The organism is Micrococcus sp. UYEF5 (assembly GCF_040546065.1).
Lineage (GTDB): Bacteria > Actinomycetota > Actinomycetes > Actinomycetales > Micrococcaceae > Micrococcus > Micrococcus luteus.
The window spans coordinates 1-51,994 of sequence record NZ_JBEPNB010000011.1; the positions used below are offsets into that span (position 1 = coordinate 1).

General features: G+C 73.9%; 58 protein-coding genes and 3 pseudogenes. 29 read left to right on the forward strand and 32 right to left on the reverse strand.

What is annotated here, in order from left to right:
* From ABIB16_RS09945 to ABIB16_RS09960, 4 genes and pseudogenes are all read left to right on the forward strand, one after another.
* A pseudogene (locus ABIB16_RS09945) lies at positions 1 to 246 on the forward strand (hypothetical protein); the annotation flags it as partial.
* A gap of 400 nt (positions 247 to 646) precedes the next feature.
* Positions 647 to 1,030 carry a TetR/AcrR family transcriptional regulator gene (locus ABIB16_RS09950; RefSeq protein WP_044659263.1) on the forward strand — a complete coding sequence of 128 codons (384 nt, stop codon included), beginning with the start codon at positions 647 to 649 and terminating at the stop codon, positions 1,028 to 1,030.
* Positions 1,027 to 1,395, forward strand: coding sequence for a hypothetical protein (locus tag ABIB16_RS09955; protein WP_044659264.1), 369 nt, complete (start codon positions 1,027 to 1,029; stop codon positions 1,393 to 1,395). The genes ABIB16_RS09950 and ABIB16_RS09955 overlap by 4 nt, the downstream gene beginning before the upstream one ends.
* 476 nt (positions 1,396 to 1,871) lie before the next feature.
* Positions 1,872 to 2,942 carry a GNAT family N-acetyltransferase gene (locus ABIB16_RS09960; protein ID WP_049145667.1) on the forward strand — a complete coding sequence of 357 codons (1,071 nt, stop codon included), beginning with the start codon at positions 1,872 to 1,874 and terminating at the stop codon, positions 2,940 to 2,942.
* Positions 2,943 to 2,966: 24 nt separating this feature from the next.
* Here ABIB16_RS09960 and ABIB16_RS09965 read toward each other — a convergent pair whose 3' ends face one another.
* A complete protein-coding gene (locus ABIB16_RS09965) occupies positions 2,967 to 3,842 on the reverse strand; it encodes an ArgP/LysG family DNA-binding transcriptional regulator (RefSeq protein WP_271438057.1) in 876 nt (291 codons plus the stop codon).
* A gap of 71 nt (positions 3,843 to 3,913) precedes the next feature.
* On the opposite strand from ABIB16_RS09965, the gene lysE reads away from it, so the two are divergent.
* The gene (lysE, locus tag ABIB16_RS09970) at positions 3,914 to 4,528 is read left to right on the forward strand and encodes an L-lysine exporter (protein ID WP_060973796.1); all 615 of its coding nucleotides are present in this window, start codon (positions 3,914 to 3,916) and stop codon (positions 4,526 to 4,528) included.
* A gap of 33 nt (positions 4,529 to 4,561) precedes the next feature.
* Here lysE and ABIB16_RS09975 read toward each other — a convergent pair whose 3' ends face one another.
* From ABIB16_RS09975 to ABIB16_RS10005, 7 genes are all read right to left on the reverse strand, one after another.
* Positions 4,562 to 5,149 carry a PIN domain-containing protein gene (locus ABIB16_RS09975; protein ID WP_036314945.1) on the reverse strand — a complete coding sequence of 196 codons (588 nt, stop codon included), beginning with the start codon at positions 5,147 to 5,149 and terminating at the stop codon, positions 4,562 to 4,564.
* A complete protein-coding gene (locus ABIB16_RS09980; RefSeq protein WP_036314943.1) occupies positions 5,149 to 5,661 on the reverse strand; it encodes a helix-turn-helix domain-containing protein in 513 nt (170 codons plus the stop codon). Before ABIB16_RS09980 ends, ABIB16_RS09975 begins: the two co-directional genes overlap by 1 nt.
* A 74-nt stretch (positions 5,662 to 5,735) precedes the next feature.
* Positions 5,736 to 6,077 (reverse strand): luciferase domain-containing protein, encoded by a 342-nt coding sequence (locus ABIB16_RS09985; RefSeq protein ID WP_036314941.1) that lies wholly within the window; start codon positions 6,075 to 6,077, stop codon positions 5,736 to 5,738.
* A 196-nt stretch (positions 6,078 to 6,273) separates the two neighbouring features.
* Positions 6,274 to 7,305, reverse strand: coding sequence for a methionine synthase (locus ABIB16_RS09990; RefSeq protein ID WP_087113555.1), 1,032 nt, complete (start codon positions 7,303 to 7,305; stop codon positions 6,274 to 6,276).
* Positions 7,302 to 8,348 carry a DUF1852 domain-containing protein gene (locus ABIB16_RS09995; protein ID WP_049145680.1) on the reverse strand — a complete coding sequence of 349 codons (1,047 nt, stop codon included), beginning with the start codon at positions 8,346 to 8,348 and terminating at the stop codon, positions 7,302 to 7,304. Before ABIB16_RS09995 ends, ABIB16_RS09990 begins: the two co-directional genes overlap by 4 nt.
* Entirely contained in the window at positions 8,345 to 9,655 is a 1,311-nt protein-coding gene (locus ABIB16_RS10000; RefSeq protein ID WP_049145684.1) for a cystathionine gamma-synthase, read from the reverse strand. The genes ABIB16_RS09995 and ABIB16_RS10000 overlap by 4 nt, the downstream gene beginning before the upstream one ends.
* Before the next feature lies 1 nt (position 9,656).
* Complete coding sequence (locus tag ABIB16_RS10005) at positions 9,657 to 11,006, reverse strand: O-acetylhomoserine aminocarboxypropyltransferase/cysteine synthase family protein (protein ID WP_354436257.1); 1,350 nt, start codon at positions 11,004 to 11,006, stop codon at positions 9,657 to 9,659.
* A 295-nt stretch (positions 11,007 to 11,301) separates the two neighbouring features.
* On the opposite strand from ABIB16_RS10005, the gene ABIB16_RS10010 reads away from it, so the two are divergent.
* The 8 genes and pseudogenes from ABIB16_RS10010 to ABIB16_RS10045 all read left to right on the forward strand — a co-directional run bounded on the left by ABIB16_RS10010 (position 11,302) and on the right by ABIB16_RS10045 (position 15,924).
* A complete protein-coding gene (locus ABIB16_RS10010) occupies positions 11,302 to 12,030 on the forward strand; it encodes a class I SAM-dependent methyltransferase (RefSeq protein ID WP_049145691.1) in 729 nt (242 codons plus the stop codon).
* Entirely contained in the window at positions 12,027 to 13,352 is a 1,326-nt protein-coding gene (locus ABIB16_RS10015) for an MFS transporter (RefSeq protein WP_248087389.1), read from the forward strand. Before ABIB16_RS10010 ends, ABIB16_RS10015 begins: the two co-directional genes overlap by 4 nt.
* A 45-nt stretch (positions 13,353 to 13,397) precedes the next feature.
* Positions 13,398 to 13,811, forward strand: a complete 414-nt coding sequence (locus ABIB16_RS10020) for a VOC family protein (protein WP_159833567.1) — start codon at positions 13,398 to 13,400, stop codon at positions 13,809 to 13,811.
* Between the two features lie 47 nt (positions 13,812 to 13,858).
* Positions 13,859 to 13,993 (forward strand): annotated as a pseudogene (locus tag ABIB16_RS10025) (GNAT family N-acetyltransferase); the annotation flags it as partial.
* 286 nt (positions 13,994 to 14,279) lie between these two features.
* The gene (locus ABIB16_RS10030) at positions 14,280 to 14,441 is read left to right on the forward strand and encodes a hypothetical protein (protein WP_153239435.1); all 162 of its coding nucleotides are present in this window, start codon (positions 14,280 to 14,282) and stop codon (positions 14,439 to 14,441) included.
* 121 nt (positions 14,442 to 14,562) lie between these two features.
* Entirely contained in the window at positions 14,563 to 14,742 is a 180-nt protein-coding gene (locus ABIB16_RS10035; RefSeq protein ID WP_158184041.1) for a hypothetical protein, read from the forward strand.
* A gap of 61 nt (positions 14,743 to 14,803) precedes the next feature.
* On the forward strand, positions 14,804 to 15,376 hold the full coding sequence (locus ABIB16_RS10040; RefSeq protein WP_167754990.1) for a DUF2812 domain-containing protein: 573 nt from the start codon (positions 14,804 to 14,806) through the stop codon (positions 15,374 to 15,376).
* The gene (locus ABIB16_RS10045; RefSeq protein WP_233437092.1) at positions 15,373 to 15,924 is read left to right on the forward strand and encodes a hypothetical protein; all 552 of its coding nucleotides are present in this window, start codon (positions 15,373 to 15,375) and stop codon (positions 15,922 to 15,924) included. The genes ABIB16_RS10040 and ABIB16_RS10045 overlap by 4 nt, the downstream gene beginning before the upstream one ends.
* A gap of 52 nt (positions 15,925 to 15,976) precedes the next feature.
* Here the strand turns inward: ABIB16_RS10045 and ABIB16_RS10050 are convergent, their stop codons facing one another.
* The 3 genes from ABIB16_RS10050 to ABIB16_RS10060 all read right to left on the reverse strand — a co-directional run bounded on the left by ABIB16_RS10050 (position 15,977) and on the right by ABIB16_RS10060 (position 17,767).
* A complete protein-coding gene (locus ABIB16_RS10050; protein WP_049145708.1) occupies positions 15,977 to 16,492 on the reverse strand; it encodes a GNAT family N-acetyltransferase in 516 nt (171 codons plus the stop codon).
* Between the two features lie 140 nt (positions 16,493 to 16,632).
* Positions 16,633 to 17,073, reverse strand: coding sequence for a hypothetical protein (locus ABIB16_RS10055; RefSeq protein ID WP_098094167.1), 441 nt, complete (start codon positions 17,071 to 17,073; stop codon positions 16,633 to 16,635).
* Between the two features lie 124 nt (positions 17,074 to 17,197).
* Positions 17,198 to 17,767 carry a P-loop NTPase family protein gene (locus ABIB16_RS10060; RefSeq protein ID WP_134377370.1) on the reverse strand — a complete coding sequence of 190 codons (570 nt, stop codon included), beginning with the start codon at positions 17,765 to 17,767 and terminating at the stop codon, positions 17,198 to 17,200.
* A 59-nt stretch (positions 17,768 to 17,826) separates the two neighbouring features.
* Between ABIB16_RS10060 and ABIB16_RS10065 the strand changes: the two genes are divergently transcribed.
* Both ABIB16_RS10065 and ABIB16_RS10070 read left to right on the forward strand, forming a co-directional pair.
* Positions 17,827 to 18,444: a hypothetical protein gene (locus tag ABIB16_RS10065; RefSeq protein WP_036341240.1), complete on the forward strand. Its 618-nt coding sequence runs from the start codon at positions 17,827 to 17,829 to the stop codon at positions 18,442 to 18,444.
* A complete protein-coding gene (locus tag ABIB16_RS10070) occupies positions 18,441 to 19,214 on the forward strand; it encodes a class I SAM-dependent methyltransferase (protein WP_135101202.1) in 774 nt (257 codons plus the stop codon). Before ABIB16_RS10065 ends, ABIB16_RS10070 begins: the two co-directional genes overlap by 4 nt.
* 31 nt (positions 19,215 to 19,245) lie before the next feature.
* Here ABIB16_RS10070 and ABIB16_RS10075 read toward each other — a convergent pair whose 3' ends face one another.
* Positions 19,246 to 19,710, reverse strand: coding sequence for an NUDIX hydrolase (locus ABIB16_RS10075; RefSeq protein WP_135101201.1), 465 nt, complete (start codon positions 19,708 to 19,710; stop codon positions 19,246 to 19,248).
* A 99-nt stretch (positions 19,711 to 19,809) separates the two neighbouring features.
* Between ABIB16_RS10075 and ABIB16_RS10080 the strand changes: the two genes are divergently transcribed.
* Both ABIB16_RS10080 and ABIB16_RS10085 read left to right on the forward strand, forming a co-directional pair.
* Positions 19,810 to 20,346 carry a DUF2243 domain-containing protein gene (locus ABIB16_RS10080; protein ID WP_010080014.1) on the forward strand — a complete coding sequence of 179 codons (537 nt, stop codon included), beginning with the start codon at positions 19,810 to 19,812 and terminating at the stop codon, positions 20,344 to 20,346.
* Positions 20,339 to 21,163 carry a cytochrome c oxidase assembly protein gene (locus ABIB16_RS10085; RefSeq protein ID WP_049145729.1) on the forward strand — a complete coding sequence of 275 codons (825 nt, stop codon included), beginning with the start codon at positions 20,339 to 20,341 and terminating at the stop codon, positions 21,161 to 21,163. The genes ABIB16_RS10080 and ABIB16_RS10085 overlap by 8 nt, the downstream gene beginning before the upstream one ends.
* 97 nt (positions 21,164 to 21,260) lie before the next feature.
* On the opposite strand, the gene ABIB16_RS10090 is transcribed toward ABIB16_RS10085, so the two are convergent.
* Positions 21,261 to 21,692: a MarR family winged helix-turn-helix transcriptional regulator gene (locus ABIB16_RS10090; RefSeq protein WP_012751108.1), complete on the reverse strand. Its 432-nt coding sequence runs from the start codon at positions 21,690 to 21,692 to the stop codon at positions 21,261 to 21,263.
* Between the two features lie 121 nt (positions 21,693 to 21,813).
* Here ABIB16_RS10090 and ABIB16_RS10095 point away from each other — a divergent pair, with 121 nt between their 5' ends.
* The gene (locus ABIB16_RS10095; protein ID WP_036341242.1) at positions 21,814 to 22,242 is read left to right on the forward strand and encodes an organic hydroperoxide resistance protein; all 429 of its coding nucleotides are present in this window, start codon (positions 21,814 to 21,816) and stop codon (positions 22,240 to 22,242) included.
* Here the strand turns inward: ABIB16_RS10095 and ABIB16_RS10100 are convergent.
* Entirely contained in the window at positions 22,224 to 22,685 is a 462-nt protein-coding gene (locus tag ABIB16_RS10100) for a DUF805 domain-containing protein (protein WP_036341245.1), read from the reverse strand. The genes ABIB16_RS10095 and ABIB16_RS10100 overlap by 19 nt on opposite strands.
* Positions 22,686 to 22,767: 82 nt before the next feature.
* Here ABIB16_RS10100 and ABIB16_RS10105 point away from each other — a divergent pair, with 82 nt between their 5' ends.
* A complete protein-coding gene (locus ABIB16_RS10105; protein ID WP_135101199.1) occupies positions 22,768 to 23,439 on the forward strand; it encodes an SGNH/GDSL hydrolase family protein in 672 nt (223 codons plus the stop codon).
* Between the two features lie 508 nt (positions 23,440 to 23,947).
* Positions 23,948 to 24,394 (forward strand): hypothetical protein, encoded by a 447-nt coding sequence (locus tag ABIB16_RS10110; protein WP_134377390.1) that lies wholly within the window; start codon positions 23,948 to 23,950, stop codon positions 24,392 to 24,394.
* Between the two features lie 238 nt (positions 24,395 to 24,632).
* Here ABIB16_RS10110 and ABIB16_RS10115 read toward each other — a convergent pair whose 3' ends face one another.
* The 3 genes from ABIB16_RS10115 to ABIB16_RS10125 all read right to left on the reverse strand — a co-directional run bounded on the left by ABIB16_RS10115 (position 24,633) and on the right by ABIB16_RS10125 (position 31,215).
* Positions 24,633 to 26,114 (reverse strand): outer membrane protein assembly factor BamB family protein, encoded by a 1,482-nt coding sequence (locus ABIB16_RS10115; RefSeq protein ID WP_134377375.1) that lies wholly within the window; start codon positions 26,112 to 26,114, stop codon positions 24,633 to 24,635.
* A gap of 244 nt (positions 26,115 to 26,358) precedes the next feature.
* Complete coding sequence (locus tag ABIB16_RS10120; protein ID WP_134377376.1) at positions 26,359 to 27,627, reverse strand: aminotransferase class I/II-fold pyridoxal phosphate-dependent enzyme; 1,269 nt, start codon at positions 27,625 to 27,627, stop codon at positions 26,359 to 26,361.
* Between the two features lie 156 nt (positions 27,628 to 27,783).
* Positions 27,784 to 31,215, reverse strand: coding sequence for a DEAD/DEAH box helicase (locus tag ABIB16_RS10125; protein WP_060973564.1), 3,432 nt, complete (start codon positions 31,213 to 31,215; stop codon positions 27,784 to 27,786).
* Positions 31,216 to 31,349: 134 nt separating this feature from the next.
* Between ABIB16_RS10125 and ABIB16_RS10130 the strand changes: the two genes are divergently transcribed.
* Entirely contained in the window at positions 31,350 to 33,035 is a 1,686-nt protein-coding gene (locus ABIB16_RS10130; protein ID WP_049145750.1) for an SDR family oxidoreductase, read from the forward strand.
* On the opposite strand, the gene crtX is transcribed toward ABIB16_RS10130, so the two are convergent.
* The 9 genes from crtX to ABIB16_RS10175 all read right to left on the reverse strand — a co-directional run bounded on the left by crtX (position 33,020) and on the right by ABIB16_RS10175 (position 40,335).
* Complete coding sequence (gene crtX, locus ABIB16_RS10135) at positions 33,020 to 33,811, reverse strand: C50 carotenoid glucosyltransferase CrtX (protein WP_036384352.1); 792 nt, start codon at positions 33,809 to 33,811, stop codon at positions 33,020 to 33,022. The genes ABIB16_RS10130 and crtX overlap by 16 nt on opposite strands.
* Positions 33,808 to 34,359 (reverse strand): DUF2238 domain-containing protein, encoded by a 552-nt coding sequence (locus ABIB16_RS10140; protein WP_174233308.1) that lies wholly within the window; start codon positions 34,357 to 34,359, stop codon positions 33,808 to 33,810. Before ABIB16_RS10140 ends, crtX begins: the two co-directional genes overlap by 4 nt.
* Before the next feature lies 1 nt (position 34,360).
* Positions 34,361 to 34,717, reverse strand: coding sequence for a C50 carotenoid gamma-cyclase subunit beta CrtYh (gene crtYh / locus ABIB16_RS10145; RefSeq protein WP_020626542.1), 357 nt, complete (start codon positions 34,715 to 34,717; stop codon positions 34,361 to 34,363).
* Positions 34,714 to 35,103, reverse strand: a complete 390-nt coding sequence (crtYg, locus tag ABIB16_RS10150) for a C50 carotenoid gamma-cyclase subunit alpha CrtYg (RefSeq protein ID WP_036314902.1) — start codon at positions 35,101 to 35,103, stop codon at positions 34,714 to 34,716. Before crtYg ends, crtYh begins: the two co-directional genes overlap by 4 nt.
* Positions 35,073 to 35,957, reverse strand: coding sequence for a prenyltransferase (locus tag ABIB16_RS10155; RefSeq protein ID WP_036314900.1), 885 nt, complete (start codon positions 35,955 to 35,957; stop codon positions 35,073 to 35,075). Before ABIB16_RS10155 ends, crtYg begins: the two co-directional genes overlap by 31 nt.
* Complete coding sequence (gene crtI, locus ABIB16_RS10160; RefSeq protein WP_061866789.1) at positions 35,954 to 37,654, reverse strand: phytoene desaturase family protein; 1,701 nt, start codon at positions 37,652 to 37,654, stop codon at positions 35,954 to 35,956. Before crtI ends, ABIB16_RS10155 begins: the two co-directional genes overlap by 4 nt.
* Positions 37,651 to 38,547 carry a phytoene/squalene synthase family protein gene (locus tag ABIB16_RS10165; protein WP_010079994.1) on the reverse strand — a complete coding sequence of 299 codons (897 nt, stop codon included), beginning with the start codon at positions 38,545 to 38,547 and terminating at the stop codon, positions 37,651 to 37,653. Before ABIB16_RS10165 ends, crtI begins: the two co-directional genes overlap by 4 nt.
* Before the next feature lies 1 nt (position 38,548).
* Complete coding sequence (locus tag ABIB16_RS10170; RefSeq protein ID WP_010079993.1) at positions 38,549 to 39,625, reverse strand: polyprenyl synthetase family protein; 1,077 nt, start codon at positions 39,623 to 39,625, stop codon at positions 38,549 to 38,551.
* Between the two features lie 161 nt (positions 39,626 to 39,786).
* Positions 39,787 to 40,335 carry a hypothetical protein gene (locus ABIB16_RS10175; protein WP_010079992.1) on the reverse strand — a complete coding sequence of 183 codons (549 nt, stop codon included), beginning with the start codon at positions 40,333 to 40,335 and terminating at the stop codon, positions 39,787 to 39,789.
* Positions 40,336 to 40,480: 145 nt separating this feature from the next.
* On the opposite strand from ABIB16_RS10175, the gene idi reads away from it, so the two are divergent.
* The gene (gene idi, locus ABIB16_RS10180; RefSeq protein WP_098094132.1) at positions 40,481 to 41,110 is read left to right on the forward strand and encodes an isopentenyl-diphosphate Delta-isomerase; all 630 of its coding nucleotides are present in this window, start codon (positions 40,481 to 40,483) and stop codon (positions 41,108 to 41,110) included.
* A 30-nt stretch (positions 41,111 to 41,140) separates the two neighbouring features.
* Here idi and trxA read toward each other — a convergent pair whose 3' ends face one another.
* Positions 41,141 to 41,581 (reverse strand): thioredoxin, encoded by a 441-nt coding sequence (trxA, locus tag ABIB16_RS10185; RefSeq protein ID WP_069941388.1) that lies wholly within the window; start codon positions 41,579 to 41,581, stop codon positions 41,141 to 41,143.
* Between the two features lie 212 nt (positions 41,582 to 41,793).
* Here trxA and aroQ point away from each other — a divergent pair, with 212 nt between their 5' ends.
* Positions 41,794 to 42,246: a type II 3-dehydroquinate dehydratase gene (gene aroQ / locus ABIB16_RS10190; RefSeq protein ID WP_044659289.1), complete on the forward strand. Its 453-nt coding sequence runs from the start codon at positions 41,794 to 41,796 to the stop codon at positions 42,244 to 42,246.
* Positions 42,247 to 42,342: 96 nt separating this feature from the next.
* Positions 42,343 to 42,825 (forward strand): pyridoxamine 5'-phosphate oxidase family protein, encoded by a 483-nt coding sequence (locus tag ABIB16_RS10195; protein WP_044659290.1) that lies wholly within the window; start codon positions 42,343 to 42,345, stop codon positions 42,823 to 42,825.
* Positions 42,826 to 42,900: 75 nt separating this feature from the next.
* Here ABIB16_RS10195 and rlmN read toward each other — a convergent pair whose 3' ends face one another.
* A complete protein-coding gene (gene rlmN / locus ABIB16_RS10200; protein WP_459536903.1) occupies positions 42,901 to 44,073 on the reverse strand; it encodes a dual-specificity RNA methyltransferase RlmN in 1,173 nt (390 codons plus the stop codon).
* A gap of 217 nt (positions 44,074 to 44,290) precedes the next feature.
* Positions 44,291 to 45,163 carry an oxygenase MpaB family protein gene (locus tag ABIB16_RS10205; protein ID WP_044659291.1) on the reverse strand — a complete coding sequence of 291 codons (873 nt, stop codon included), beginning with the start codon at positions 45,161 to 45,163 and terminating at the stop codon, positions 44,291 to 44,293.
* Between the two features lie 345 nt (positions 45,164 to 45,508).
* On the opposite strand from ABIB16_RS10205, the gene ABIB16_RS10210 reads away from it, so the two are divergent.
* Positions 45,509 to 45,781, forward strand: coding sequence for a three-helix bundle dimerization domain-containing protein (locus ABIB16_RS10210; RefSeq protein WP_227448856.1), 273 nt, complete (start codon positions 45,509 to 45,511; stop codon positions 45,779 to 45,781).
* A gap of 274 nt (positions 45,782 to 46,055) precedes the next feature.
* Here the strand turns inward: ABIB16_RS10210 and ABIB16_RS10215 are convergent, their stop codons facing one another.
* Positions 46,056 to 47,300, reverse strand: coding sequence for an isochorismate synthase (locus ABIB16_RS10215; RefSeq protein WP_095347741.1), 1,245 nt, complete (start codon positions 47,298 to 47,300; stop codon positions 46,056 to 46,058).
* 198 nt (positions 47,301 to 47,498) lie between these two features.
* On the opposite strand from ABIB16_RS10215, the gene ABIB16_RS10220 reads away from it, so the two are divergent.
* The 4 genes from ABIB16_RS10220 to ABIB16_RS10235 are packed head-to-tail and all read left to right on the forward strand — an operon-like array spanning position 47,499 to position 51,425.
* Positions 47,499 to 48,293, forward strand: a complete 795-nt coding sequence (locus tag ABIB16_RS10220) for an arsenate-mycothiol transferase ArsC (RefSeq protein WP_127435491.1) — start codon at positions 47,499 to 47,501, stop codon at positions 48,291 to 48,293.
* 10 nt (positions 48,294 to 48,303) lie between these two features.
* Positions 48,304 to 48,684, forward strand: a complete 381-nt coding sequence (locus ABIB16_RS10225; RefSeq protein WP_002856860.1) for a metal-sensitive transcriptional regulator — start codon at positions 48,304 to 48,306, stop codon at positions 48,682 to 48,684.
* Between the two features lie 41 nt (positions 48,685 to 48,725).
* On the forward strand, positions 48,726 to 48,944 hold the full coding sequence (locus ABIB16_RS10230; protein ID WP_098094125.1) for a heavy-metal-associated domain-containing protein: 219 nt from the start codon (positions 48,726 to 48,728) through the stop codon (positions 48,942 to 48,944).
* A 3-nt stretch (positions 48,945 to 48,947) separates the two neighbouring features.
* Positions 48,948 to 51,425 (forward strand): heavy metal translocating P-type ATPase, encoded by a 2,478-nt coding sequence (locus ABIB16_RS10235; RefSeq protein WP_206495874.1) that lies wholly within the window; start codon positions 48,948 to 48,950, stop codon positions 51,423 to 51,425.
* A gap of 52 nt (positions 51,426 to 51,477) precedes the next feature.
* Here ABIB16_RS10235 and ABIB16_RS10240 read toward each other — a convergent pair whose 3' ends face one another.
* On the reverse strand, positions 51,478 to 51,891 hold the full coding sequence (locus ABIB16_RS10240; RefSeq protein ID WP_230278162.1) for a DUF4259 domain-containing protein: 414 nt from the start codon (positions 51,889 to 51,891) through the stop codon (positions 51,478 to 51,480).
* A gap of 9 nt (positions 51,892 to 51,900) precedes the next feature.
* Positions 51,901 to 51,994, reverse strand: a pseudogene (locus ABIB16_RS10245) (IS5/IS1182 family transposase); the annotation flags it as partial.

Consider the following 51,994-nt stretch of genomic DNA (forward strand, 5'->3'; position numbering starts at 1 on the left):
GAGGTTGACTCGAAGGATCACACGGTGGCCGCGTCCACGTCTGGAACGACGTGCCCGACCACCGGGCGCTACACCACTATGCGGGACTCAACTCGCGCCGCCGAACGCGCTCGGGACCGGGGCAAACCCGCCGGCCAGCGCAAAGCCCAGGGCCGGCTCGTCGAAGGCCAGGCCGTCACGAACTGGAAGCAGGCCCTCGCCCAGCTCGCCGCGGCCTACCCCGACCGGATCAACCCCTACCTGTGACCACCCCGCTTACACAGACAAGTTGACACGCCCGGAACTTCCATCCTGCGGGAGAGGCCCACTCGTCTCATCTCAGCCCGGTACCCATGTCAAGAACCTCATGACCCACAACACCTAGGCCGTCTGGTCCAAGCGATATTCATGCGGCCAGTGTCGCATCAGACGCACGCCGGGAGGCCCCTCGGCGAAAACTCCCGTGACGCATCTGCCCAGCCACTCTCCGTGTTCGGACTAAGGGCGCAAACGGTCGTGTGGGGCGGACTGAATCCTCGCCACAACCCTCGCCAGACAGCTCCCACGCGGGGCCCGCTCCGCTGGAAACCGACCCGCAGCTGGCACCCAACTCCCCCTAGGCCATTCCGGTCTTGACTGATCGTTCTGGAACGATCATTCTGTAACCATGCCCAGGCCCAGAGAGTTCAACGAAGCGACCGCCATTGCCGCGGCGGTAGACGTCTTCTGCAACCGCGGGTTCCACGCCACCTCCGTCGAGGACCTCGTGCGGGCCACGGGCGTGAACCGCAGCAGCCTCTACGGCGTCTTCGGCAGCAAGCAAGGCCTGTTCCTGCGCGCCCTCGACCACGTATGCGAGCCAGAAGTCGACCCCGCCACCCGACTGGACCTCTGCCTGGTGGCGCTGACCGATCTTGCTCCGTCCGATGAGCGCATACAGCAGAAGGTCGCCGCCGTCCTCGCCCGCTTCCACATCACCCCCGCCGTCCTCGCCGAGCGCCTGTTCACCCGAGCCGGCATCTCGACCCCGCAGAAAAGGAGCACCTCATGAGCAACAACACGGTCACCATCAAGGATGGCACCCTGACCATTGAGCCCACCGGCCTAGACAAGCTGTGGTCCTTCACTGGCAAGCTGCAGTTCCCCCTGGAGCACGTCCTGGGCGCGACCTACGATCCAGACCTGCGCAACGAGCCCAAGGGGTGGCGTGGCCCCGGACTGGGTCTGCCGAACAAGCTCTCCGGCACCTTCCACGCTGGCGGGAACAAGCAGTTCTGGAACATCTCAGGCTACGAGAAGGTCGTCGTCTTCACCCTGAGCCCGGAGGAGGAGTACGAGCGCGTGATGGTCACGGTCGAGGACCCCCACGAGGTCGTGCGGCTCGTCAACGGGGCGATCGAACCCGCCCAGAGCTAAACCATCAGAGAATCGGGGCGCCGACGGATCGCCCCGCCCGTCCGGCAAGCTCGCCCAGGCGGCACAATCGGTCGTTTGTGACGAGGGGCCCCGCCATGCGCCGTGTGCGCCCCCTCCGGCCCTGTCCGCCCGCCACACGGCTCGCCACAACCAACCCGCTAGAGCGGCAGCCGCCCGTACGTTTCGGGCGATCCCTGGGGCCCGCGGGGGCGCCCACCTGGACACCCAGTTTTCACGCCGACCGGATCCCGCCCGACATGCGAAGAGTTCCCCGCGCATCAGGTGGAATCTGCCTGCATCTCTCCGGCAAAAGCCCTTGCCCACCGATCCGCGTCGTGACACAGTTCACCCCATGATGCAGCAGCAGTGACCCCGGGGGTCCGACGACCCACCACCGGCCTCCCCACGCGCCCGTCTCGAGCACGGCTCGACGGGTGCCTCTGCGCCCACCCCTTTCTGCAGAAAGCAGTCACCGCATGCCTGACATCATCGAATTCCCCCTGCCCGCCTCGCCGGACGACCCCCGCTGGCGGGCCTACTGCCAGCTCGGCGACGAGTACAACCACGAGCTGATCGGCACGACCGAGTGGGATGAGACCCCCACGGATGCGCTCATCCAGGCCGCCGCCGAGACCGACCACACGCAGCGCCGCTACCTGGCGTACGTCGACGGCGATGCGGTCGGCTACGCCCGCGTCCTGATCAACCACGTCGACGACCCTGACGCGGCCGCCCTCAACGTCTACGTCCACCCGCGGCACCGCGGACGCGGCCACGGCCGCGCACTGGCCGAGCGGCTCGTCCAGGACACCGCCGGCCTCACCCGTTTCGAGACCTGGCCGCTGACGCCGCGGCCGGTGGCCGGGCAACGGACGCTCACCCCGCCCAACGGCGCCGGCGCGGTGCCCGCCGAACATCCGGGTGTGCGTCTCGCCCAGTCCTACGGCTTCGCGCTCGCCCAGATCGAGCGGGTGAGCCGGTATGACTTCGCCGATCCGGGGATCGACCCCGCCGTCGCCCTGGCCGAGGCCGAACGCGTCTCGCCGGACTACGAGCTCCACGCCTGGGAGGGCGCGGCCGACGCGTCCCTGCAGGACGACCTCGCCGTCCTCAAGGCCCGCATGGCCACGGACGTGCCCTCCGGGGAACGCACCGTGGTGGAGCAGGTCTGGGACGCTGCCCGCGTGCGTCGCATGGACGAGCAGATCCTCACGACCGGGCGGCTCTTCCGCGCGGTGGCGCGGCACCGTGCCACCGGTCGGATCGTCGCCCTGAGCGAGCTGGTGGCGCCCCGCTCGCGCCCGGACGGTCTCATCGACCAGTGGGACACCATCGTGCTGCCCGAGCACCGCGGCCACCGCCTCGGCATGCGCGTGAAGGCGGCGAACCTCATCGCCGTGCGCGACGCGCTGCCCGAGGCCCGCGCGATCATCACGTGGAACGCCGAGGAGAACCGGCACATGCTCGACGTCAACGAGGCGCTGGGCTTCCGGCCCGTGCTGGTCGAGGCGTCCATGGAGGCGCCGGCACCCCTGCGACGTCGCTGACGGCCCGCGACCCGCGGCGCCGCCTCACCCCCGTTCGAGCGTCCGCTGGGCCGCCTCCCGCACCGCCCGCGTGAGCCGCACCAGGCGCGTCACGGGCAGTGTGGCCGCCTGCCAGTACAGGGGCACGAGGACGTCGTCGAGCCCGGGCACGCGGACCAGCCGGCCGGCGCGCACGTCCTCGACGGCCTGGGCGTCCACGAGCATCCCCCACCCCAGGCCGGCCCGGACGGACCGGTGGAACCCGTCGAACGACGGCGCCAGGTGCGTGGGCGGGGCGATGTCCAGCCCGGCGCCGCTCAGCGCGAGGCGCTGCAGGTCGTCCTTCGCGTTGTAGCGCATCATGGGCATCGCGCCGAGGTCGACGACGTCGTCCGCCGCATGCCGGGCGAGCAGGGCGGGCGAGGCGAGTGGGACGTAGCGCATGCTCCCCAGCGGCTCCGCCGCGCACCCCTGCACCGGCTGCGGCTCCGTGGTGACGGCGGCCAGCACCTCGCCCCGGCGCAGCAGCCGGGCGCTGTGGTCCTGGTCCTCGACGTGCAGGTCGAGGACCGTGTCCTCCCAGTCGGCGGCCTCCGCCAGGACGGGCCCGAACCACGTGCCCAGCACGTCGGCGGGCACGGCCAGGGAGGTGACGCTGCGCCCGGCCGCCGTGCGGCCCAGCCCGGCCCACGCCTCCTGTTCGAGCACCCGCATGTGCCGGGCCACGCGCACCAGGCCGATGCCGGCCTCGGTCGGCTCGCAGGGTGTGCCGCGCCGGAGCAGCACCTGGCCCACCTCCCGCTCCAGGGCGCGGATGCGCTGGCTGACCGCGGAGGCGCTGACGCCGAGCTCGTACGCGGCCGCTTCGAACGAGCCCTCGTCGGCGATCGCACGCAGCGCCTGCAGCTGATCCAGGTTCATGAAGCAGAGCTTAGGCACCTGCAGTTCTCTTCGTTTGGCTCAGGCCCGGCCGGGCTCTAGCGTCCTCACCCATGTGGACCCTCGCCGGCACCGGCCTGCTCACCGGACTCGCCCTCATCGTCGCCATCGGCGCCCAGAACGCCTTCGTGCTCCGCCAGGGCGTGCGCCGGGAGCATGTGGGCGCCGTCGTGCTGGTGTGCATGGCCTCGGACGCCGTGCTGATCCTGGCCGGAACCGCCGGGGTGGGCGCGCTCGTGCAGGCCGTGCCGTGGCTGCTCGAGGTGCTGCGCTGGGGCGGCGCCCTGTACCTGCTCTGGTTCGCGGTCTCCTCCCTGCGTGCCGCGCTGCGCCCGCAGGGGCTCGTGGCCGAACAGGCGCCGCGCACCGCGGGTTCGGTCGTCGCCACCACGCTCGCGCTGACCTGGCTCAACCCGCACGTCTACCTGGACACCGTGGTCCTGCTGGGCAGCCTCGCCAACCAGCACGGTCCCGACGCGCGGTGGGTCTTCGCCGCCGGCGCCGTCGCCGCCTCGGTCCTGTGGTTCACCGCGCTCGGCTACGGCGCGCGCCTGCTGGCCCGGGTGCTCGCCGACCCGAAGGCGTGGCGCGTGGTGGACGTGGTGATCGCGGTGGTCATGGCGGTGCTCGCGGTCCGGCTCATCGCCGGTTCCGGCGTGTGGGGGTGAGCCGACAGACGCCGGTTCTGGCGTCGGGCTGAATCAAGGTCGCTCAACGTCGACCCGCCAGAGCTGGGCTCGTGCGGCCTCCGCGAACAGGGGTGCACCGCACGGCACCAGCCGCTCAAGGACGTCCCTGACGGTCAACGGAGGATTCCGTGTCGCGCCCGCTTGGGCTGCGAGGGCCGTCATCACTCGAGCCGGGTCCAGGTCGAGCTGGTTCATGAAAAACTCATCCGGACTCTGCACCTCGATGTCGAAGGACTCAACGACCTCCCGCGGGAAGTCCTTCAGATTCGCCGTGACGATCAGGTCAGCACGTCCCTGGATCGCGGCGGCGACCACATGCCGATCATCGGGGTCCGGAAGATCGATCCCGGGCACGAGCTGCTCCCACCCCTCGACCCGCGCGTCGTCGAAGGCGGCGTCCATGACCCCGGCACGGTGACGCGCCGCCCCCGACGCACGCATGTCTGGATGCATCGCTTCCAGTGCGCGCACCGTCTCGTCGAGGATCCGCCCGCTCCATACCGGCCGATAGAGGCCCGCCTCGGCCAGATGCAGCAAGGTGTCCGCTTGGGCGATGGGCACGAGGACGCACGCGTCGAGCACCGCGCTGAAGCGCGCCACTACCCGCGCTCACCCCGGAGGTCGGCGCGAGCCTGACGCAACGCCTCGCGGTAGGACTCCGCCTTCTGGTCGTAGAGCCCCGCAGACGAGGCCTCCCCTACGAGGTCGCTCAGCGAGGCACGCCGCTCCCCGCGCTTCCGCTGCTGATAGGACACGACGTCTTGGAGCCGGATGCGTCGGTGCCGACCACCGGTCGTCCTCTCGTACGGCAACGCGCCCTCCTCGAGCAGCCTCACCAGCGTGGGACGACTGATGCCGAGGAAGTTCGCCGCCTCCTGTGTCGTGAGCAGCTGGTCGACGGGTGCCACCGTGATGGCCTTGCCCACCCGCATCGCCTCGACGACGTCCCGCAGGACGTTGAAAGCCTCTGGCGGCAGGGGGACCTTCTGCCCATCAGGGCCGACCAGGGCGGCCGGCTGCGTCAGGCCGTCGAGGAACCTGCCGACGTCGAGCATCTCCTCGAGGTCCGTCGGCGGCAGCACCGTGTGCTTGTCATTCACCGTCGCAGTCATGGAACAAGACTACCCGCGAAAACGAAAAATTCGCAGTTTCCTCCCGCCTCCGCTCCCCCGCCCCGGGCGCTGCGTCAACCGCGCGCGTAGGCGAGCGACTCCTCGATGATCCCGACGACGACGGCCAGCTCTGCCTCGTCCCGCGGACCGTAGAGCATCCACTCCGTGCCGAAGTCCGCGTAGCCATGCGGTTCGAGCCATCCGAGCTCGGCCAGACGGACGCCGCGCTCGGGCGCCAGGACGAGGTGCACTGACGTGTCGTCCACCCCATGCAGGTGCACCGGCTCCCAGCGCCGGCCTGGTGAGAGGTTGACCTCCGGGGTGCGCTCCTCCGGCCGGCCTGTCAGGTGGAGGGCGCGCGACGTTGCTGGCGAGACGGTGCTGTGGCCCTCCTCGACGCCGTCGAGGGCGAACACCGCAGCGACCAGACGGCCCCACAGCTCCGGCGATGATCGCTGATCAAGCTGTCGGTGGGGCCCCTCGGTCGACGTCGCGGGACGACTGCCCGGCCGGGGATCGTCAGCGGTGAGCCGGACACGGGGGCTCGCATCAGGATCCATGCAGACGATCCTGACGGGGCCCCGCCGGCCAGGCAAGGCCATCAGGCCCCCCTCACTCCCCGCCCAGCTCCTCCCGGAGGATCCGCGCGCCGGCCACGAGCGCGGCGGTCTTGTCCCGCGCCACGGAGCGAGCCAGCGGCGCCATGCCGCAGTTGGTGCTCGCGATCAGCTTGTCCGCGTCCACGAACTCGAGGGTCTCCCGGAGGGTCGCCGCGACCTCCTCGGGCGTCTCGATCTCGTCGCTCGCCACGTCGATCGCGCCGACCATCACCTTCTTGCCGCGCAGCAGGCCGATGAGCTCCGCCGGCACCCGGGAGTGGTGCCGCTCCAGGGCGATCGTGTCGATCGTGGACTCGCGCAGCAGCGGGAACGACGTCTCGTACTGGCGCCACTCCTCCCCGAGCGTGGCCTTCCAGTCGTTGTTCGCCTTGATCCCGTAGCCGTAACAGATGTGCACGGCCGTCTCACACGTCAGGCCCTCGGCCGCACGCTCGAGCGTCGCCACGCCCCAGTCGCGGACGTCGTCGAAGAACACGTTGAACGCGGGCTCGTCGAACTGCACGACGTCGACGCCCACCGCCGCCAGCTCCCGCGCCTCCTCGTTGAGGATGCGCGCGAACTCCCACGCGAGCTTCTCGCGGCTGCCGTAGTGGCGGTCGGCGAGGGTGTCGATCATGGTCATCGGCCCGGGCAGGGTCCACTTGATGGGCCGGTCCGTCCGGGCGCGCAGAGCCTTCGCGTCGTCCACGAACACCGGCGCCGGCCGGCCCACCTCCCCGACGACGGTCGGCACACTCGCGTCGTACCGGTCGCGGATCCGCACCGTCTCCCGCCGGTCGAAGTCCACACCGCCGAGGTGCTCGATGAACGTGGTGACGAAGTGCTGGCGGGTCTGCTCGCCGTCGCAGACGATGTCGATGCCCGCACGCTCCTGATCGGCCACGGCGAGGGCGAGCGCGTCGAGCTGGCCCTCGCGCAGCTGCTCCCCCTCGAGCTTCCAGGGCGACCAGAGCGTCTCCTCCTCGGCGAGCCAGCCGGGCTTCGGCAGGCTGCCGACGAGGGCGGTGGGGATCAGGGTGGTCATCGGGTCTCCTCGGTGTCTCGTGCGGCGTGGGCGGCGGCCCAGCGCTCCAGCAGGTCGCGGTGCGGGCCCACGAAGTGCTCCTGCGTGTACTCCCCCTGCTCCCGGCCGAGGCGGGCCCGCTCCTCGCGGTCGTAGGCGATCCGGGTCTGCGAGAAGTCGCCGTGGTCCAGGCGCGGCCGGTAGACCTCGCCGGCCCCGGCGTTCGCGTTGTAGATCTCCGGCCGGTAGATCCGCTGGAAGGTCTCCATGGTGGCGATCAGCCCGGCCAGGGAGAGGTTCGCGTGGTCGTTGAGCAGGTCGCCCCGCGAGTAGAACGCCAGCGGCGCCACGGCCCCGCGCGGCAGGAAGCACCGGATCCCCAGGCCCATCCGGCCGAAGTAGCGGTCCGTGCGGGAGGGCTCGTCCTGGCGGTACTCGACCCCGAGCACCGGGTGCTCGTTCGTCAGCCGCCGGTAGGTGCGGCTCGTGGACACGCTGATGCAGATCACGGGCGGCTGCGGGAACCGCTCCCGGTACGCCTGCGAGTCGAGCAGGTGCCGGAACAGCCGCCCGTGCAGGTCGCCGAAGCCGTCGGGCTCCTCGGTCCCCGGCGACGTCGCCGCGTGCGCGGGCAGCACCACGGAGAAGTCGTGGTCGCGGACGTAGGAGGAGAAGTTGTTCCCCACACTGCGGCCGAGCACAGCGCCCGTCGCACGCTCGACCACCCGCACGTCGAGCATCTCCATGAGCGGGAAGTCGACATCCGCGCCGTCGTCGGCGGTGAAGTGCACGTCGATCGAGACGATCTCGATCCGTGCCGTGTAGCGGTCCCGCTCCGGGTTGTCCCAGGGGGCGAGGTCGTTGAGGCGCCCGTCGATCATGGCCAGGGCGGCGCGCAGGTTCTCCCGCCGGTCCGCACCGCGGGCGAGGTTCGCGAAGTTCGTGGTGGCGCGCGTGCTGGCGGCGGGCGTGTAGTCCTCGTCGAACGGCGTGGTGTGGATGCTGAACGTCAGGTCGTCCACGCGGGTGGGCACGGTGCTCGGGACAAGGGTGGCGTGGCTCATCGGGTCCTCTCCGGGGTGCGGGCGTGGGTGGTGCGGTGGTGGGCGGGTGCGGGACGGGGCACCGCGGACGACGACGGCGCCCCGCAGCCGGCGGCGACGCGTGCGGCACATTCGAGGCCGGCCTCGAGGTCCGCCTGCAGGTCGGCCACGTCCTCGATGCCGACGGAGAGCCGGACCAGGTCCGTGGGGACGGCCAGGGGCGTGCCCCGCACGGAGGCGTGGGTCATCTCGGAGGAGTAGCAGAGCAGCGATTCGACCCCGCCGAGGCTGACCGAGAGCGCGAACAGCTCGGTGGCCTCGGCGAAGGCGCGGGCCGCGGCCTCTCCCCCGGCCAACCGGATGGAGACGATGCCGCCGAAGCCGTCCATCTGCCGCGCGGCGAGCTCGTGGCCCGGGTGGTCGGGCAGCCCGGGGTAGAAGACCTGGGCGACCTCGGGGCGGCCCTGCAGCCAGCCCGCGAGCGCGGCGGCGTTGGCGCCGTGCCGGTCCATGCGCAGGCCGAGCGTCTTGAGGCCGCGGGCGGCGAGGTAGGAGTCCTGCGGGCCGGCGACCGCGCCGGCGGCGAACTGCTGGTAGGCCACGGCCTCGGCCAGCGCCCGGCCGCGGAACTCGCGGTCGGCCACCACCACGGCGCCGCCGAGCACGTCCGAGTGCCCGCCGATGTACTTGGTGGTGGAGTGCACCACGACGTCCGCGCCGAGGTCGAGGGGCCGCTGGAGGTAGGGCGAGGCGAACGTGTTGTCCACGACCAGCAGCGCGCCGGCGTCGTGGGCGATCTGCGCCCAGGCGGCCAGGTCCGCGATGCCGAGCAGCGGGTTGGACGGCGTCTCCACCCACAGCAGCGCGGTGCGGCCGGGACGGACGGCCGCGGCGACCGCTGTCGGGTCGGTGATGTCCACGGGGGTGTTGGACACGCCCCACGGCTCGAGGACGGTGGTGATGAGGCGGTGGGTGCCGCCGTAGCCGTCGCCGCCCAGCACGATGTGGTCGCCGGGGCGCAGCACGGCCCGCAGGAGGGCGTCCTCGGCGGCGAGCCCGGAGGCGAACGCGAACGCCCGGTCGCCGTGCTCGAGGGCGGCGAGCTGGGTCTCGAAGCCGTTCCGGGTCGGGTTGGAGCCGCGGCTGTACTCATGCCCGGCGCGCAGCACGTTGATGCCGTCCTGCACGAAGGTGCTGGTCTGGTAGATCGGCGGCACCACGGCGCCGGTCAGCGGGTCGGGCTCCTGCCCGGCGTGCACGGCGGTGGTGGTGAAGCCGCGGACGGCGGGACGGGAGACGGAGCGGGTGGTGTGGTGGACGGCGGTCATCTCAGCGCACCTCCTGGGTGACGGCGGCGGTCTCGGGGACGGCGGGCGTGGTGGCAGGGACGGCCGGCCCGGCGGCGGTCACCACGGCCAGGGCACGGTCCAGGTCCGCGATCAGGTCGTCGGGACACTCCAGCCCGATGGAGAGCCGGACGGTGGTCTCGGCGATCCCGGCGGCCTCGCGCTGCTGCCGCGTCAGGCGACAGTGCGTCATGGTCGCCGGGTGGGAGACGAGGGACCGGGCGTCGCCGACGTTGACCACCAGCTGAAACAGCTCGAGCGCGTCGAGGAACGGGGCCACGGCCTCGGGGCCGCAGGCCAGGTCGAAGGAGAACACCGAGCCGACGCCGTCCGGGAAGTCGCGGGCGGCCAGCGCCGCGCTGGGATGCCCGGCCACACCGGGGTGGTGCACCCGCGCGACCGCGGGGTGCCCGGCCAGGTGTTGGGCCACGGCCAGCGCGGTGGCGGTGTGGCGGGCCACGCGCAGGTCGAGCGTCTCGAGCCCCTGGATGAACTGCGCCGCGCTCGCGGGGGCGAGGGTGGGGCCGAGGTCGTGCAGGAACTTGCTGCGGGCCAGCGTCAGGTAGGCGCCACGGCCGTGCCGCTCGACCAGCGTCTGCCCGCCGTAGCGGGCCTTGGGCCGGGCCAGCTGCGGCCACCGGTCCGGCGCCGCGCCGTAGTCGAACGTGCCGCCGTCCACGGTCGCGCCGCCGAGCACCGCGCCGTGTCCGCCGAGGAACTTGGTGGCCGAGTGCACGACGACGTCGGCGCCGTGCTCCAGCGGCCGGTAGAGGGCCGGCGTCGCGAGGGTGCTGTCCACCACCACCGGCACACCGGCCGCGTGGGCGAGGTCCGCGAGCGCGGGCAGGTCCGGGAGGGTGGCGAGCGGGTTGGTGATGGCCTCGAGGAAGAACGCGCGGGTGTCGGGCCGGACCGCAGCGGCCCACGCGGGCGGGTCCACCGGGTCCGCGAAGGTGACCTCGATGCCGAAGTCCGCGAACGTGTCCGTCAGCAGGTCGACGGTGCCGCCGTAGAGCTGGCTGGAGGCGACCAGGTGCTTGCCGCCCTGCAGCAGCGCCAGCAGGGACAGCGCGACGGCGGCCTGGCCGGTGGCCGTGGCGATCGCGCCGATGCCGCCCTCCAGCGCGGCGAGGCGGTTCTCGAACACCGCGACGGTCGGGTTGCCCGTGCGGCTGTAGGTGAAGCCGGGGGTCTCGAGCCGGAACATCGATGCCGCTGTGGCGTGGTCCGGGAAACGGAACGCCGTGGTCTGGTGGATGGGCGGGACGACCGGCCGGTGGGGTGCGGCGGGCTCGTAGCCGGCGTGGACTTGCTGTGTGGCGTGACGGGGCATCTGCTCTCCTCCATCGGTCCTGGCGGTAGCACCGGGCCTGCCGTTCCCGGGGGTCCGGGTCCGGCGGGCGGGTTGCTGCGGCGTCGTCGAGCCAGATCTCTCGGCCGCTCTGGATGGGTGGTGAGCCCATCCCACGCGGTGGGCCGCCGCGAGTCCAGCGGGCGGCCGGCTCGCGCGTCATATGAGCCGCCACCGCGCCATCCAGGACCGGCCGGAGCCTCTCCGGGGCGCGGCGGGCCGAGGCAGACCCGTGTGACGGACCGGCGTGGAGGGGGGGTGTGTCAGACTCCCAGGCATGACACAGAGCACACCGGGCGGACCGGCCACGGGCCTGCCCGACTTCCGCCCCTCGGGCAACCAGGGCGTGGACCCGGCGCTGTACGAGATCGAGAACGCGGCCATGGACCGTGAGGGCGCCCTCTGGGCGGCGCTGCAGGAGGCGGCGCCTTGGGCCGGGCGGACGCTGCTCGACCTCGGTGCGGGCACCGGCTTCTGGCTGCCCCGCTACGCCGACGCGGCCGAGACGATCGCCGTCGAGCCGGACGTGCGCCTGCTGGGGGCCGCTCGCGCCCGCCCCGGCGGGGCGCGCGTGCTGTACGGCTCGGCCGAGCAGATCCCGCTGCCGGAGGCGAGCGTCGACGTCGTGCATGCCCGGTTCGCGTACTTCTTCCCGCACCCGCGCTGGGACGTCCGACCCGGCCTGGACGAGGTCACCCGGGTGCTGCGGCCCGGCGGCGCGCTCGTGGTGATCGACAACGACACCGAGCGCGGCCAGTTCGCCGAGCTGCTGCGGGCGAGCACGAACGCCGCGGCGCAGGGCCAGGACACGTACGCCCGCGAGTGGTGGGCCGGCGTCGGGGCCGAGACCCGTGAGGTCATGAGCTCGTGGACCTTCGACTCCCGCGCCGACCTCGAGGCCGTCCTGCGGCTGGAGTTCGAGCGAGGGGTCGCCGACGCGTGGCTCGCCGAGCACCCCGCAGCGACGTCACTGAGCTACGGCTACCTGCTCCACGTGTGGCGGTGAGCACGGACCCGCGTCGTCAGACGCCTGCCCCCCGCACCCCTGACGCTGAGACGCCCCCGCCGCCGGAAGGACGGGCGCGGTGGCTGGTCGCCTCCAACGCCCTCGACGCGGGTGGCCGGTCCGCCTCGGACGTCGCCCTGGACGTCCTGGCGGTGCTCCTGCTCGGCGTGGGCGCCGACGGCATGGGCGTGCTGATGACGCTCTCCGGGTTGGGATTCCTCCTGCTCGGCGTGCCCATCGGCATCGTGGTGGACCGGCACCTCAGCCCGCAGCTGCTCGCGGCCACCGGCCTCGCCAAGGCGGCGGTGCTCGGCTCGCTCGTCGTGGCGTGGGCGTTCGACGCGCTCACGTTCGGCCACCTCGCCGCCGTCATGGCCCTGCTGGGCGTGCTCACGGTGCTGGCCGAGACCACCCAGACCGCGCTCGTGCCGCGCGTCGTGCCGGCCACCGCCGTCGCCCGCCTGACGGCGCGGCTCGAGTCCGCCGACGCCGCCCTCGTGTTGATCGTGCCCGCCGCGGCGGGCGTCCTCGTCGGGTCGCTGGGCGCGGGACCCGTGCTCGGCATCGCGACGGCGTTCCTCTTCGCGGCGGCGATCGTCGCACTCCGGGTACGGCTGCAGCCCTCCGCCGCGGCGGACGTCCCGGACGACGACGGGGCCCCCGGCGTCGCGGACGTCCTGTCTCGCTGGGCCCGGTTCGGGAAGGACGCCGCGGAGGGGTGGGCGGTCCTGCGGCGCACCCCGGTCCTGTGGCTGCTGACGATGGGGTCGGTGGCCGCCAATGTGGGCATGGCCCTCTTCGCCCCGGTCGAGGCGGTCTGGATCCTGACCGACCTGCGGCTCGGGCCGGAGTTCCTGGGCGTCCAGATCACCGCGGGCGCGGTCGGGGCACTGGCGGCCTCGTCCCTGGCGGGCCGGGCCATCGACCGCCTGGGCGAGCGCCGGTGCATCCTCCTCGGCTCGGTCGGCTGCGCCGTGGCCGTGGGGCTGCACCTGCTGGCCTACGTCGACCGCGCTCATGCCGGGCCGTGGCTGCTGGCCGGCGCGGCCCTCTGGGGGTTCATGGTCCTGCTCGGGAACATCACCCAGGCCGCCGTGACCGCCCGCGCCTGCCCCGAGGGCACGCTCGGGCGGGTCACCGCGATGCGCCGCACCCTCACCCGGGGCTCCGTGCCGCTGGCGACCCTCGCGGGAGGTGCGCTCGGGGCGACGCTCGGGGTCGGCTGGGCGCTCGCGGGGTGGCAGGTCCTGGCGGTGGTCTCGCTGGCCGCCGTCGTGCCGGCCGCGCGGTGGGTGGATGCGGGGCGCGACGACGTCGACTGAGGCCGAGACGCTGACGCGGACGCCGAGGTCGCTTAATGTGTGGCCATGGTCAGCCGCCCCGTGCTCCAGCAGCCGGTCGTCGACGCCGTCGACATCCGTTCCGTCGCGGAGTTCTACCGCGAGCTCCTCGGCCTCCACTACCGCGCGGGCGACGAGCTCGCGGACGGCCGCGAGCCGGACAGCGCGGACTGGCTCGTGCTGCTGGACGACGACGGCCGCCGCGTCCTGACATTCCAGCGCACCGAGGAACTGAAGCCCAGCACGTGGCCGTCACCCGAGGTGCCGATGCAGCTGCACCTGGATTTCACCGTGCCGGACCGCGATTCCCTCGACGCGGCCCACGGCCACGCCCTGCGCCTGGGCGGGCGCCTCGTCCAGGACCGCTCCGACGACGAGGACGAGCCCCTGTACGTGTTCGCGGACCCGGCCGGCCACCCCTTCTGCGTCTTCGTGGGGTGAGCGCGGCAGACCGCGGCACGGCTCAGTGCCGTCGGTAAGGTCGTCGGGTGATCCCGCAACCCACCGATCGACTCACGTTCCGGTGCATGACCGACGCTGACCTCGACGACATGTGCCGGCTCCTCGGAGACGCGGAGGTCATGCGCTACTACCCGCGAGCCAAGTCGCGCAACGAGGTGCAGCGGTGGACCCGACCCGGACGCGGCCGATCCGATGGGCCCGATGCCCCACGACCCCTCCTGGGCCGGCGGCGGGGACGACTCCCTGCTCCAGCGCGCCGCCGAGACCGCCCGCGACCTGCTGCCCGGCAAGGACTGACCCGGGGGCCTCCGGCAGGAGGGCCAGGGGTGGGCGTGTCGGCCTGACCCTTGGTTGACTTGCGACGACGTCGGCCCACCCCACCCCGGGCGCCGTCGGACAGGGGGCGCTCACCCGGCGCCCCTCCCACCACGCCTGAGGAGGGCACCCATGGCTGATCAGCAGATCCCCGAGACGAAGAACTCCGACGCCCCCGGCGACCAGGACCAGGCCGCGCAGCAGGCGCCCGCCGAGGTCGACGGCCTCGCGGCCAAGGCCGAGCAGTCCGAGAAGGAGACCGAGGAGAACGACGAGGGCGGCTACGGCCACTGACCGACCACCTCGTCCCACCGACGACGCCCCGGGTGCCGCGCGCATCCGGGGCGTCGTCGCGCCCGGGGGGGCGTCAAGGTCGGCATCCGATGCCCCATCCCCTTGCACCCACCGGCAGTCGATGACTGAGTGTCACTCAGAGATATATCCCTCAATGATTCTCGGGGAGTGGCGGGACCCCGATGATCCGCATCTCCACACCACGTTGAAGAAGCTCAGGGATGCCGGGTTCATCGAGGAGTTCGACGGCGACGACGCCCGACGCGTCCATCGCCTCACCCCCGGGGACGCGGCGTCCTGATGAGCGACATCGAGCGCCGGCGCGGAATCCTGGCGATGGCCGACCAGATCATGGAGACGACATGAGCACCACACGCATGAGCAGTGGGCCGGCCTTCACCCCGGAGAAGGACCTCGCGAGGTTCGAAGACACGGCCCGCCGCGGCCAGCGGCTGACCGGGTTCTCCCTGGCCGCCCACGGCTGGCGCTTCGAGGACGCCGAGCCCGAGGACGTCGTCTTCGACATGTCCTACGAGACCGACCCCGACGACCACCACTTCGATCTCTTCCGGGCCGCCGGCTGGACGCCCGCGCTCACCTACGGCCACATCCGCCTCCTCAAGGCCGCCCCCGGTACCACCCCCGTCCACACCGGCACGGAGTCACGACTCGAGGAGGCGCTCGGCAACCGCGCCCTGTTCCTGCGGTACACCGCAGTGACGATCGCCGCCGTGCTCCTGGTGGTGCTGGCGATGGCGGCCGCCGATTGGCCTCTTGCGGCGGTGCTCGCCACCGTCGCGGGCCTCTACGTCCTCTCCTTCACGGACCTCGAATGGCGAGGACTCATCGGCTGGGGGCTCTTGCTGCTGGGTCTGGCGTTCCACATCGTCCGGTTCGGGCTGAAGCCCCCGTCGGACCCGGACCGGCGCCGATGACCACCGCGCCGGCCGAGGCGGCGCGCACCGCCGTCGTCGAGCCGCCGCCCGGCTACGCGGTGCTGGGGTGGGCGTTGGTGTTCGTCACGGCGCTCCCCTTGGTCCTCTTGCTCGTGCTGGATCAGGCCCTACGGTCGGCGGGCATCCTCGTGATCGCCGCGGTGAGCCTCGGGCTGGTCGTGTGGCTGAGCCAGGTGGCGTTCCTGCGCGCCCGCATCGAGCTCGCGGCGGACCCCGCCGCCGGCGTACTCCGCCTCCGGGCCCCGCTGTACTCCCGCGAGCTGCCCCTGGACTCACTGGCCACGGTGGAGGTCCAGGACGACGTCGGCCCGGGCGTCGCCTACATCAACTGGCCGGTGACGGGGCGGGCCCGCTCCCGCCGCGGCGTGCGCCTGGACCTCGGCGGCCCCGCCGGGCTGGTCCTCGCCACCCACGACGGACAGCGGTTCACTGTGGTGACCCCGGATCCAGAGACGGCCGCGGAGCTGCAGGCGACGGTGACCCAGGCGACGTCGAGCGGCGACGTCCGGAATCGACTGCAGAAGTGACCCCTCTGACGCCCGCTGACACCCCCAGAAGGGTCACTTCCGCAGTCGATTCTCAGGTGTGCGCGCGACGCCCGTCCGTCGCACCCGCCCCCGCCCGCCGCATCGGCACGTGCGGGATGCCGTCCTCGAGGAACTCCGGCCCGTCCGGCGCGTAGCCCCAGCGGGCGTACCAGTGCGCCAGGTGGGCCTGGGCGTCCAGCACGCTCGGCCGCCCGCCGATCCGGGCGACCGCCTCGTCCAGCAGCGCCCCGGCCAGGGCCCGGCCCCGCGCGTCGGGGTGGGTGACGACGCGGCCGATGCGGGCGACGTCGCCGTCGTCCAGCAGCCGCAGCGTGGCGACGGGCGTGCCCGCCTCGTCCTCGACCCACAGGTGGACGGTGGCCGGCTCGAGGTCGCGGCCGTCCAGGTCCAGGTAGGGGCAGTCCTGCTCGACGACGAACACCAGCGACCGCAGCTGCCAGAGGCGGTAGGCCGTCGTCCGGTCGAGCTCGTCGAAGCCCGCGGCATGGACGGCAGGGGCGGGGCCGGGTGTGGCGGCGGGCGGCGTGGGGGCGGGGCGCTCGGGCATGAGCCGATGGTGCCACGGGAGCGTCCGACGCCCGGCGCCCGACGTGCTCCTGAGTGCTCCGGCGTCGCCGAATCCACTGCGGAACTGACCCTTCTGGCGACCGCCACCGCCCTCAGAAGGGTCACTTCCGCAGCGGATTCTCAGCCGTCCTCGCGGCGCAACGGCACCGGGACCGGTTCGGGCTGAGGCTCCCCGGTGGTGGTGGCCGCGAGCACGCCGTGTGCCGCCGCGGTCAGCACGGCGGCGAAGAGTCCCACACCCAGCGCCGTGGCGGCCCCGTCCGCGAGCAGGGGGATCACCATGCCCGGCACGATCGCGACCCCCACCATCACCACCGCGAACCACGCCGTACTCCCCCGGCCGGCGTAGAACACCTGACGCCCCGCCTCCTCCTGGTCCACCCGGTGGTGCACGTCGCGCAGGGCGAGGACCACGCCCAGGAGGCACGCCGTCAGCAGCCCGACCGCCCATCCCAGCCCCAGCTCGTGCCGCAGTCCGGACACGACGCCGGCGCATCCCACGAGCGCCGCCGCGACGGCGATCCGCACGTGCCAGACCTTCTCCCGCTCCATCCCGTCCATGGCCCCACCCTGTCAGAGCGCGGGACGAAGGGCGAGGCGGCCGCAGGACCTCCCCTTCTGCTCAGGACCGTGTCCTGAGGACGCGGTCCTGAGCACGACGTGAGGTCCGGAGGAGCAGCGTGCTTCAGGGAGCCTGCCGCCTGCCCTCCAGCCGGGCCAGCACCCACTCCCACTGCCGCGGCGTGCTCAGGCGCAGCACCGGCGCCCCCTCCGCCGCGGCCTCCCGCTCCCGGGCCCATGCCCGCTTGCGGTCGAACGTGGCGGCGTGCCAGCGCAGGATCGACTCCTCCCCGAGCACCCGACGCCAGGACTCGCGGTTGCCGTTGCACATCTCCCCCTGCCCCACCACCCGGCGGATCGTGCGCCGCACCAGGCGCGCGAAGGTCCGGGCCCGCGAGTAGTCCAGGGCGATGACGACGTCGGTCCGCTTCATGACCATCGGCCGGTAGAAGCCGTAGGCGGAGTCCAGCACCCAGGCCTCCCCCGCCGTGACCGAGTCCGCCAGGGCGGTCTGCTCGGCCTCCGGCCGCGGGACCCAGCCCGGCAGCCAGCCGAACTCCTCGTCCACGAGGGTGACCGGCAGGCCGAGCACAGCGCCGAGCCGCACGGCCGCGGTGGACTTCCCGGCCCCCGTGACCCCGTGGAACAGGACGCGGCGGGCCTGCCGCACGTGGTCGATCGAGGCGGAGGGCATGGGAGGAGGCTAACGGCCGTGACACGATGGCCCCGGTCGCACACAGCAGGAGGGGAACGATGACACAGGTGCACACAGGCAACGCTCACAGGCAGATCGTGGACGGCCAGCGCGTCCGCGGGATCAGCCGGGCGGGTCATCCGGTGGTCTTCGGCGGGCTGATCGGGGTGGTCGGCGGCATGGCCTTCCTGCTCGCCGGGATCGCCGGGTTGCCCGGCGACGCTCAGAGCATGCTCCGCAGTGCGGCGGTCGCCCTCGCCGTCTTCGCCCTCGCGGCGGTCCTGCTCCGCCGCCGGACCCTGCCCGCCCTGCCGCCCCCGGCGCCCGGGGCGCTGCGGGTGTACGGGGCCGCCGTCGTCGTGATGCTGCTGCTGTTCCCGGTGACCCGTCTGGTGGCCCGGGCCGCAGACGCGCCGACGGCGCAGATCGCCCTGGTGGCGGCCGTGGTGGGCGCGCACTTCCTGCCGTTCGCGCGCGCGTTCGGCGCGCCGGTGTTCCGGTGGATCGGCGGGTCGATGCTGGTCCTGGGCCTGGTCGGCGCCCTGGCGGCGATGCTCCGCGTGCCCGCCGCGGGACCGGCCGGGGCCGCGGCGGCCGGCGCGGCGATGCTGCTGATCGTGGCGGGGCAGGCCCTGCGGCAGGGGGCGCCCGCCCCGGGTGACAGACTGCGCGCATGACCGACGCCCCCTCCCGCGCCGAGGCCAACCGGCGCACCTACGACGACGCCCGCCTCGCCGCGATCTACGACGTGGACAACCCCGCGGGCGAGGACCACGCGTTCTTCCGCCGGGTCGCGGACGAGGTCTCGGCCGCGCGGGCCAGCACCCGCATCGTCGACCTCGGCTGCGGCACCGGCATCCTGACGGTGACGCTCGCGGGCCCGGGGCGGGACGTTGTCGGGATCGACCCGGCCGAGGCCATGCTCGCGGCGGCCCGCGCGCGCCCGGGCGGGGACGGCGTCGAGTGGCGACACGGGGATGCGGGGCTGATCGCGCCGGACTCCGCCGACCTGGTGGTGATGAGCGGCAACGTGGCCACGCACCTGGTCGACGACGACTGGCACGCGTCGCTGCGGCGCATCGGTGCGGAGCTCGTGCCCGGCGGCCGCCTGGTCTTCGAGACGCGCAACCCCGTCCGGCGCGCGTGGGAGGGCTGGCAGCAGGACCCCACGGAGCGCACGATGCCGGCCGGGCGGGTCCTCGAGTCGGAGCGCACCTCCGCCCCTGACCGGCACGGGGTGGTGACGATGCGCGTGCGCACCGAGTTCCTCGACTCCGGGGAGGTGTCCGAGGTGGACCAGCACCTGCAGTTCCGCTCCGCGGAGCAGGTGCGCGCGGACCTGGCCGCAGCGGGGCTGCGGGTGGAACGGCTCTCCGGAGACTGGCACCGCACGGCCTTCGACCCCGCCGAGCACCCGCTCATGGTGGTGGAGGCGGTGCGGGACTGACCGGGCGGTGGACGGCGAGCCCCTATGCCCCTCAGTCCCCGAACCCGACCGCCGTGTCCGGGGTGAGGTCGCCGTCGCGCAGGCCCTCCAGCACGAGCCGCTCGTAGTCCGGAATCGGGCTCGGCAACGAATCCAGGGGGAACCACTCCAGGTGGGAGGCTTTGCCGGGCTCGCAGATCCGCGGCTCACCCGCCCAGGACCGGCAGGCCCAGAACCAGTCCACGCGCTGCTCGCGCGGGGTGTCCGTGCCGTCCGTGCGCTGCATGACGGTCAGCAGCTCGAGGGCAGCAGGCTCGATCTCGACGCCGAGCTCCTCCGCCGTCTCCCGGACCGCCCCCTGCCGGGCCGCCTCCCCCGGCTCCACGTGCCCGGCGGCGCCCGCCACCCAGAACCCGTCCATGTACCCGGTGTGATGCCGGCGCTGCAGCAGCACCTCCCGTCCCCGCAGCAAGAGGACGTAGGAGGAGGGCACGAGGGCGAAGGAGTGGGCGGCCATGGGCACCATCATCGCCTCACGGGACCGCCACTGCGGCCGGTGCGTGGATGACGCCCGTGACCTGGGCATTCGCTGGGAACTGCCGCTAGCGTGGGCGCCATGGCCTCCCCCTCCGTCACGGCTCGGCCCGTCGGCCGCCCCGCCCCCGACCTCCACCGCCGCCTGCTGCTGTCCGGGATCCTCTTCGGGGTGGGCGTGGCCGCCTTCGTCGACGAGGTCGTCCTGCACCAGCTCCTGCACTGGCACCACTTCTACGACCTGTCCACCGCGGCCGTCGGCCTGGTCTCCGACGGACTCTTCCACGCCTTCGGCTGGTTCGCCGCCGTGGCCGGGCTGTTCCTCTTCGCGGACGTGCGACGCCGCGGCGGCCCCGGCGTCGGCCGGTGGTGGCCGGCGGTGCTGATCGGCGCGGGCGCGTTCCAGGCGTGGGACGGCACCGTCCAGCACAAGCTCATGAGGATCCACCAGATCCGGTACGAGGTCATCCCCACGGAGCTGCAGGGCACCGGCCCGTACGCGCCCGTGGACGACATCCTCGTGTACGACCTCGTGTGGATGGCCATTGCGATCGCCTTCCTCGTGATCGGCACCCTGGCGTGGCGGCGCGGCTCCCGCCGGGCGGCCGCCCGTGCATGAGCACCCCGGCGGGATCGGGGCGGAGCTCGGCGCCCAGGCGGCGAGCGCCCCGTTCCCGCTGGCCGGCGTCGTCATCGGCGGCGGACTCCTGCTGTTCCTGGTCGCCTATGCGGCGCTGGTCCGCGCCGGACGACGCCGGGGCCGCGCCTGGTCCGACGCGCGCACCCTGAGCGCGGCCGCGGGGGTGGTGGCCGGCGTCGTGGCGGTGGGACCGCTGGGGGTGCTCGGCCACCACGACTTCACGGCCCACATGTGGGGGCACCTGCTGCTGGGCATGCTCGCCCCGCTGCTGCTGGTGCTGTCCGCGCCGGTGACCGTGGCCCTGCGGGGCCTGCCCGTGGCGTGGGCGCGGCGGCTGTCCCGGGTGCTGTCCACGCCGTACGTGCGGGTGGTCTCGCACCCGGTGGTGGCGGGGCTGCTGAACATCGGCGGGCTGTGGCTGCTCTACACCACACCCCTGCACGCCTGGATGCATGCCTCCGCGGTGGGGCATCTGCTGGTGCACGTGCACGTGCTGCTGGCCGGGTGGGTGTTCACCGCCGCGATCCTGCAGGTGGACCCGGCACCGCACCCGCACGGACACCCGCTGCGGGCAGGTGTGCTCGTGGCGTTCCTCGCGCTGCACGCGATCCTCTCCAAGCACGTCTACGCGCATCCGCCGGCGGGCGTGGGCGTGGCGGAGGCCCAGGCCGGCGCCCAGCTCATGTACTACGGCGGCGACTGGATCGACCTCGTGCTGATCGCCGTCTTCTGCCTGGACTGGTACCGCCGCACCGCGCCGGGGCGGGGCGGTGTGGTGGCCCGGGCGGCGTCCTGAGAAGACCGCTCGATGTGCTCAGGACCGCGTCCTCATGACGCGGTCCTGAGCACAGCAGGCGGTCGCGGGGATCCTGCGCCCCCGCCCGCGCCCCGGCTCAGTCGAGTCCCGCGGCCAGCTCGTCCAGGAAGGCCTTGAGCTCCTCCCGCTGTCCGGCCGGCCCGGGGTAGAGGTCGGCCATGCGTGCGGGGATGTCGGCGGCGGCCTCGCGCAGGTCCCGGCCGGCGGGGGCGAGGGAGATGAGGCGACGCCGCTCGTCGTCGGCGCTGCGGGCACGGGTGACCAGGCCGGCGTGGTCGAGGCGGCGCAGCAGCGGGGTGAGGGTGCCGCTGTCGAGTCCCAGGCGCGCGCCGATGTCGTTCACGCCCACCGGCCCGTCCTCCTGCCAGAGCACCAGCATCACGAGGTACTGGGGGTAGGTGAGGCCCAGCTCCTCGAGCAGGGGCCGGTAGGCGCGGGTCACCGCCCGGCTGGCGCGGTAGAGGGAGAAGCACAGCTGGCGGTCGAGGTCGAGGGGGGTGACGTCCACCCGGACAACCTACCCCGCAGACAACTGGATTGCACACAACCTGATCGCGGACTACTTTGGACCGTGGCCGCCGTCGAGCGGCCCCCGGCACCCCGGGCCAGACACCGTCAAGGAGCACACCGTGATCGAGATCGAGCCCCTCTACACCACCGAGGCCATCGCCACGGGCGGCGGCCGCAACGGCCACGTCCGGACCGCGGACGGCCGCGTCGACATGGACCTGGCGATCCCCGCCGAGATGGGCGGCAGCGGCGACGGTGCCAACCCCGAGCAGCTCTTCGCCGCCGGCTACGCCGCGTGCTTCCACTCCGCCCTGCAGAGCGTCGCCCGCCAGGCCAAGAAGAAGCTCGGCGACTCCTCCGTGGGCGCCCGCGTCTCGATCGGCAAGGCCGGCGAGGGCTTCGGCCTGGCCGTCACCCTCGAGGTCGTCATCCCGGACCTGCCCCAGGACGAGGCGCAGCAGCTCGCCGACGCCGCCCACCAGGTCTGCCCCTACTCCAACGCCACCCGCGGCAACATCCGCGTGGACGTTCAGGTCGTCGACGACTGACCGCTCGGCGCGGCGGCCTCCGCGGCCACCCGCGGATCCGAGGGCTGGAGCACCATCACCAGCAGGGCGATCGCACCGAGCACGGGCAGCAGCGCCAGGAGCAGCCAGGCGCGGCTGAGCCCGGCGTCGTGCAGGCGCCGGGCCGTCAGCGCCCAGGCGGGCACCAGATGTAGCAGGCCCCAGACCCCCGAGAAGGCCTGGTAGGCCTCGGTCATCGAGTCGACGGCGGGGACGCTGAGACCGCTGACCGCGAAGCCGGGGAACACGACGGCGGAGGGGGTGGCCGTCGTCGTGTCCGCCCCGAGGGCCCCGAACAGGAGGGTGATGCCGAGGGACGCGAGGGACAGGTACAGCACCACCCACCAGAACTCGGCGCGCCCGGCCCGGCCGCCGAACTGCGCGTAGCGTCCGTAGAAGCGGCCCACGGCCCGGAGGAACGTCATGGCCGGATCCTGGCCCATGAGGTGGCCCGAGTCGAGGCCCTCCCGCGTGTCCGCACGTCAGGGCGCCGGTAGCCTGGCGCGCATGCCCTCCCCCTCCGGCTGGCAGGCCCAGCACGACGCCGACTACCGCGCCCACTGGCACACCCTCGCCGCCCGCGCGGACCCCGACGCGCTCACGTGGGTGGTGCTGGGCGACTCGGCCGCCGTCGGGATCGGGGCCGAGAGCGTGGAGCGCACGTACGTGGCCCAGGTGGCCGAGCGGGTGGCCGCCGAGACCGGCCGGCCCGTGCGGGTGGTGAACCTCGCCGTCAGCGGGGCCATGGCGAAGGACGTGCTCGCCGATCAGCTGCCCCTCATGCCGGCGAGCGGGGTGGACGCGGTGACGTGCGTCGTCGGCGGCAACGACGTCACCTGGGCTTGGCGGTTCCGCGAGGCCGCCTTCGAGGAGCCCCTCGAGGCGATCGCCCGCGCCCTGCCCGCCGGCGCCACGCTGGGCCTGGTCCCGACGTTCCGCATCCCGCCGTTCGAGGCCCGCGTGCGCCGGGCGAACACGGTGGTGCGGCGGGTGGCCGCCCGGCACGGCCTCGGCGTGGCGGACGTGCACGCGGCCACGTGGCGGCGGAATCTGAGGCACCAGGTCAGCCGCCTGGCCCGGGACCTGTTCCACCCCAACGGCGCCGGCTACGAGGACTGGGCCGCGGCGGTCGCCCCCGAGGTGCTGCGGCAGGTGCGGGGTCAGGCACCGGCCGCCTGAGGACTCCTCCCCGCCGCGCGCGAAGCGCACATCCGGCGTCCCTCACACCGGGGGCTAGACGGGGACCCATGCGATGCATAGTCTCCCCTCACGCACTGCACGACGACCGGTCGGGCCGGCGTCCGGGAGCACGGGCTCCCCCGACCGACGGAGGTCCGCCTTGACCCCCTCACCCCCTTCCCTCCGCTCCGCCCGCCATGCCCTCCCGGCCACGACGGCGGCCCTGACCCTGGCCCTCACGCTCGCCGGCTGCTCCGGCGGCGGGGGCCCAGCGACGGCGTCCGGCACCACACCCTCCCCTGCGGCGTCCTCCGACACGACGCCGTCCCCGTCGAGCACGTCCGAGACCACCACGCCGTCCGCGGGCGGGCCAGCCTCCGGCACCACGGCGCCGAGCACTCCGGCGCCGGCCTCCGGGAGCGCCACGCAGGGTTCGGGCGGCGGCTCCACCGCCGGTGCCGGGTTCGCGCCCGAGGGCGCCGATCCCGCCAGGAACGGGGCTCTGCCGTTGAGCGAGGGCTTCCTCGCCGCCCTCCCGGAGGCCGCCGTCACGCACCGGGCGGGCAGTCCGACGGAGGACCCCCTGGCCCGGGCCCTGGAGGGCGTCGAGCTGCCCGGCACGCCCACGAGGGACGTCAACGTGATCGCCTCCGAGCTGCAGGGCCTCCAGACCCCCGGGGAGGGGGGCGCGGCGATGGGCGGCGAACGCCCCGAGGGCACCCTGCGCCTGATGCTGCTGTGCGACGACCCGGACGCCGGCCCGTCCTCGGTGGGCATCCTCGGGGCGGACGGCTTCGCCGCCTACCAACCCCTGGGGTGGTCGGACCGCTGCGGCGGATACGTCGTCATGGTGCCGGAGTCGGACGCGGAGGACCTGGTGGTGAGCGCCGAGGCCCCCGAGGGCACCCGGTACCGCCTGAGCGTGATCACGGACCACGATCCGGTGGCCGACTGACCCCACCATCCCCGGGGCATCCTCTCCGGCAGGCCCTCCTGGATCCGGCAGGCCCTCCCGGAGCGGGGCCTGCGGACAGGCGGGCGGGGCCGCGTCCCCACGACGCGACCCCGCCCTCCTCCATCCACGGGCCGGCGGCAGGTGCCGGCCCTGGCCGTCAGCGTCCCCACGACGCCCCCGGCCGCCGACCGGGCACCCCTCCCCACGAAGGGCGCCCGGCCGGAGTCTCGTCACACGATCAATGGTCGTGCCCCTCGTGGCCCTCCGAGGGCTCGGCGCCGTGGTCGTGGCCCTCGTGGCCGTCGTCGTCGTGGTCCTCGTCACCGTGCGCGCCCTCCTCGGGCTTCACGGACTCCGGCTGGCCGGTGACCACGGCCATCTCGACCGGGGCGAACTCCAGGTCCTTCTCCAGGACGGTCTCACCGGTCTCCAGGTCCACGGCCACGAGCCTCCGGTTCTCCGCGTCCGTCACGTAGGCGGTGTTCCCGGCGACCTTCAGGATCGGACCGGGCTCCTGCCACTCGTCCTTCTCCTTCCACGGCTCGATCACCGGGTACTCGGCGGTGACCTCACCGGTCTCCTCGTCGATCACGGTGACCTCGCCGTCGTAGGTCAGCACGACCGCGGAGCCGTCCTCAGCGCGGCCGAGCGAGCGGAACCAGTAGGACGAGCCGAGGTCCACGGTGGTGAGCTCATCGGTGCGGGTGTCGATGAGGGCGATCCCCGTGGGCCGCTCGACGGCTTCCTTCGGCTCCTCCTCGACCTTGTGATCACCCAGGACGATGGGTGAGTCATGCAACCCGAACAGGTTCCCGGAGCGCTGGTACTCGGTCTCGACCTCCACCTTGTGGAACTCGCCGTCCCGGTACACGACGGGCCCGTTCTCGCAGCCCATCACGACGACGTCGCCCGCCTCCGTCGGCTGGGCCGCGGCCTCGCCGTGGCTGCCGGGGCAGTCGTCGGTCTCGGCCGTGACCTCGCCGGTCTTCGGGTCGATCACCTGGAGCGTGTTCCGGGAGTCCTCGGTGCCCTGCGTGGTGAAGAGGGTGCCGTCGGAGAGCTCGAGCGCCACGCCGTGGTGCGGGTCCTCGGTCTCGGCCTCCGTCATGACGGGCATGAGGTCCGGGGTCGCCTTGTCCAGGTGGGTCGAGTCGAAGGTCCGGATCGCGCCCGTGCCGTCCGCGAAGAGAGTGGTCTTGCCGTTGTGGGTGACGACGTGGCCGGGATGCTCACCCGGGAACGTCACGCCGGTCATGCCGGGCGCGGACTCGTAGTTGTGGACGTGATCGCCGTGGGCCTTGGCCTGGATGCCGGTGGAGAACACCTCCCAGCCGTTCCCGGTGGTCACCAGGACGTCCTTGCCGTTGCCGGCGTTGCTCAGCCGCGTGAAGCCCGTGATGTCCTGCTCCTTCACCACCTCACCGGACTCGGCGTCGAGCAGCGTGAGCCCGTCCTCGTGCGAGAGCAGGATGCGCGGCGTCACCGCGGAGACCTCGGTGGTCTGGGTCGGGTCGACGCGGTCCTCCGCGGAGACGGAGGAGGCCGCCGTCGCCTCACCCGCCGGCGACTGGGCGCCGCCCGCGGCGGAGGCGGGTGCCGACGTCGGGCCGGACGGGTCGGCGTCCGCGCCGCACGCCGTCAGGGCGATGGCCGCGGCGGCGAGGGTGGCGGAGAAGGTGGCGGTGCGCGTGGAACGGCGCTGCGGGGCGAAGTGGGACACGGGGAGCCTTTCACGAGAGCGAAAAGATGCGACTGATTCACAATAAAGACTGTTGCGGATGATTCGCAATACTGCGGTGGACCTCACCCCGTCATCCCGGCGGCGCCGACGGCGCGCCCCCGTCGCGGGAACCGGCACGTGACGCCCTCGACGCGGCGACCGGGCCGTCACGGACACGCCGCTCGGGCGCCGCTACCGGCTGGGCGGCTGAGACGTCGGCCGGTGCGGCGTGCGGCGGAGCCCGTCAGGCCAGGCCGCGCGCCGCGTGCCAGGCGGCGATCCGCTCGAGCGCCTCGTGGACGGCGTCCGGGCCGGCGGCGAAGGAGAGCCGGACGGACTCGGGCCCGTGGACGGCGTCGAAGTCGTCGCCGGGGGTCAGCGCGACGCCGGCCTCCTCCAGCAGGGCGGCGCAGTAGCCGACGGCGCTGCCGAACTCCGCCAGCATGCCCGGGGCGAGACGGGCCCACAGGTAGAAGGCGCCGTCGGCGGGGGCGGCGTCGGCCCAGCCGAGCCGGGGCAGGGCGGCCAGCACGACGCCGCGCGTCGCCGTGAAGCCGCCGGCCTGCTCAGCGCAGAACGCGTAGGACTCCTCGCTGAACGCGTGGACGGCCGCCTCCTGTGCCGCGGCGGGCGGGCAGAGGGCGACCGAGCCGGCGAGGCCGTCGACCGCGGCGGCCAGATCGTCCGGCATGAGCATCCAGCCCAGCCGCCAGCCGGGCATGCCCCAGTACTTGGAGAACGAGCTGACCACGAGCGCGGTGCGGGAGGTGCGCCATGCGCAGGCGCCGAGCCCCTCCCCGTCCGTGTGCACGATGCCGTGGTAGATCTCGTCCGAGACGAGCCGCACACCGCGTTCCTCGCACCAGCGGGCGAGTTCGGCGAGCTCGGCGGCGCTGACCATCGTGCCCGTGGGATTGGCCGGGGAGGCGAGCACGAGCCCCGCGACCGGGCCCTCCGCGAGCGCCGCCTCCAGGTGGGCGACCGTGGGCTGGTAGCGGGTGCCGGCGTCGACGTCCACGTCCACCACCTCCACCCCGAGCGCCGTGAGGATGTTGCGGTACGCCGGATAGCCGGGGCGCGGCAGGAGCACGCGGTCCCCCGGGGAGAACGCCGCGAGGAAGCCGAGCATGAACGCCCCCGAGGAGCCCGTGGTGATCGCGACCTGCTCGGGGCGCACGTCGAGCCCGTACCAGCGGCGGTAGTGGCCGGCGACGGCGGCCCGCAGCTCCGGCAGGCCCAGCGCCGGGGTGTAGGTGAGGGCACAGCCGGAGGCGTGGACGGCGGCGGCCGCGGCGTCGACGGCGGGCGGGGCGCCCCCGCCCGGCTCCCCCGCGCACAGGCTGACGACGTCGTGGCCGGCGGCACGCAGCTCGGCGACCCGGCCGAGGATGCTCATCACCGTGAACGGCGGCACCTGCGACCGGGCGGACGGCGCGAAGGCAGGGGCGGCGGTGCTGACGGGGGCGGCGGTGCTGGCGGGGGCGGCGGTGCTGGGCCGGGACGGGCGACGCATGGCCCGAGGCTACCCCCCGCTTTCGTTCGGGAAACGGCGCCCCGGGGACGACTTTCGTTGACAAAACGGGCGGGCGGGACGCCGTTTCATCAACGAAAACGTCGCGACACGCCGCCGTTTCGTGAACGAAAACGTCCGGCCCGCCTCGCGCGGCCCTCACTCCTCGGCGCCGAGCATCTCCCGGATGTCCTCGGCGGTGAGGGAGTCGGTGAAGGCGCCGGCTCCGGAGTCGTCGGACTCGTCCATGAGCGCGCCGAACAGCTCGGCCTTGCGCCGCTGCAGCTCGAGCACCTTCTCCTCGATCGTCCCCTCGGACACGAGCCGGTAGACCATCACGGTCCGCTCCTGCCCGATCCGGTGCGCCCGGTCCACGGCCTGCGCCTCCGCAGCGGGGTTCCACCACGGATCCATGAGGAACACGTAGTCCGCCTCGGTCAGGGTCAGGCCGAAGCCGCCCGCCTTCAGGGAGATCAGGAACACCGGCGCCTCGCCCTCGCGGAAGCCGCGGATCACGTCGGCGCGCCCGCGCGTGGAGCCGTCGAGGTACGCGTGCTCGATCTCCAGGTGGTCCAGCTCCTCGGCGATCACCCGCAGGAAGCTCGTGAACTGGCTGAACACGATCACGCGGTGCCCCTCGCCGATCACCTCGGTGAGGTCGTCGAGGAACCGCTCGAGCTTCGAGCTGGGCACGGAGGCGTACTGGTCGTCGACGATCTGCGGCGCCAGCGCGAGCATCCGCAGCAGCGTGAGCGACGTGAAGATGGTGAACCGGTTGCCGTCCATGTCCCCGAGCAGGCCCAACACCTTGCGGCGCTCGCGCTGGAGCACGCGGTCGTAGAGCTTGCGGTGGGCCGGCTCGAGCTCCACCTGGAGGATCTGCTCCTGCTTGGACGGCAGGTCCTTCGCCACGAGCTCCTTGGAGCGGCGCAGCATGAACGGGCGCACGCGGCGGCGCAGGGCCGCCATCCGCTCGGGGTCCCCCCCGGTCTCGATGGGGGTCACGTAGGTCTCGCGGAACCGGCGGTGGCTCGGGAACAGGCCCGGCACGACGACGCCCAGCAGCGCCCACAGGTCGCTGAGGGAGTTCTCCATCGGCGTGCCGGTGATGGCCAGCCGGAAGGGGGCGCGCAGGTCGCGGGCCACCGTGTGCACCTTCGCGGCGCGGTTCTTCAGGAACTGTGCCTCGTCGAAGACCACCCCGCCCCAGTCGAGTCCGCCGTACTGGCCGGCGTCGATCCTCAGGAGCGTGTAGCTGGTGACCACCACGTCCGCCCCCGCCACCTCGTCCGCCACGGCGGTGCCGCGCTTGCGGGTGGTGGTGTCCAGGACGCGCACGTCGAGGTCCGGGGTGAACTTCTCGGCCTCGGCCGCCCACACGGACACCACGGAGCTCGGCGCGACCACGAGGAACGGCGGCCGCTCGGGCCGGGCCTGGCGCGCGTGGGCGAAGAGCGCGAGGGTCTGGACGGTCTTGCCCAGGCCCATGTCGTCGGCCAGGATCCCGCCGAGGTCCTGCTCCCACAGGAACGCGAGCCAGCGCAGGCCCTCCTCCTGGTAGGGGCGCAGGTCGGCCTTCAGGCCGGCGGGGCGCGGGGCCTCGGGGAGGCGCTCGACGGCGGCCAGACGCCCGACGGCGGCGGTCCACTCCGGGTCCTCGTCCACCTCGTCCGCGAGCTCCTTGAGGTCCTCCCAGAAGCCGACCTGGTGCCGTGAGACGGGGGTGTGCTCCGGGGTCCACTCCTGCAGGGTGGCGGCCTCGGAGAGCAGGGCGCGCAGCCGGTCGAAGGCGGGGTGGTCGAGGCCCAGGTAGGAGCCGTCCGCGAGGATCAGCGTGGTCCTGCCCTGCACGAGCGCGGTGAACAGCTCCACGAACGGCAGCACGTGCCCGTCCACGGAGACCTGCACGCCGAGGTCGAACCAGTCGTTCTGCGTGGCCTTCGTGCCGACCTCGATGCGCGGGGCGGCCTTCAGCTCGCGGTAGTCGGGGCGGTCGCCGGTGACGTCCACGCGCACGTGGTCCGCGCGCTGCAGCAGCGGCAGCACCTGCTCGGAGAACCGGGCGGCGCCCACGCCCTCGAGGACCTGCTCCTCCGCACGGCCGGCGCGCGGCCAGAGCTCGGCCACGGCGCGCAGCACCGCGTCCTCGTGCCGGGTGTCCCGCAGGGGGTCGCCGCCGGCGTCGAGGCCGAGTTCGCGGGGCGGGTCGAAGTAGAGCCAGGACCAGCGCAGCACGAGCTCGTGGCCGGGTCGGAAGTCGGCGCGCAGCCGCAGCACGGGCGGCTCGAACTCGGGCAGCTCCACGGAGGCGTCGCCGCTGGTCACGGGCAGGGCGCCACGCAGCCGCGGGTAGATCCGGCCGAGGAACTCCTCGCGGTCCGCGGCGGGCACGCGCACGGGCCCGCCGGCGAGCACGAGCTGCTGCACGGCCTCGGGGACGGGGCGTGCGGCGGGGATCAGGTGGAGCACGGCCTCCTCGTCCGTGAGCTCCACGCGGTAGAAGCCGATGCCTCCCACGGCGTGCACACCGCACAGCCCGGGGCCGGGCGGGGCCGGGTCCAGGGACGGGGCCACGTCCAGACCGCCGTCGGGGGCGCGGGTGACGTCCAGCCCGACGGCGACGGGCGCCTCCAGCACCACGTCCGTCAGCAGCCCCAGCGGCACGAGCTCCACCCCGACCTCGCGGGCCTCCGCGAGCAGCTGCCAGATCCGCGGGGAGTCGAAGACGTGCAGACCGAACCAGGCGTCGCCCGGGTAGGAGTCCTCGGCCTGGACCTGACGCCAGATCAGGCGCATCGCCCGCTCCTGGGCGGGGGCGAACTCGGCGCGCGGGAACTGGAACGCCTTCCACGTCAGCCCGCCCTTGATCCACGTCCCCTTGGCCCCGCGCTTGAGCGGGCGCACGGTCACGTACAGCGGGCGGCCCTCGCGCACCTGCTCCTCCCCGGCGGTCGCCGGGCCCCACTGCTGGAACGCGTTGCGGGAGGACTCGGCCACGAGCTCCACGCCGATCGCCAGCGCGGGCGGCGTGCCCACCCGGCGCGGGCCGTGGAGTCCGGCCAGCGGCTCCATGACCCGTCGCCAGTCCAGGCCGGCAGGGGGTGGGGGTGCCGCCCCGTCCGCGGCCGGGGCGTCGAGGCCGGCCGGGCCGCCGCCGTCGTGGCCCCGGCCGGCGGGCGCGGGCAGCGCGTCCGCCGTGGTGACCATCTCGGCGAGCTTGCGGCGGGCGTCGTCGAGGGCCTGGTCGGCGTCGAGGCGGACCACCTGGTAGAGCGCGGCGGCCACGTGCTTGCAGTCCGTCCCGACCGGGCACGTGCAGCGCCCGCCCACCGGCTCCATGAGGGCGCCGGCGCCGTCCTCGGCGGCGTCGTCGTAGGCCTCCTGCAGCTGCACCTGCACCCGGTAGGGGCTGGGCGCGGTGCCCTGGACGGAGGCGCTCAGACGGCCGGTGGCGGCGTCATAGCGCAGGCGCCCCACGGCACCCGACGCGGCCACGGCGAAGCCGCGGTCCGCACTGGTGGGCCCGACGACGGCGCGGATGGCCTCGGTGCGCAGGTGCGGCAGGACGTCTCCGGAATCTGCAGTGGCCATAGCGAGCAGTCTTTCACGGACCGTGCCGGGCCCGCTCCGACCGACGCAGGTCCGGCGGCGTGCCCACTCACGGGCCCCGGGTCCGCACACCTGAGACCTTCAGCCCGACCCGCCCCGGACCCTAGAGTGCGCCCATGGCGTCCACACAGCCCTCCCCCGTCCCCGCCGGTGCCACGCCGGCGTCCCACACCTCCCCCCTCGGCCTGTCCCTGCCGGACGGCCGGGGCCGTCGCGTCCTCGTCACCGGTGCCACCGGTTACGTGGGCGGGCGCCTCATCCCCGAGCTGCTCGCCGCCGGCTTCGACGTCCGGGCCGGCGCCCGGAACCCCTCCGACCTCGCGGACCGACCGTGGTCGGACAGCATCGAGGCGGTGGAGCTCGACCTCACCGAGGCGGACCTCGTCGAAGCCGCCATGCAGGACGTGCACACCGTGCTCTACCTCGTGCACTCCATGGGCGGGGGCGGCGACTTCGTGGCCCAGGAGCAGCGGATCGCGGACATCGTGGGCACCGCCGCGGACACGGCCGGCGTGGCCCAGCTCGTCTATCTCTCCGGCCTGCACCCGGACACGGTCCCCGTCGCGGAGCTGTCCGACCACATGCGCTCCCGCGCCCTCGTGGCCGAGCGTCTCGAGCGGGCGGCGACCCCGGCACTGACGTTCGAGGCCGGGGTGATCATCGGCTCGGGCTCCACCTCGTTCGAGATGATCCGCCACCTCGCCGAGCGGCTGCCCGTGATGCCCGGCCCGTCCTGGCTGAGGAACCGGGTGGAGCCGCTGGCCATCCGCGACGTCCTGTACTACCTCCTGCAGGCCTGCGCCCTCCCGGAGCCCGTGCAGCTGCGGGCCCAGATCGGCAACGGGCACCCCCAGCCGTTCGCGAGCGTGCTGGTGGACTACGCCAAGGCCGCCGGCCTGTCCCGGCGCATCGTGATCCCCACCCCGTTGCCCTTGAAGACCCTGGCGGGCTTCTGGATCGGCATGGTGACCCCCATCCCGGTCGCGGTGGCCCTGCCCCTGGCCGCATCCCTCGCCGAGGAGGCGGTCGTGGAGGACCGCTCGGTCCGCGACCTCATCCCGGACCCGCCGGGCGGGCTGACCTCCTACATGGACGCCGTGCGGCTGGCGCTGAAGCGGGAGAAGGAGGGTCCCCTGGACGTCACCTTCGACGCGGACCTCCAGAGCTCCGCGGACCCGGCCGCCTCCCTGCCCTCGGATCCCGAGTGGGCCGGCACCACGGTCTACACGGACGAGCGCGAGCGCGAGTCCGACCTGCCCGCGCAGGAGGTGTGGCCGGTGATCGAGTCGGTGGGCGGCGCCAACGGTTGGTATTCCACCCCGCTGCTGTGGAAGATCCGCGGGCTGATGGACAAGTTGGCCGGCGGGCCCGGCCTGACCCGCGGCCGGCGGGACCCGAACCACCTGCGACGCGGCGACGCCGTGGACTGGTGGCGGGTGGAGGACGTGGAGCCGGGGCGGCGGCTGACCCTGCGGGCGGAGATGAAGGCCGGCGGGCGGGCCTGGCTGCAGCTGAGCACCGAGCCGCGGGAGGGCGGAGGCTCCGTCTACCGCCAGCGGGCGGTCTTCATGCCGGACGGCCTGCTCGGACGCGCCTACTGGACCGCCATCCTGCCCTTCCACGCCGTGGTGTTCCCGGAGATGGCCGCGAACATCCTGGCCGAGGCCAGGCGCCGGCACGACGGCGGCGAGCGTCCCCGCACCCGCGGCCTGCTGCGGCCGCTGGTGGACCGGCTGCCCCTGCGTCGCAACCCGTTGGACAGGCGAGCCCGCGGCGCCGGCGGCGCTCAGTCGCGGGACTGACCGTCGGGGCCACGCCCCCAGTGGGGCCGGGGGCGTGACCGGGCCGCCCGGCGCAGCCACCGCCGCCCGGGGGACAGCCGGGCCCAGTTGACCTGCAGGGTGGTGACCGCCATCCGGCCCTGCCGCACCCGCTGGCGCAGGGAGTGGAAGATGCGCCCGGCGACCTCCACCCGCAGGTCCGGATCGAACCGGATCCGGCGGCCGGCCAGGGCCAGCTGGAAGGACAGGTCCAGGTCATCGTGCACGTCCCCGCGTTCGCGGTGGACGCGGGTCCGCACAGCCTGCCACGCCTCGGCGCGCAGGGCGCAGTTGGAGCCCCAGACGGGGGTGGCCGCCACCGCGGCGCCCGCCCCCCAGCGGTACGCGCCGGTGTAGAGCGCCGCCCGCACCTGTCCCCGGAGGCCGGGCTGGTCGTGGAAGGTCCCCGGCCCGGTGAGGGCGTCGAGCCCGGGGTCGGCGTCGAACCGAGCCACGATCCGTTCGAGCCAGTCCGCGGGCATCCGCGTGTCGGCGTCGCAGCGCACCAGCAGTTCCCCGACCGCGGCGTCCAGGCCGGCGGCCGCCGCGGCCGGGACCCCGCGGCGCGGCTCGTGCACCACCCGCGCGCCGGCGGCGCGGGCGAGCACCGCCGAGTCGTCCACGCAGCCGTTGTCCACCACCACCACCTCCAGCGCCGGCCGGCTCTGGGCGGCCAGCAGGGCGAGACACACGCGCAGGTGCTCGGCGTCGTCGAGCACCGGGACGACCACGGAGACCGTGGGGCGGGCCGGGGTCACCGGATGCGCTCCCGGCGCACGGCGAGGGCGGCGCCGATCCCGGCGCCGACGAGATCGGCGGCGAGGTCGCCGATGGTGTCCGTGTGGCCCACACCGATCTCGGGGGTCACCGCCGTGTGCCCCCACCATTCGGCCAGCTCCCACACCACGCCCAGGGCCACGGCGGCGGCCGCGATCCCCAGCCCGGCCAGGCCCGGGCCGAGCAGGGCCACGGCCTGCCCGGCCTCGGTCCCCCGACGCCGGAGCCATGCCCCCACCACCAGTGCCGTCAGACAGGCGACCACGGCGGAGGCGGCGGCGTGCACGAGCAGGTCCAGCCACGGCACCCGCGGGTAGAGGCCGATGACGCTCAGCCACCCGGCCAGCAGCAGGACCGCCTGCGCGGCCCAGTCCAGGGCGCCGCCCGGGGCGAGCCAGCGGGTGAGCCACTGGGAGCCGAACACGAGCAGCATCGCCGCCGCGGACGGCCATCCGGCGTGCACCGCCGCGACCGGGACGAGGATCAGGCCGAGCGCGCGCAACAGGTCTGCGGGGATCAGCGGCAGCATGTCAGCGATCGTCCGGGTGGGGGCGGCGTCCCGGCCGAGGGCCGCGCCGACCGGCACGACCACGGCTCGTCAGCAGCAGCCAGAGCGCCGGCAGCAGCAGGGCGGAGCCGAGCGGGTAGGCGAAGTCCTCCACGGGCGCCTGGCCCACGTAGGCACCCACCAGCAGCTCATGGCCGTAGTCGAAGAGCCCCGCGGCGATCATCACGTTGTCGAAGACCGCCGTGAGGGCCCACAGGGCCACCAGGGTGGCCGCCACGGCCCGCAGGTGCTCGCCCCGCACGCGGCCGACGAGGGCGGCGCCCACGAGCACGGCCAGGGCGAAGCCCACGAAGACGAGGACGAGGTCGAGGAAGGTCACCGGCTGCCCCCGTCGGTCGGATCGGCCGGCGTCGCGGCACGGGCGTCACCTCGCCGGCCGCGCAGCAGGCGCAGCGCCCCGGTGAACAGCACCATCGTGATCTGGCTGAGGAAGAGCAGGAAGAACCCCTCCTCCAGGGGCAGCTGGGGGGCGAGCATCACCCCGGTCATGTAGGGCGACTGCCGGTGCAGGAACACGCCTTCGGCGATCCCCCACAGGTCCCAGGCGAAGAAGTAGGCCACCCCGGCGGCCAGCACCAGCAGCGCCGGGAGCGGGCGATGCCACAGGAACAGCTCGAAGCGCCGGTCCACCAGCAGCATGCAGCCGATGACACCCAGCAGGGCCAGCAGGTAGATCATGCCGCCGCCCCCCGGGTCAGCGCCCACCCGATCAGCAGCAGGGTCACGAGGAAGCCGGTCACGTAGTTCAGGGGGAGGAACAGCTGCCAGCCGCGGTGGGCCGCGCCCGAGGTGGCGTCCGTGATGCGGCGGAAGCGCAGGGTGTTCACCACGTAGGGCACGGCCAGCAGCGCCGCGAGCGGGCCCGGCGGGTCGGTGGCCAGCAGCAGAAGGCCCGCCGCCGCGTACAGGCCGGCGGCGAGCAGGACGGTGCGCCGAGCGCCCAGCACGGTGGCCACCGAGGCCAGGCCCCCCTCCCGGTCCGGCACCACGTCCTGCACCGCCCCGAACATCTGCGAGGCCATGCCCCACAGGAAGAACGCCCCCAGCAGCGCCGCCAGGGCGGGCGTGGGGGTCGCCCCGGCCAGCGCGAGGCCGTAGACCGCGGGGGAGACGAAGTGGGTGGCGGAGGTGGCGGCGTCCAGGAAGGGCCGCTCCTTGAACCGCAGCCCCGCCCAGGAGTACGCCACCACCGCGAACAGGCTCACCGCGAGCACCAGCACGGCGGCCCACTCGCCCCGCACGGCGGACCAGCCCGCGAGCACGGCCACGAACGGCACGGGCAGCAGCACCGACCACGCCAGCACCCGGCGGCGCACCGCGGGGTCGCCCAGCACGGAGCCCTCCACACCCCCCTTGCGGGGGTTGCGCAGGTCCGAGGCGAAGTCGAACACGTCATTGATGCCGTACATGGCCAGGTTGTAGGGCACCAGGAAGAACACGACGCCCAGGACCACCAGCCACGCGGGCAGCCCCCCGGTCAGGATCGCGGCGGCGGCGAACGGGTAGGCCGTGTTCACCCAGCTGACCGGCCGGGACGCCCAGAAGAGGGTGCGGATCATGTGCCGCTCCCCCCGGGGCCCGCGGGCCGGGCCCTGCGCGCGTCGTGGCGCAGTTCGTCCCGGACCACTTCGGCGGAGATCAGGCACATGGGCACCCCGATTCCCGGGCGCACCGAGGAGCCCGCGTACATCAGGCCGGCCACGTCCGCGTCCCGCACCGAGGGGCGGAACATGGCCGACTGCGCCAGCGTGTGCCCGGGGCCCAGCAGCGAACCCCGCCAGGCGTGCACGTCCGCGGCGAAGTCACCGGGCCCGTAGGTGCGCCGCACCACGATGCGCTCGGCCAGGTCGGGGATCCCGGCCCAGCGGGCCAGCTGATCGAGGGCCCGGTCCGCCACGGCCTCCACCTGGGCGTCCCCGGCGCGGTCCACCCGCCAGCTCTGGCCGTCACGGACCCGGATGCCGCCGCGCCCCCACCCCGGCTCGGCGGGGGCCGGGACGAGGATGAAGAGGTTCTCGTCGCCCTCCGGGGCCACGCCCGGGTCCGTGGCGGAGGTGCGCGAGACGTAGATCGACGTGTCCGCGGCGAGGTCCTCCCCCCGCTCGATGCGCCCGAAGTTGTCCTCCCAGTCCGCCGTGAACAGCAGGGTGTGGTGGGCCAGCTGGGGCAGGGATCCGCGCACCCCCACGCACACGAGCACGCCGGAGGGACCGGGGTCGCGCCGGTCCCACGTGGACTCCGCGACGCGCCGGCCGGGAGGCAGCAGACGGGTCTGCACGTGGTGCAGGTCCGCGGCGGCCACCACCACATCGGCGTCGAGGCGTCCCGCGGCGCCGTCGTCGGACCGCCAGGCGACGCCGGTCACCTGGCCCGGGCGGCGACGTCGGCCCTCGTCCCCGCGGGCTGCTCCCGGCCTGGGCAGGCGGGCGGCCAGGCGTCCGAGGCGGCCGGCGGGGGCGGGACGGTCCACGACCTCCACGGCGGTCGCCTCGACCCCGGTGCGGATCTCCACACCGGCCTCACGCACGACCTCCGCCATGGCGTCCACGAGGGCCGCGAACCCGCCGAGGGGGTACTGCACGCCGTCGGCGAGGTCCAGATGGGACATCAGGTGGTACATGGCGGGGGCACGGTCGGGGGACGTGCCGAGGAAGACCGCCGGGTAGCCCAGGATCTGGCGCAGCCGGGGATCCTGGAAGCGGGCCGCCACGTGGGAGCGCAGGCCCCCCAGCAGCTGGGGCCCGAGGGCCGGCAGGGCGCGCAGGACGTCCGGGTGGGCCAGGGCGGCCGGCCGGCGGAAGTCCGTGTAGAGGAAGTGCTCCTTGGCGAGCCCGTAGATCCGGGACGCGGAGTCGAGGTAGGCCCGCAGCCGGCGCCCGGCGCCGGGCTCGAGGGACTCGAACAGCGTCTCCGCGTGGCCGGTGCGCACGTCCACGGGGGGCTCGTGGAGGTGCCCCTCGAAGTACACCCGGTAGCCGGGGTCCAGACGGCGCAGGTCCAGCCGTTCGGCGGCGGAGGTCCCCATGAGGCGGAACCAGCGGTCGATCACCTCGGGCATCAGGTACCAGGAGGGCCCGGTGTCGAAGGTGAACCCCGCCTCAGACCAGCGTCCGGCACGGCCGCCCAGGACGGCGCCGCGCTCCAGCAGCGTCACCCGGTGCCCGTCGCGGGCCAACAGGCCCGCCGTGGCCAGTCCGGCGAAACCGCCGCCCACCACCACGGTGCGCGGGCCGAGAGCGGTGTCCCGGGCGCTCATCGGCGGCCTCCCCGGCGGCCCCGTGCCAGGACGCGGGCGGCGATCCGGGCCTTCTGATGGTCCGGCACCCGGACACGGCGGTGGGCCAGCTCGGCCGCCGGGGTCGCCTCGATCCGGTCCACCAGGGCCGCGAACAGTCCGTGCGCCAGGGCCACGGCGCGCCCGGCCCCGGGGTCCAGGACACGGATGCCGGGCAGGGCGGCGTCGAGGTCGGCGCGGACCTCGGCCACGAGCTCGGCCTTGCGGGCCTCGGTGAGCACGCCCGGTGCGGCACCGGGCAGGTAAGTGCGGCCCAGCTCGTGGTGGTCCGCGGCCAGGTCCCTGAGGAAGTTGACCTTCTGGAACGCCGCCCCCAGCCGGGAGGCCTGCGCGCGCAGCTCCTGCCGCTGGCCCGGGGTCCGGGCCCGCGTGCCGGGGAGGGAGAGGAAGACCTGCAGGCACATCAGCCCCACCACCTCGGCCGAGCCGTGGATGTAGGCGTCCAGGGACTCGGCGCCGTGCTCGCGGATCCCCAGGTCCGCGCGCATGGAGGCGAAGAAGGGACGGGTCAGCTCCGGGGTGATGCCGTGGCGACGGGCCACGTCGGCGAAGGCGTGCAGGACCGGGTCGGTGGCGAAGCCCGACGCCATCGCGGCCTCACACGCCCGCTCGTAGTCGTCCAGGGCGGCGCGGACCCCGGCCTCGTCGAGCCCGGCGGCCACCGCGACGCCGTCGACCACCTCGTCGGCGACGCGGACCATGGCGTAGATCGTGGCCACGTCCTGGCGTGCCTGCCGGGGCAGGGTGCGGCAGGCCCAGGAGAAGGACGTGGAGTAGCGGCGGATCACCTGGGCCGCTGCGGTGTGGGCCGTCCGCGTGTACAGCGCGGCAGGGCTCGGGGTGGGCGCGGCCATCTCAGGACCTCCGGGTCAGCACGGCGTGGCAGGCGTCGGCGAACTCCGCCCGGACCGTCTCGTCCAGGGGCAGGGCCGCGATGCGCTCGCGGGCGCGGACGGTGAGCTCGGCGGCGACGTCGAGGGCGTGCTCCCGGGCACCGGCCGCCTCGAGGGCGCGGCGGGCGGCCTCGATGTCCGCGGGGGTGGCCGGGCCCGCGTCGAGCAGGGCGCGGACGGCGGGGATGCGGCGGCCGTGGGCGGTGAGCACGGTGGCCTTGCCCTCGCGCAGGTCGCCGTCGGCGGACTTGCCGGTCTCCCCGGGATCGCCGAACACGCCGAGGACGTCGTCGATCACCTGGTAGGCGGCGCCGAGGTCGGCGCCGGCCTCGCCCATCGCCCGGGCGAGGTCGGGATCCGCCCCGGCCAGGAGGGCGCCGGCGCGCAGGGGCGCGCCGACCGTGTAGTGCGCCGTCTTGAGCCGTTGCATGGCGAGGATGCGGTCGGGATCGGGCTCCTCACCGGTGTGGCGGGACAGCCCCAGGAGCACGTCCTCGAGCTCGCCGGCCGCAGTCACGGCGGCGGCGTCGAAGACGACGGCGGCGGCCTCGGCGGCCCGGGCGGTGTCGGCGGCACAGGTGGCGGCGAGCCGGAACGCCTGGGTGAGCAGGACGTCCCCCGCGATGAGGGCGACGGCGACCCCGGCGTGGGCGGCGTCCGCGGCGGGCACCCCTCGGGCCTCGAGGCGGTGCCGGGCGGAGGCGTGCACGGCGGGCTGGCCGCGCCGCAGCACGTCCCGATCGATGACGTCGTCGTGGACGAGCAGCGCGGTGTGCAGCAGTTCGAAGGCGGCCCCGAGTCGGTCGACGGCAGCGCGGCCGGACGGAGGGACCGGGTCGGCGGTCGCCAGGCGCCAGCCGAGCTCGACGAGACGGGGGCGGATGAGCTTGCCGGCGCCCACATGGACGTGGAGCGAGTCGAGCAGCTCGGCGAAGGCGGCGGATCCGGGCGCCTGGGCCGCGGCGTGTCGGAGCGCGGCGTCCAGCTCGGCGGTCACCCCGGAGAGCGCGGCCTCGCCGCCCGTCCTCGCTTCACCCATGGCGCCTCCTCGGTGGCGGACACGACGCGGCACCGACCGCCGCACCTGTTCGACCGTCTAACTTCTGGACGCAGAAGACACTACGGGCCGCGCCGGTCCCGCGTCCATCCGCGGCGGTCCCGGGCGGCGCGATCTCACGACGCACGGGGCCGCCGGCGGGATCAGGCGTCGGCGGACGCCGTCTCCAGGGTGATCTCCGGGTCCACGATCTGACCCTCCCACTCACCGGAGACCCCGTACACGACGCAGTGCTTCTCGTCGGTGCCGTAGTTGCCCAGCTCGGAGGAGGTCAGGACGGCCCCGTTCAGCTGGTCCTCCTTCTCCTCGCTCAGGCGCTGGGCCTGGGCGGTGCAGGTCTGGGCGGCGGCGGGGTCGGCCTCCTCACCCTCGGCCACGGCCGGCACGGCCCACAGGTACTCCGCGGTGTGGGCGCCCTCGCAGTCGGTGGTCTCGAAGGAGGACAGGTCACGCGCGCCGAGCGGGGCGGTGAAGCACGTGCCGGCCTCGTAGTCGGCCGGGGCCGCGGACAGCGACGACGCCGAGGCGGACGAGGACTCCGCACCCTGCGTGGACGCGGAGGCGGGCGCCGTCGTCGAGGCGGACGCGTCGGCGTCGGACGAGTCCTGACCGCCGCACGCGGTGAGGGCCAGCAGCGCGGCAGCGGACAGGCCGGCAAGACGGGCGGAACGGGACAGGGCGGCGAAGGCCATGGGATGCTCTCCTGGAGTGACGTGGGACGCGCCGGGGTGTGGCGCCGACCTCAGCACTCTAGCCACGCCCGGCCGTCGGGATCGGGCCGAGGTGACGTGGCCCACATCTGATGGGCGGCCCGGCTCGCCTGCCACACTGAGAGGCATGCAGACCCCGGCCACGCCCTCCCCGCACGACCGCCCCTCCCCCGTCGTCCGACCGTGGATGGCGGCCTCGGACGTCCCGGCCGCAGGCCCCGACGACGTCGAGCGCGTGGTCCTGCTGTCCCCGGCGGGCGAGGCCGTGGGCACAGAGGCCAAGGCCACGGTCCACCGCCGCACCGAGGACGGCGGCACGGCCCTGCACCTGGCGTTCTCGTGCCACGTCTACGACGACGCCGGACGGTTCCTGCTGACCCGCCGCGCACTCGGGAAGAAGGCGTTCCCCGGGGTGTGGACCAACGGGTTCTGCGGGCACCCCGGGCCCGGCGAGTCCCCGGCGGAGGCCGTGCTGCGCCGCGCCCCGCAGGAGCTCGGCGTCCCGGTGCGCGACGTCGTCGAGGTGCTGCCCGACTTCCGCTACCGCGCCGTGGACGCCTCCGGCATGGAGGAGCACGAGGTCTGCCCCGTGTTCCGGGCCCGGATGCACGGCGACCCCGCCCCGGAGCGGGACGAGGTCGCGGAGTGGTGCTGGGTGGAGCCGGCCGAGCTGACCGCCGCCCTGGCCGCCGTGCCCCGCGCGTTCAGCCCGTGGCTCGTGGAGCAGTGGCAGCAGGGGGCGTTCGACCCGCGGTGAGCGGCCGGCGCGGCGACGCCGCGCGGGCCGTCAGCGGCCGTTGACGTCGTCGAGGTGGGCGGCGGTGGACTGCACGGCCTCGTCCTGCCCCGGCTCGGCGTCGCCCTGCTGGCCCTGCTGCTCCTCGGCCAGGCGGCGGACCTCTGCGATGTCGAGGCCCTTGACCTGGTCGAGCAGCTGCTCGAGCGCGGTGCCCGGCAGGGCGCCGGCCTGGGAGAACACGAGCACACCGCCGCGGAAGGCCATGAGCGTGGGGATGGAGGTGATGCCGGCCATCGCCGCCAGCTGCTGCTGGTCCTCCGTGTCGACCTTGGCGAACACGACGTCCTCGTGCTTCTCCGAGGCGGCCTCGAACACGGGGGCGAACTGGCGGCACGGGCCGCACCAGCCGGCCCAGAAGTCCACGAGCACGGTGTCGTTCTCGGCGACGGTGGAGCCGAACTCCTCGAGGGTCAGGTCCTTGGTGGCCACGGTGGGTCCTTTCGTCAGCGGGGCCGACGCGCTCACGCCGGCGATCGTCCTGCCGACCACAACGGACGCCCCGCGGCACCTATTCCGCCCCACCCCGCTTTCGTTCGGGAAACGGCGGCGTGTCCCGGCACTTTCGTTCGGGAAACGGGCGCCTTCCACGCACTGTCGTGGCCGAGACGGGAGCCGTCGTCGTCGCTTCCTAGACTGACCGCATGACCGCCACTACCGCCCTGCCCCTGCTCGTGCTCAACGGCCCCAACCTGAACCTGCTCGGCACCCGCGAGCCCGAGGTCTACGGCACGGCCACCCTCGACGACGTCCGTGCGCTCACCGAGGCCCGCGCGGCCGAGCACGGGCTGACCGTGGACTTCCGACAGTCCAACCACGAGGGCGAGCTCATCGACTGGATCCAGGAGGCCCGCACCTCCCACGCTGGCGTCCTCATCAACCCCGCCGCGTACTCGCACACCTCCATCGCGATCCGCGACGCCCTCGCCGCCGTCGACCGGCCGATCGCCGAGGTGCACATCTCCAACGTCCACCGGCGCGAGGCGTTCCGGCACCACTCGCACGTCTCCGCCGTCGCCGACGTCGTGATCGCCGGGGCGGGCGTCCAGGGCTACGCCCTCGCCGTCGACTGGCTCGCCGCGGCTGTGCGCCGCTGAGCGCTGGTCAGGACCCGCCTGGCCGTGCCTAGGGTCGGTGGTACGAGCCGGTGGCCACATCAGGGCGCCGGCACCCGACGACGAAGGAGTCACGCCATGGGCACCCAGGATCCCCGCGCCCGTCTGCTCGAGAAGCTCGCGAAGGTGAACGTCTGCATGCTGACCACCGCTGAGCGGGACGGCACGCTCGTCACCCGCCCGATGGGCCTGCAACAGGCCGAGGACGGCGGCACGCTCTGGTTCCTCACGCGCGCCACCTCCGACGTCGCCGCGGACGCTCCGCAGCGCCCGGTCAACGTCGCCGTGCAGGACAAGGACTTCTGGGCCTCCCTCGCGGGCCACGGTCAGCTCGTCCGCGACGACGCGCGCAAGAAGGAGTTCTGGAACCCGGCCACCGAGGCCTTCTTCGGTGAGGGCTCGAGCCCCGAGGATCCGCAGATCGTGCTCGTGCGCGTGGACGTGCAGACCGCCCAGTTCTGGGAGTCCCCGGGCGCGGTGGCCACCGCCGTCGAGCTGGTCAAGGCCAAGGTCACCGGCGGGACCGCCGAGCCGGGCGACAGCGAGACCGTCCGCTTCTGACGGCGCTCCCCGACGCCGGCCCCGCGGCTTGCCCGAGGACGGGCCGGTGGGCGCCGCGCGCGGGGCCTCGGCAGGTCAGTCGACGTCCTCGGCCGCCAGCTGGCCGCACGCGCCGTCGATCTCCTTGCCGCGGGTGTCGCGCAGGGTGGTGGGGATGCCGGCGGCGTTGAGCCGGTCCACGAACTCGCGCGTCACGTCCTTCTCCGAGGCGGTCCAGATGGAGCCCGGCGTCGGGTTCAGCGGGATCGGGTTCACGTGCACCCAGCCCTTGCCCCGGGCGTTGAGCTTCTTGGCCAGCAGGTCGGCGCGCCACGCGTGGTCATTCATGTCCTTGATGAGCGCGTACTCGATGGACACCCTGCGCCCGGTGGCCACGAAGTAGTCGTACGCGGCGTCGATCGCCTCGTCCGCCTTCCAGCGTGAGTTCACGGGGATCAGCTCGTCGCGCAGCTCGTCGTCCGGCGCGTGCAGGGACAGCGCGAACGTCAGCGGCACGCCCTCCTCGGCCAGCTTCCGGATGGCCGGCACCAGGCCGACGGTGGACAGCGTGATGTTCCGCGCGGACATGCCCAGGCCCTCAGGCGAGGGGTCCACCATGCGGTGCACGGCGGCCATCACGCGCTTGTAGTTGGCCAGGGGCTCACCCATGCCCATGAACACGACGTTGGTGACGCGGTCGGCGTCGTGCCCGCCATCCTTGCGCTTGCCGCCCAGTCCGCCCTGGGCGATCACCTGGTTGGCCAGCACGATCTGCTCCACGATCTCCGCCGTGGACATGTTGCGGGTCAGCCCGGCCTGGCCCGTGGCGCAGAACGGGCAGTTCATCCCGCAGCCGGCCTGGCTGGACACGCACAGCGTCACGCGGCCGGGATACCGCATCAGCACGGACTCCACGAGAGCGCCGTCGAACAGCCGCCACAGGAACTTGACGGTGTCCCCGCGGTCGGTCTCCATGCGCCGGACCTCGGTGAGCAGCGGCGGGAAGAACGCCTCCGCGATCGCCTCCCGCTTGTCCTTGGGCAGGTCCGTCATCTGCTCCGGATCGGTGGTGTAGTGCTCGAAGTAGTGCACCGAGAGCTGCTTGGCGCGGAACGCCGGCAGCCCGATCTCCTTGGCCTTCTCCTGCCGTTCCTTCAGCGTGAGGTCGGCCAGGTGGGTGGGCGGCTGGGAGACGCGCGGCTGCTTGAACTGCAGCTGCGGTCGGCCGTCCGGGCCCATCGGCTGGGTCCAGCCCTCGGTCTTCGGCATCACCTGGGGGCGCTCGGCGGTGGCGGCCTCGCGGCGCTTGGGCGCGGAGAGCTGGTGGCCGACGCCGGCGCGGCGCATGCGCTCTCGGTCCTCGGCGAGCTGGCGCGCCTCGGACTCGTCGATCAGGCCGCGCTCGGGGCGGCCGAGGGCCGGCTTGCCGGCGCGGTCCCTCTGGCGGTTCGGGGTGGGCTTCGATCCGGGGCGGCGGGGCTGGTAGTCAGACATCGGCACCATTCTCCCAGACGGGGCGGACTTCGCGGCGGGTCGCCTCCACGTCGACGGCGCCGCGCGGCTTTCGCGTCCGGGGCAGCCCCCGCAGGACCCAGCGGACGACGACGCCGCGCACCGTCGCCGGCAGCGGCCGGTACAGGGTGCGCGCCAGCCCCCAGAGGCGTGCCTCCCGGACGGAGTCCCGCCCAGTCCAGGACCAGCCGAGGCCGGCGCGCACGCGGCCTGGGAGGAGACCGGCGGTGACGAACCGGGCCAGGGGCATAGCCGCCCGCAGCGGCGCGGGGACGCCCTGGCCGGAGAACAGGTCGGCGGCGACCCGCCGCGCGTCGTCCGTGACCTCGAGCCGGGCCACCCGGTCGTCCCAGTAGTCCGCAAACGCCGCGCGGTCGACCGGCCAGGCGGAGGCGGGGACCTCGAGGCTCGTGGCGAGCGGGGCGTACCCGCGGTAGAGGCGGTCGGCGTCCTCGGCGTCGAGGGCGCCCCACATCCGGCGGCGCACCTGCTCCCCCATCGCATAGAGGGTGGCGGCCACCCAGAGCTGGGCGTCCGGGTCGGCGGCGTCGTAGGGGTGGCCTCCGGCGTCGAGCCCGCGGACCGGGCGGTGCGCCGCCCGCACCCGGTCGACGACCGCGTCGCGCAACGGCGCGGCCTCGGGGAGGGTGACCGCGTAGATGTAGGCGAGCGTGTGGCGGAGCCGGCGCATCGGGTCCTCGGTGAACCGGGAGTGGACGGCGACGCCGGCCCCCACCGGCCGGTGCGCCACCTGGAGCAGGATCGCCGCACCGGCACCGGCGAGGATCACGGCCTCGCGGGCGAGGGCGGCCGCGGAGGTCGGGGCGGAGTGGCAGTCGGGGCGCATGGTCCCAGCCTCGCACCGGGCCGGGCGGAGGGGCAGGGGGCCGAGATGAACGGTGCCGTTCACCTTCTGTTCATCTTGCTGTTCGCCTGCCGCTCGTGGCACCTCGATCCGAGAACCGCATGATTGCGCTGATTTCGCGCCATGCAGGCATGCGCGACAGGGTGTCACAGGTCACGTTGGTGAACACGGAGTTGCACTCCGGGAGGAAATCTGTAAACTTGTTCACAAGCAGTTCACCTAGCGTTTACGGAACGCGAGGTCGGGACTCCACCGAACTCATCACCCGCGGCCCCGCCGCGACGATCCGCCGGACTCGTGGTCCGGCAACCAAAGGAGGTGCTCACCGTGAGCATCAACACGACCAGCCACCACCTGCCCACCGCCCCGAGCCCCCTCATGCAACGCCACGTGCTCCAGCGCGTCGAGGAGACCCTCCTCCGCCGCTTCGAGGGCACCGTCACCGCCGAGACCGTCCGCTCGGTCGTCCGCGAGGTCGTCGCCGACCTCAAGCGCGGCGCCCGCATCACCACCTTCCTGCCGGCCCTCGCCGAGCGCGAGGCCACCCGCCGCCTCCAGGCCGCGACGCCGGCCCACGAGGCCATGGCCGTCGCCGCCTGATCCCCCATACCGACGCGACGACCCGTCGGCCCGCCCCGCGAGGGGCCGTGGCCGGCGGGTCTTCTCGCCTCCCCGGACGCTTTCGTTCGGGAAACGGCGGGCCCCAGGACGCTTTCGTTCGAGAAACGGTGTGAACGCTCCGGGGCGCCGTTCCCCCGCCGCCCACGCGACTCCGAGGTGCGGCGCCGTTTCTCACACGAAAGCACCGCGACACGCCGCCGTTTCCTACACGAAAGCGTGGGTGACGCGGACGGGGGGCCCGGCACGGGAGGCCTCAGTCCTCGGCGACGCCCAGCGCTCGGCGCATCGGCAGGAACTTGGCCCGGATCTCCGTGACCTCCTCCTCGGGCACCGCTCCCGGGACCATCCCGCCCCCGGCCTGCAGCCGCACCCCGCCGGGCACCTGCTGGCCACAGCGCAGCGCCAGGGCGATCTCGCCGTCGCCGTCCTGGTCGAGCCACCCGACCGGGCCCGCATAGCGGCCGCGGTCCACGGGCTCGACCTCCGCGATCACCCTCACCGCGTCCGGCGTGGGGGTCCCGCCGACGGCCGCCGTCGGATGCAGCGCGGCCACCACGTCCAGCACGGTCCCCCGCCCATCCCGCAGCCGGCCGCGCACGGACGTGGCCAGGTGGTGCACGTTCGGCAGGGTCAGGACGGTGGGCGCGGGGTCGTCATCGGCGAGGTCGACGACGGGCGCCAGCGCGTCCAGCACCGACCGCGCCGCCCAGCGATGCTCCTCCGCCAGCCGCGGATCACAGGCCAGACGCTCCCGCAGCGCGGCGTCCTCCTCCTCGTCCGCGCCGCGCGGCATGGACCCCGCCAGCACCCGCGAGCCCACGAGCCCCGCGTGCCGCGTGGCGAGGACCTCGGGCGTGGCGCCCAGCAGCCCGCCGACGGCGAACACCCAGGTCTGCGGGTACTCGCGGCGCAGGGCCCCGATCGCCCGCCACAGGTCGGCGTCGTCCGCGGGGACGGTCATCGTGCGGCTGATCACGACCTTCGCCAGCTCCCCGCCCGAGTCGGCCATCCGCGTCAGCAGCTCGCGCACCCCGGCCGCGTAGCCGGCGTCGTCCCAGGCACGGTCGGCGACGTCGGCGGGCAGGGGCACCGCGCCGTCGGCCAGCAGCCGGGCTCCACGGTCCGCGGCGACGGCGGCTGCGAGCGCGTCCGCGTCCATGTGCTGGGCCACGTCCCGCACGCCGGACGGCGTGGCGCGGCGCAGATCCGCGGGGATGCGCAGGACCGCGGGCTCGGGCGAGTCGTCGGCGAAGGTCGAGGAGATCCAGCCCCGCAGCGGGGCCGTCGGGTCCGGTCGCCCGGCGACGGCGGCCTGCCACAGCGCGGAGAGCCGGCGGAGCCGGTCGGTGCCGTCCAGGAGCACGGTCCAGCCGCCCTCGCCCCGCCACGCGTCGTCCCCGTGCGCCCACAGCACCGCCCGGGCGAACGGGGGGACGGCGGCCTCGGGGGTCCCGGTCGCGGGGGTGCCGAGGTCCGGGAGCAGGGAGCGGACAGACATGGCCCCCATTCTCTCCCACCTCGGCGGACCCCCGCTCCGGGCCCGGGCGTCGGCCACCGCCCCGACGACGGCGGCGAGCAGCGTCGTCGGGCGCGGAGGGATCCCGTCAAGGCTTGCGCCGGCACACCCGACGTCGCAGGGTGGGGGCACCCGTTCACCTCGCGTTCAGCCGACCGCCTTCCCCGGAGGACTCGCATCATGGCCCCCATCCCCCCGGACCCCCACGCCGATCACGCACCGGCGGTGGACGACATGCCGCTGGACACGACGGCCGCGCCGGACACCCTCGCCCCGGTGGACCCCGTGCCGCACGGGATGGCCGCGCACGTGCTGGAGCGCGAGGTCCGGCCGCTGATGGCGCGCTTCCCCGGCGTGGCCGACGAGGCGACGGCGCGTCAGGTCCTGTTCGACTCCTACGCCGAGCTCGCCGCGACGAGCCGCCACCCGGAGATGCTGCCGACCATCTCGGTGCAGCATGCCGCCTCGCGCCTGCGCGCCAGGGCGATCAACCAGGGCAGCATCGAGTCCCGCCACCCGCGTGTGCTGTTCGTCTGCCACGGCAACGCCGGCCGCTCGCAGATGGCCGCGGCCCTGCTCGAGAACCGCACCCACGGCGAGGTCAGGGCCCGCTCGGCCGGCACGGAGCCCGCCGGCGAGGTCATCTCCACCGCGTTCGAGGCGATGAACGAGATCGGCATCCCGCTGCACCACACGTACACCAAGGGCCTGGACCCGGACGTGCTCCGGGCCGCCGAGATCGTGGTGCTCTTCGACGGCGCGGATCCGTTCGAGATCCCCGAGGGCGCGCAGGTGCAGAAGTGGTCCGTGCCGTCGATCCGCGGCATGAGCCTCGAGCAGGTGCGCGGCGTGCGCGACGCCCTGGACCTGGAGGTCCGCGGCCTGATCGCCGATCTGGGCGAAGCCGCCACCCCGCTGCCGGAGGAGGGCACCCGCGTCGGCCGACCCCTTGACCTATACCCCCCTGGGGTATAGAACAGGGGGTATGAGCACGGACAGCACGACGACGGCGCCCGCCGCCGCCTCGCCCCTTCCGTCCGCCGCGGCGGACGCCTGCGACGGCCACCGGCCCCCGCACGAGGTGCACCGGGACAAGGCGAAGCACCTCGCTCGACTGCGCCGCATCGAGGGGCAGGTGCGCGGCCTCCACCGCATGGTGGACGAGGACGTGTACTGCATCGACGTCCTCACGCAGGTCGCCGCCGTCACGAAGGCGCTGCAGTCCCTCAGCCTGAACCTCACCTCGGAGCACCTGCGTCACTGCGTGGCGGAGGCCGCGGTGCAGGCCGAGGCGGAAGGCCGCACCGAGCTCATCGACGAGAAGGTCGCCGAGGCGACGGCCGCCCTCGGCCGCCTGCTGCGCTGACCGGCGCCGTCGCCCACCCACCACCGCACGAGGAGCACGAGATGACCACCACCGACCTGAAGATCACCGGCATGACTTGCGGCCACTGCGTCGCCTCCGTCCAGGAGGAGCTCGGCGAGATCGCCGGCGTCTCCGCCGTGGACGTGGACCTGAACTCCGGTGGCGTCTCCACCGCCACCGTCACCTCCGAGGCCCCCCTCGACCCCGCCGCCGCGCGCGCCGCCGTCGAGGAGGCCGGCTACACGCTGGTGGGGGCCTGACCCATGACCCACCCCGCCTCCTCCACCCCGGCCGGCCCGCAAACCGAGACCACCCGCCGCGTCGACCTGGACGTCACCGGCATGACCTGCGCCTCGTGCGTGGGTCGCGTCGAGCGCAAGCTGGGCAAGCTCGAGGGCGTCACGGCGTCCGTGAACCTGCCGCTCGAACAGGCCACCGTCACCGCGCCCGCCGGCGTGTCGGACGAGGAGCTCGTGGCCGCCGTCGAGAAGGCCGGGTACGGCGCCACGGTGCGCCGTCCCGCCCCGCCGGCCGGCCAGGCCGGGCACGCGGGACACGCGGGACACGCCGGGCACGCGCACACCTCCGACCACGGCGAGGGCCACGCCGCGGACCATGACGGCGTGGACCACCACGACCACATGGCCCACGGTCCGAGTGAGGACGTGCTCACGCCGCGCCTGATCGGCGCGGCGGTGCTGACGGTGCCGCTCGTGTTGATCTCCATGGTCCCGGCGCTGCAGTTCCCGCACTGGGGCTGGGTCGCGTTCGCCCTGGCGGCGCCCGTGGCGCTGTGGGCGGCGTGGCCGTTCCACTCGGCGGCGTTCCGCGCGGCCCGGCACGGCTCGTCCACGATGGACACCCTCGTGTCCGTGGGCGTGCTCGTCTCCTTCGTGTACTCGGCCGTGGAGCTGATCCTGGCGCCGGACATGACCGCCCACGTGGGCGGGACCATGGCGGAGATGGCCCACCACAGCCTGTACTTCGAGACGGCCGCGGTCATCACCACGTTCCTGCTGCTGGGCCGCTGGCTCGAGGCCCGCGCCAAGCGTGAGGCCGGCGCCGCGCTGCGCGCCCTCCTGGACCTGGGCGCGGCCCAGGCCACCCTCTACGACCCCGAGACCCACGCCGAGCGCACGGTGCCCGCCGAGTCCCTCGCGCCGGGCGACGTCGTGCTGATCCGCCCCGGCGAGAAGGTGCCCACGGACGCCGAGGTGCTCGAGGGCACCTCGGCCGTGGACGCTTCCCTGCTCACCGGCGAGTCCGTGCCCGTGGAGGTCGGCCCCGGGGACGCCCTCACCGGCGCCACCCTGAACACCTCGGGCCGGCTCGTGGCCCGCGCGACGCGGGTCGGCTCGGACACGACGCTCGCCCAGATGGGGCGGCTCGTCTCCGAGGCGCAGACCGGCAAGGCGCGCGTGGCCCGGTTGGCCGACCGCATCTCCGCCGTGTTCGTGCCGATCGTGCTCGGGATCGCCGTGCTGACCTTCGCGGTGTGGATGATCGTGACCGGCGACCTGCCGTCCGCGCTGCGCGCCGGCGTGGCCGTGCTCGTGATCGCGTGCCCGTGCGCCCTCGGCCTGGCGACCCCGGTCGGCCTGCTGGCCGGCACCGGCCGCGCCGCGCAGCTGGGCATCCTCATCCGCGGCCCCGAGGTGCTCGAGGACTCGCGCACCGTGGACACGATCGTGCTGGACAAGACCGGCACCGTGACCGAGGGCCGCATGGCGCTGGCGGACGTGCTCGTCCTCGACCCCGCTTTCGTGGCCGAAACGGGCGCCTCCCGGAGCGCTTTCGTTGACGAAACGGCGCCGGACCAGGCCGCCGACGTCCTGCTGACCCTGGCGGCCGCCGTCGAGCGCGGGTCCGAGCACCCGATCGCCCGCGCGATCGTGGCCGGCGCCGAGGAGCGCGGCCTGACCGTGCCCGGCGTGGCGGACTTCGCCTCCACGGCCGGCGGCGGCGTGTCCGGGCTGGTCGCCCTCCCCCACGACGACGGCGCCCTCGGCTCCGGCGCGCACGGCGCCGCCGGCCCGGATCCGGTCCGCGTGGCCGTCGGCCGCGGCTCCGTCCTCGAGACCGCCCTCGACGGCGGCATCCCCGCCGAGCACCGTGCCGCGTTCGAGGCGGCGGAGCAGGCCGGCGCCACGGCCGTGTGGGTCGCGGTCGGCGGCCGCGTGGCGGGCGTCCTGTCCGTGCGGGACACCGTGAAGGAGACCTCGGCGGACGCCATCGCCCGGCTCAAGGAGCTCGGCCTGCGCCCGCTGCTGGTGACCGGGGACAACGCCGCCGTCGCCACCCAGGTGGCGGCCGCCGTCGGGATCCCGGCCGAGGACGTGGTGGCCGGCGTGCGCCCCGAGGACAAGGTGGACGTGGTCCGCCGGCTCCAGTCCGAGGGTCACGTGGTGGCCATGGTCGGCGACGGCGTCAACGACGCCCCGGCCCTGGCTGCCGCGGACATGGGCATCGCGATGGGCTCCGGCACGGACGTGGCCCGCGAGGCCGCGCAGATCACCGTGATGGGCGACGACCTGCACCAGGTGGTCCAGGCGCTCGACCTGAGCCGCCGCACGCTGGGGATCATCCGGATGAACCTGTTCTGGGCGTTCGCCTACAACGTGCTCGGCATCCCGGTCGCGGCCCTGGGCCTGCTCAACCCGATGATCGCCGGCGGCGCGATGGCGGCCTCGAGCGTGCTCGTGGTGCTGAACTCGCTGCGGCTCACCCGCTACGCGCGGTGAGCCGGGGCGGGGCCGGCCGAGCCGGGTCCACCCCGGCCGGCCGGCCGGCCGGTCAGGGCAGGCATTCGCGGGAGTACTCGAGCCACTGCTCGAGCTCCCCGGACTCCTCCCAGAGCTGGTAGAGCTCGGAGCAGGAGGGCTCGCGGATGACCACGCCGATCAGCTCGCGCAGGGTCTCGATGTCCTCGTCCGAGAACTGGCCGATGAAGGCGGTGAGGTCCACCTCGTCCGCCTCCGCGTGCTCGAGCAGGGCCTCGAGGTCCGCGTGGTCCTCGTTCCGGGCGATCCGCACGAGCGCCCCGAGGGTGAGGAGTGCGGCGCCCTGGCTCGCGGTCAGGTGGCCCTCGTCCTCGTCGCGACGGAAGTTCTTGCGGAACTCGTCGAGGTCGAAGGTGCCGTCGAGGACCTCGTCCACGATGTCCAGCGCGGTGTCGTTCTGGAAGACGTTTCTGCCCCATGCGCCCATGACCTGACCCTAGGGCATGTCTGACAATCGTTTTGACCATGCGATCACAGCATTCAGGACCACAGCGGCCCTGTAGATGATCGCGTACTTGTCATACCGGGTC

Coding starts and splice junctions, on each gene's coding strand:
- ABIB16_RS10195 (WP_044659290.1), top strand. CDS start 42,343: ATGGGCACCCAGGATCCCCGCGCCCGTCTGCTCGAGAAGCTCGCGAAG.
- ABIB16_RS10205 (WP_044659291.1), bottom strand. CDS start 45,163: ATGCGCCCCGACTGCCACTCCGCCCCGACCTCCGCGGCCGCCCTCGCC.
- ABIB16_RS10070 (WP_135101202.1), top strand. CDS start 18,441: ATGACCGACGCCCCCTCCCGCGCCGAGGCCAACCGGCGCACCTACGAC.
- ABIB16_RS09980 (WP_036314943.1), bottom strand. CDS start 5,661: ATGACTGCGACGGTGAATGACAAGCACACGGTGCTGCCGCCGACGGAC.
- ABIB16_RS10065 (WP_036341240.1), top strand. CDS start 17,827: ATGACACAGGTGCACACAGGCAACGCTCACAGGCAGATCGTGGACGGC.
- idi (WP_098094132.1), top strand. CDS start 40,481: ATGCAGACCCCGGCCACGCCCTCCCCGCACGACCGCCCCTCCCCCGTC.
- ABIB16_RS10220 (WP_127435491.1), top strand. CDS start 47,499: ATGGCCCCCATCCCCCCGGACCCCCACGCCGATCACGCACCGGCGGTG.
- ABIB16_RS10040 (WP_167754990.1), top strand. CDS start 14,804: ATGAGCACCACACGCATGAGCAGTGGGCCGGCCTTCACCCCGGAGAAG.
- ABIB16_RS10155 (WP_036314900.1), bottom strand. CDS start 35,957: ATGATCCGCACCCTCTTCTGGGCGTCCCGGCCGGTCAGCTGGGTGAAC.
- ABIB16_RS10225 (WP_002856860.1), top strand. CDS start 48,304: ATGAGCACGGACAGCACGACGACGGCGCCCGCCGCCGCCTCGCCCCTT.
- ABIB16_RS10020 (WP_159833567.1), top strand. CDS start 13,398: ATGGTCAGCCGCCCCGTGCTCCAGCAGCCGGTCGTCGACGCCGTCGAC.
- rlmN (WP_459536903.1), bottom strand. CDS start 44,073: ATGCCGAAGACCGAGGGCTGGACCCAGCCGATGGGCCCGGACGGCCGA.
- aroQ (WP_044659289.1), top strand. CDS start 41,794: ATGACCGCCACTACCGCCCTGCCCCTGCTCGTGCTCAACGGCCCCAAC.
- ABIB16_RS10170 (WP_010079993.1), bottom strand. CDS start 39,625: ATGGGTGAAGCGAGGACGGGCGGCGAGGCCGCGCTCTCCGGGGTGACC.
- ABIB16_RS10080 (WP_010080014.1), top strand. CDS start 19,810: ATGGCCTCCCCCTCCGTCACGGCTCGGCCCGTCGGCCGCCCCGCCCCC.
- ABIB16_RS09995 (WP_049145680.1), bottom strand. CDS start 8,348: ATGAGCCACGCCACCCTTGTCCCGAGCACCGTGCCCACCCGCGTGGAC.
- ABIB16_RS10100 (WP_036341245.1), bottom strand. CDS start 22,685: ATGACGTTCCTCCGGGCCGTGGGCCGCTTCTACGGACGCTACGCGCAG.
- ABIB16_RS10125 (WP_060973564.1), bottom strand. CDS start 31,215: ATGGCCACTGCAGATTCCGGAGACGTCCTGCCGCACCTGCGCACCGAG.
- lysE (WP_060973796.1), top strand. CDS start 3,914: ATGTGGACCCTCGCCGGCACCGGCCTGCTCACCGGACTCGCCCTCATC.
- ABIB16_RS10175 (WP_010079992.1), bottom strand. CDS start 40,335: ATGGCCTTCGCCGCCCTGTCCCGTTCCGCCCGTCTTGCCGGCCTGTCC.
- ABIB16_RS10055 (WP_098094167.1), bottom strand. CDS start 17,073: ATGGACGGGATGGAGCGGGAGAAGGTCTGGCACGTGCGGATCGCCGTC.
- ABIB16_RS09990 (WP_087113555.1), bottom strand. CDS start 7,305: ATGACCACCCTGATCCCCACCGCCCTCGTCGGCAGCCTGCCGAAGCCC.
- ABIB16_RS10130 (WP_049145750.1), top strand. CDS start 31,350: ATGGCGTCCACACAGCCCTCCCCCGTCCCCGCCGGTGCCACGCCGGCG.
- ABIB16_RS10010 (WP_049145691.1), top strand. CDS start 11,302: ATGACACAGAGCACACCGGGCGGACCGGCCACGGGCCTGCCCGACTTC.
- ABIB16_RS09955 (WP_044659264.1), top strand. CDS start 1,027: ATGAGCAACAACACGGTCACCATCAAGGATGGCACCCTGACCATTGAG.
- ABIB16_RS10050 (WP_049145708.1), bottom strand. CDS start 16,492: ATGCCCGAGCGCCCCGCCCCCACGCCGCCCGCCGCCACACCCGGCCCC.
- ABIB16_RS10030 (WP_153239435.1), top strand. CDS start 14,280: ATGGCTGATCAGCAGATCCCCGAGACGAAGAACTCCGACGCCCCCGGC.
- ABIB16_RS10105 (WP_135101199.1), top strand. CDS start 22,768: ATGCCCTCCCCCTCCGGCTGGCAGGCCCAGCACGACGCCGACTACCGC.
- crtI (WP_061866789.1), bottom strand. CDS start 37,654: ATGAGCGCCCGGGACACCGCTCTCGGCCCGCGCACCGTGGTGGTGGGC.
- ABIB16_RS10035 (WP_158184041.1), top strand. CDS start 14,563: ATGACTGAGTGTCACTCAGAGATATATCCCTCAATGATTCTCGGGGAG.
- ABIB16_RS10235 (WP_206495874.1), top strand. CDS start 48,948: ATGACCCACCCCGCCTCCTCCACCCCGGCCGGCCCGCAAACCGAGACC.
- ABIB16_RS10060 (WP_134377370.1), bottom strand. CDS start 17,767: ATGCCCTCCGCCTCGATCGACCACGTGCGGCAGGCCCGCCGCGTCCTG.
- ABIB16_RS10230 (WP_098094125.1), top strand. CDS start 48,726: ATGACCACCACCGACCTGAAGATCACCGGCATGACTTGCGGCCACTGC.
- ABIB16_RS10240 (WP_230278162.1), bottom strand. CDS start 51,891: ATGGGCGCATGGGGCAGAAACGTCTTCCAGAACGACACCGCGCTGGAC.
- ABIB16_RS10120 (WP_134377376.1), bottom strand. CDS start 27,627: ATGCGTCGCCCGTCCCGGCCCAGCACCGCCGCCCCCGCCAGCACCGCC.
- ABIB16_RS10075 (WP_135101201.1), bottom strand. CDS start 19,710: ATGGCCGCCCACTCCTTCGCCCTCGTGCCCTCCTCCTACGTCCTCTTG.
- ABIB16_RS09965 (WP_271438057.1), bottom strand. CDS start 3,842: ATGAACCTGGATCAGCTGCAGGCGCTGCGTGCGATCGCCGACGAGGGC.
- ABIB16_RS10140 (WP_174233308.1), bottom strand. CDS start 34,359: ATGCTGCCGCTGATCCCCGCAGACCTGTTGCGCGCGCTCGGCCTGATC.
- ABIB16_RS10000 (WP_049145684.1), bottom strand. CDS start 9,655: ATGACCGCCGTCCACCACACCACCCGCTCCGTCTCCCGTCCCGCCGTC.
- ABIB16_RS09950 (WP_044659263.1), top strand. CDS start 647: ATGCCCAGGCCCAGAGAGTTCAACGAAGCGACCGCCATTGCCGCGGCG.
- ABIB16_RS10005 (WP_354436257.1), bottom strand. CDS start 11,006: ATGCCCCGTCACGCCACACAGCAAGTCCACGCCGGCTACGAGCCCGCC.
- ABIB16_RS09960 (WP_049145667.1), top strand. CDS start 1,872: ATGCCTGACATCATCGAATTCCCCCTGCCCGCCTCGCCGGACGACCCC.
- ABIB16_RS10045 (WP_233437092.1), top strand. CDS start 15,373: ATGACCACCGCGCCGGCCGAGGCGGCGCGCACCGCCGTCGTCGAGCCG.
- ABIB16_RS10215 (WP_095347741.1), bottom strand. CDS start 47,300: ATGTCTGTCCGCTCCCTGCTCCCGGACCTCGGCACCCCCGCGACCGGG.
- ABIB16_RS10165 (WP_010079994.1), bottom strand. CDS start 38,547: ATGGCCGCGCCCACCCCGAGCCCTGCCGCGCTGTACACGCGGACGGCC.